General features: G+C 61.5%; 51 protein-coding genes, 1 other RNA gene and 1 pseudogene (2 of these 53 only partly in view). 35 read left to right on the top strand and 18 right to left on the bottom strand.

Annotation, left to right across the window (positions count from 1 at the left end; genetic code table 11):
- From N2600_RS14615 to ligA, 8 genes are all read left to right on the top strand, one after another.
- Positions 1-313, top strand: the 3' end of a protein-coding gene (locus tag N2600_RS14615; RefSeq protein ID WP_260296603.1) for a cell division protein FtsQ/DivIB. 620 nt of this gene lie to the left of the window's left edge; 313 of the gene's 933 nt are visible here — the last part of the coding sequence; its start codon lies beyond the left edge, outside the window; its stop codon occupies positions 311-313.
- Complete coding sequence (ftsA, locus tag N2600_RS14610; RefSeq protein WP_260296602.1) at positions 310-1,641, top strand: cell division protein FtsA; 1,332 nt, start codon at positions 310-312, stop codon at positions 1,639-1,641. Before N2600_RS14615 ends, ftsA begins: the two co-directional genes overlap by 4 nt.
- A gap of 55 nt (positions 1,642-1,696) precedes the next feature.
- Complete coding sequence (gene ftsZ, locus N2600_RS14605; RefSeq protein WP_222386292.1) at positions 1,697-3,412, top strand: cell division protein FtsZ; 1,716 nt, start codon at positions 1,697-1,699, stop codon at positions 3,410-3,412.
- Between the two features lie 261 nt (positions 3,413-3,673).
- Positions 3,674-4,630, top strand: coding sequence for a UDP-3-O-acyl-N-acetylglucosamine deacetylase (gene lpxC / locus N2600_RS14600; RefSeq protein WP_162115970.1), 957 nt, complete (start codon positions 3,674-3,676; stop codon positions 4,628-4,630).
- Between the two features lie 255 nt (positions 4,631-4,885).
- Positions 4,886-5,755, top strand: a complete 870-nt coding sequence (locus N2600_RS14595; protein ID WP_222386291.1) for an outer membrane protein assembly factor BamD — start codon at positions 4,886-4,888, stop codon at positions 5,753-5,755.
- Positions 5,756-5,760: 5 nt separating this feature from the next.
- Complete coding sequence (gene recN, locus N2600_RS14590; RefSeq protein ID WP_222386290.1) at positions 5,761-7,434, top strand: DNA repair protein RecN; 1,674 nt, start codon at positions 5,761-5,763, stop codon at positions 7,432-7,434.
- A gap of 94 nt (positions 7,435-7,528) precedes the next feature.
- Positions 7,529-8,056 (top strand): DUF6886 family protein, encoded by a 528-nt coding sequence (locus N2600_RS14585; protein WP_260296596.1) that lies wholly within the window; start codon positions 7,529-7,531, stop codon positions 8,054-8,056.
- 124 nt (positions 8,057-8,180) lie between these two features.
- Complete coding sequence (gene ligA / locus N2600_RS14580; protein ID WP_260296594.1) at positions 8,181-10,337, top strand: NAD-dependent DNA ligase LigA; 2,157 nt, start codon at positions 8,181-8,183, stop codon at positions 10,335-10,337.
- A gap of 31 nt (positions 10,338-10,368) precedes the next feature.
- On the opposite strand, the gene N2600_RS14575 is transcribed toward ligA, so the two are convergent.
- On the bottom strand, positions 10,369-10,905 hold the full coding sequence (locus N2600_RS14575) for a GNAT family N-acetyltransferase (protein ID WP_260296593.1): 537 nt from the start codon (positions 10,903-10,905) through the stop codon (positions 10,369-10,371).
- 279 nt (positions 10,906-11,184) lie between these two features.
- Between N2600_RS14575 and N2600_RS14570 the strand changes: the two genes are divergently transcribed.
- Positions 11,185-11,775 carry a 3'-5' exonuclease gene (locus N2600_RS14570; protein WP_222386286.1) on the top strand — a complete coding sequence of 197 codons (591 nt, stop codon included), beginning with the start codon at positions 11,185-11,187 and terminating at the stop codon, positions 11,773-11,775.
- 74 nt (positions 11,776-11,849) lie between these two features.
- Positions 11,850-12,344: a CreA family protein gene (locus N2600_RS14565; protein ID WP_162115974.1), complete on the top strand. Its 495-nt coding sequence runs from the start codon at positions 11,850-11,852 to the stop codon at positions 12,342-12,344.
- Here the strand turns inward: N2600_RS14565 and N2600_RS14560 are convergent, their stop codons facing one another.
- Positions 12,345-13,496, bottom strand: coding sequence for an epoxide hydrolase family protein (locus N2600_RS14560; protein WP_222386285.1), 1,152 nt, complete (start codon positions 13,494-13,496; stop codon positions 12,345-12,347).
- A gap of 176 nt (positions 13,497-13,672) precedes the next feature.
- Positions 13,673-14,140 (bottom strand): chemotaxis protein CheW, encoded by a 468-nt coding sequence (locus tag N2600_RS14555; RefSeq protein ID WP_017965084.1) that lies wholly within the window; start codon positions 14,138-14,140, stop codon positions 13,673-13,675.
- A gap of 324 nt (positions 14,141-14,464) precedes the next feature.
- Between N2600_RS14555 and N2600_RS14550 the strand changes: the two genes are divergently transcribed.
- Positions 14,465-15,067 carry an SCO family protein gene (locus N2600_RS14550; RefSeq protein WP_222386284.1) on the top strand — a complete coding sequence of 201 codons (603 nt, stop codon included), beginning with the start codon at positions 14,465-14,467 and terminating at the stop codon, positions 15,065-15,067.
- Positions 15,068-15,135: 68 nt separating this feature from the next.
- The gene (locus tag N2600_RS14545; RefSeq protein WP_170276409.1) at positions 15,136-16,014 is read left to right on the top strand and encodes a 50S ribosomal protein L11 methyltransferase; all 879 of its coding nucleotides are present in this window, start codon (positions 15,136-15,138) and stop codon (positions 16,012-16,014) included.
- A gap of 401 nt (positions 16,015-16,415) precedes the next feature.
- On the opposite strand, the gene N2600_RS14540 is transcribed toward N2600_RS14545, so the two are convergent.
- Positions 16,416-16,589, bottom strand: coding sequence for a hypothetical protein (locus N2600_RS14540; protein ID WP_222359857.1), 174 nt, complete (start codon positions 16,587-16,589; stop codon positions 16,416-16,418).
- A 278-nt stretch (positions 16,590-16,867) separates the two neighbouring features.
- Between N2600_RS14540 and N2600_RS14535 the strand changes: the two genes are divergently transcribed.
- A complete protein-coding gene (locus tag N2600_RS14535; protein ID WP_260296592.1) occupies positions 16,868-18,703 on the top strand; it encodes an aminopeptidase P family protein in 1,836 nt (611 codons plus the stop codon).
- A 69-nt stretch (positions 18,704-18,772) separates the two neighbouring features.
- On the opposite strand, the gene N2600_RS14530 is transcribed toward N2600_RS14535, so the two are convergent.
- Both N2600_RS14530 and N2600_RS14525 read right to left on the bottom strand, forming a co-directional pair.
- Complete coding sequence (locus tag N2600_RS14530; protein ID WP_017965080.1) at positions 18,773-19,081, bottom strand: AzlD family protein; 309 nt, start codon at positions 19,079-19,081, stop codon at positions 18,773-18,775.
- Between the two features lie 3 nt (positions 19,082-19,084).
- Positions 19,085-19,816 carry an AzlC family ABC transporter permease gene (locus tag N2600_RS14525; RefSeq protein WP_170254988.1) on the bottom strand — a complete coding sequence of 244 codons (732 nt, stop codon included), beginning with the start codon at positions 19,814-19,816 and terminating at the stop codon, positions 19,085-19,087.
- Between the two features lie 133 nt (positions 19,817-19,949).
- Between N2600_RS14525 and N2600_RS14520 the strand changes: the two genes are divergently transcribed.
- Both N2600_RS14520 and N2600_RS14515 read left to right on the top strand, forming a co-directional pair.
- Positions 19,950-20,195, top strand: a complete 246-nt coding sequence (locus N2600_RS14520) for a DUF2164 domain-containing protein (RefSeq protein ID WP_033181033.1) — start codon at positions 19,950-19,952, stop codon at positions 20,193-20,195.
- Positions 20,196-20,355: 160 nt separating this feature from the next.
- Entirely contained in the window at positions 20,356-21,942 is a 1,587-nt protein-coding gene (locus N2600_RS14515) for a hypothetical protein (protein WP_260298836.1), read from the top strand.
- Positions 21,943-22,133: 191 nt separating this feature from the next.
- Here N2600_RS14515 and N2600_RS14510 read toward each other — a convergent pair whose 3' ends face one another.
- From N2600_RS14510 to N2600_RS14495, 4 genes are all read right to left on the bottom strand, one after another.
- A complete protein-coding gene (locus N2600_RS14510; protein ID WP_260296590.1) occupies positions 22,134-22,799 on the bottom strand; it encodes a dihydrofolate reductase family protein in 666 nt (221 codons plus the stop codon).
- A gap of 99 nt (positions 22,800-22,898) precedes the next feature.
- Entirely contained in the window at positions 22,899-23,525 is a 627-nt protein-coding gene (gene pncA, locus N2600_RS14505; RefSeq protein WP_162115980.1) for a bifunctional nicotinamidase/pyrazinamidase, read from the bottom strand.
- A gap of 333 nt (positions 23,526-23,858) precedes the next feature.
- The gene (locus N2600_RS14500) at positions 23,859-24,356 is read right to left on the bottom strand and encodes a hypothetical protein (protein WP_260296589.1); all 498 of its coding nucleotides are present in this window, start codon (positions 24,354-24,356) and stop codon (positions 23,859-23,861) included.
- A gap of 83 nt (positions 24,357-24,439) precedes the next feature.
- Positions 24,440-24,754: a hypothetical protein gene (locus tag N2600_RS14495; RefSeq protein ID WP_222386278.1), complete on the bottom strand. Its 315-nt coding sequence runs from the start codon at positions 24,752-24,754 to the stop codon at positions 24,440-24,442.
- Here N2600_RS14495 and N2600_RS14490 point away from each other — a divergent pair.
- Complete coding sequence (locus tag N2600_RS14490; protein WP_260296588.1) at positions 24,753-25,100, top strand: hypothetical protein; 348 nt, start codon at positions 24,753-24,755, stop codon at positions 25,098-25,100. The genes N2600_RS14495 and N2600_RS14490 overlap by 2 nt on opposite strands.
- Before the next feature lie 27 nt (positions 25,101-25,127).
- Here the strand turns inward: N2600_RS14490 and N2600_RS14485 are convergent, their stop codons facing one another.
- A complete protein-coding gene (locus N2600_RS14485; RefSeq protein ID WP_260296587.1) occupies positions 25,128-27,608 on the bottom strand; it encodes an ATP-dependent helicase in 2,481 nt (826 codons plus the stop codon).
- A 243-nt stretch (positions 27,609-27,851) separates the two neighbouring features.
- Between N2600_RS14485 and N2600_RS14480 the strand changes: the two genes are divergently transcribed.
- The 10 genes and pseudogenes from N2600_RS14480 (at position 27,852) to N2600_RS14435 (ending at position 41,894) form a co-directional block, all read left to right on the top strand.
- The gene (locus N2600_RS14480) at positions 27,852-28,328 is read left to right on the top strand and encodes a VOC family protein (protein WP_222386276.1); all 477 of its coding nucleotides are present in this window, start codon (positions 27,852-27,854) and stop codon (positions 28,326-28,328) included.
- A 429-nt stretch (positions 28,329-28,757) separates the two neighbouring features.
- Positions 28,758-30,701, top strand: coding sequence for a PrkA family serine protein kinase (locus N2600_RS14475; protein WP_017965069.1), 1,944 nt, complete (start codon positions 28,758-28,760; stop codon positions 30,699-30,701).
- 12 nt (positions 30,702-30,713) lie between these two features.
- On the top strand, positions 30,714-31,988 hold the full coding sequence (locus tag N2600_RS14470; RefSeq protein WP_162115983.1) for a YeaH/YhbH family protein: 1,275 nt from the start codon (positions 30,714-30,716) through the stop codon (positions 31,986-31,988).
- Entirely contained in the window at positions 31,985-33,535 is a 1,551-nt protein-coding gene (locus N2600_RS14465; RefSeq protein ID WP_260109060.1) for a SpoVR family protein, read from the top strand. Before N2600_RS14470 ends, N2600_RS14465 begins: the two co-directional genes overlap by 4 nt.
- Positions 33,536-33,582: 47 nt before the next feature.
- A pseudogene (locus tag N2600_RS14460) lies at positions 33,583-33,861 on the top strand (PIN domain-containing protein); the annotation flags it as partial.
- 180 nt (positions 33,862-34,041) lie between these two features.
- Positions 34,042-34,974 (top strand): adenylate/guanylate cyclase domain-containing protein, encoded by a 933-nt coding sequence (locus N2600_RS14455; RefSeq protein ID WP_162115986.1) that lies wholly within the window; start codon positions 34,042-34,044, stop codon positions 34,972-34,974.
- 267 nt (positions 34,975-35,241) lie between these two features.
- The gene (locus N2600_RS14450; protein ID WP_222386274.1) at positions 35,242-36,453 is read left to right on the top strand and encodes an efflux RND transporter periplasmic adaptor subunit; all 1,212 of its coding nucleotides are present in this window, start codon (positions 35,242-35,244) and stop codon (positions 36,451-36,453) included.
- Positions 36,450-39,605, top strand: coding sequence for an efflux RND transporter permease subunit (locus N2600_RS14445; protein WP_260296586.1), 3,156 nt, complete (start codon positions 36,450-36,452; stop codon positions 39,603-39,605). Before N2600_RS14450 ends, N2600_RS14445 begins: the two co-directional genes overlap by 4 nt.
- Positions 39,606-39,978: 373 nt before the next feature.
- Positions 39,979-40,977 carry a flagellin N-terminal helical domain-containing protein gene (locus N2600_RS14440; protein ID WP_222386272.1) on the top strand — a complete coding sequence of 333 codons (999 nt, stop codon included), beginning with the start codon at positions 39,979-39,981 and terminating at the stop codon, positions 40,975-40,977.
- Positions 40,978-41,228: 251 nt separating this feature from the next.
- Entirely contained in the window at positions 41,229-41,894 is a 666-nt protein-coding gene (locus N2600_RS14435) for an OmpA family protein (protein WP_222386271.1), read from the top strand.
- A gap of 52 nt (positions 41,895-41,946) precedes the next feature.
- On the opposite strand, the gene N2600_RS14430 is transcribed toward N2600_RS14435, so the two are convergent.
- The gene (locus N2600_RS14430) at positions 41,947-42,354 is read right to left on the bottom strand and encodes a DUF2000 family protein (protein ID WP_222386270.1); all 408 of its coding nucleotides are present in this window, start codon (positions 42,352-42,354) and stop codon (positions 41,947-41,949) included.
- Between the two features lie 45 nt (positions 42,355-42,399).
- On the opposite strand from N2600_RS14430, the gene N2600_RS14425 reads away from it, so the two are divergent.
- Entirely contained in the window at positions 42,400-43,311 is a 912-nt protein-coding gene (locus N2600_RS14425) for an AraC family transcriptional regulator (protein WP_260296585.1), read from the top strand.
- On the opposite strand, the gene N2600_RS14420 is transcribed toward N2600_RS14425, so the two are convergent.
- Both N2600_RS14420 and N2600_RS14415 read right to left on the bottom strand, forming a co-directional pair.
- Positions 43,271-44,365, bottom strand: coding sequence for an AbrB family transcriptional regulator (locus tag N2600_RS14420; RefSeq protein ID WP_222386269.1), 1,095 nt, complete (start codon positions 44,363-44,365; stop codon positions 43,271-43,273). The two genes, N2600_RS14425 and N2600_RS14420, sit on opposite strands and share 41 nt — an antisense overlap.
- Positions 44,366-44,619: 254 nt before the next feature.
- A complete protein-coding gene (locus N2600_RS14415; RefSeq protein WP_170254998.1) occupies positions 44,620-45,522 on the bottom strand; it encodes a LysR family transcriptional regulator in 903 nt (300 codons plus the stop codon).
- A gap of 92 nt (positions 45,523-45,614) precedes the next feature.
- On the opposite strand from N2600_RS14415, the gene N2600_RS14410 reads away from it, so the two are divergent.
- From N2600_RS14410 to N2600_RS14395, 4 genes are all read left to right on the top strand, one after another.
- On the top strand, positions 45,615-46,649 hold the full coding sequence (locus N2600_RS14410) for an aldo/keto reductase (RefSeq protein ID WP_260296584.1): 1,035 nt from the start codon (positions 45,615-45,617) through the stop codon (positions 46,647-46,649).
- A gap of 163 nt (positions 46,650-46,812) precedes the next feature.
- On the top strand, positions 46,813-48,225 hold the full coding sequence (locus N2600_RS14405) for an FAD-binding oxidoreductase (RefSeq protein WP_170255000.1): 1,413 nt from the start codon (positions 46,813-46,815) through the stop codon (positions 48,223-48,225).
- Positions 48,226-48,427: 202 nt separating this feature from the next.
- Positions 48,428-52,135 (top strand): AsmA family protein, encoded by a 3,708-nt coding sequence (locus tag N2600_RS14400; RefSeq protein ID WP_260296583.1) that lies wholly within the window; start codon positions 48,428-48,430, stop codon positions 52,133-52,135.
- A gap of 188 nt (positions 52,136-52,323) precedes the next feature.
- Positions 52,324-53,025: a DUF1223 domain-containing protein gene (locus N2600_RS14395; RefSeq protein ID WP_260296582.1), complete on the top strand. Its 702-nt coding sequence runs from the start codon at positions 52,324-52,326 to the stop codon at positions 53,023-53,025.
- 43 nt (positions 53,026-53,068) lie between these two features.
- Here N2600_RS14395 and N2600_RS14390 read toward each other — a convergent pair whose 3' ends face one another.
- The 4 genes from N2600_RS14390 to ssrA all read right to left on the bottom strand — a co-directional run bounded on the left by N2600_RS14390 (position 53,069) and on the right by ssrA (position 54,646).
- Positions 53,069-53,290, bottom strand: coding sequence for a ribbon-helix-helix domain-containing protein (locus N2600_RS14390; RefSeq protein ID WP_260296581.1), 222 nt, complete (start codon positions 53,288-53,290; stop codon positions 53,069-53,071).
- Positions 53,291-53,398: 108 nt separating this feature from the next.
- The gene (locus tag N2600_RS14385) at positions 53,399-53,593 is read right to left on the bottom strand and encodes a DUF4169 family protein (RefSeq protein WP_260296580.1); all 195 of its coding nucleotides are present in this window, start codon (positions 53,591-53,593) and stop codon (positions 53,399-53,401) included.
- 47 nt (positions 53,594-53,640) lie between these two features.
- Positions 53,641-54,156 (bottom strand): SspB family protein, encoded by a 516-nt coding sequence (locus N2600_RS14380; RefSeq protein WP_170255005.1) that lies wholly within the window; start codon positions 54,154-54,156, stop codon positions 53,641-53,643.
- Positions 54,157-54,283: 127 nt separating this feature from the next.
- Positions 54,284-54,646: a transfer-messenger RNA gene (ssrA, locus tag N2600_RS14375) on the bottom strand.
- A gap of 111 nt (positions 54,647-54,757) precedes the next feature.
- Between ssrA and N2600_RS14370 the strand changes: the two genes are divergently transcribed.
- The 4 genes from N2600_RS14370 to hflC form a co-directional block, all read left to right on the top strand.
- Positions 54,758-55,552 (top strand): thymidylate synthase, encoded by a 795-nt coding sequence (locus tag N2600_RS14370; protein ID WP_260296579.1) that lies wholly within the window; start codon positions 54,758-54,760, stop codon positions 55,550-55,552.
- 13 nt (positions 55,553-55,565) lie between these two features.
- Positions 55,566-56,084, top strand: coding sequence for a dihydrofolate reductase (locus N2600_RS14365; RefSeq protein WP_260296577.1), 519 nt, complete (start codon positions 55,566-55,568; stop codon positions 56,082-56,084).
- A 148-nt stretch (positions 56,085-56,232) separates the two neighbouring features.
- Positions 56,233-57,312, top strand: a complete 1,080-nt coding sequence (gene hflK, locus N2600_RS14360; RefSeq protein ID WP_017965047.1) for an FtsH protease activity modulator HflK — start codon at positions 56,233-56,235, stop codon at positions 57,310-57,312.
- A 3-nt stretch (positions 57,313-57,315) separates the two neighbouring features.
- Positions 57,316-57,671, top strand: partial view of a protease modulator HflC gene (hflC, locus tag N2600_RS14355; RefSeq protein ID WP_260296576.1) — the 5' portion only. The gene runs 613 nt beyond the window's last position; only the first 356 of its 969 coding nucleotides appear in the window; its start codon is at positions 57,316-57,318; its stop codon lies off the right edge, out of view.

Below are 57,671 nucleotides of genomic sequence, written 5' to 3'. Positions count from 1 at the left end.
CGAAGCCTTCTCGAAGTGGCCCGACGTGAAGGCCCGCGTGAAGGCCTATGTCTGGATATCCGGCCGTCGCTGGGACCTGCACATGGACAACGGCGTCGTCGTCAAGCTGCCGGAAGACGGTATCGACCAAGCACTGGCGACGCTTTCGAAGTTCGACAAGGAGCATCAGCTCCTGGAGCGGGACATTGCTGCAGTCGATCTCAGGCTGGCCGACAGAACCGCGATCCAGCTGACGCCGGAGGCGGCGATTCGCAGGCAGACGGCAGTGACGGAGCGTACGAAAGAATTGAAGAAGGCGGGGCAGAATATATGAGCTTGTTCGGTTCATCCCATTTCGGATTGCCGCGCCTGAAGCCGCTTTCGTCGAAGCGGTCGCATGTCGTTTCGGTGCTCGATATCGGCTCGACCAAGGTCGTCTGCATGATCGGCCGGCTGACGCCGCGCGAGGAAAGCCAGATCCTGCCGGGCCGCACGCACAATATCGAGATCATCGGCATCGGCCACCAGCGTTCCCGTGGCATCAAGACCGGCGTTATCGCCGATCTCGACGCGCTGGAAGGCGTCATCCGTCTCGCCGTTGACGCGGCCGAGCGCATGGCGGGGCTGACCGTCGAAAGCCTGATCGTCAACCTGACGGCCGGCCGCCTCGGCAGCGACATCTATACGGCGACGATCGATCTCGGTGGCCAGGAAGTCGAGCTCAACGATCTGAAGAAGGTGCTGTCGGCGGCTTGCCAGCAGTCGCTGCGCCACGACCGTTCGGTGCTGCATTCGCTGGCGACCGGCTTCTCGCTCGACGGCGAGCGCGGCATCCGCGATCCGCTGGCGATGTATGGCGATGCGCTCGGCGTCGACATGCATGTCGTGACGGCGGAGCGCTCGGCGCTGAAGAACCTCGAGCTTAGCGTCAATCGCGCGCATCTGTCGGTCGAGGGCATCGTCGCGACGCCCTATGCATCGGGCCTTGCGGCTCTCGTCGACGACGAGGTCGAGCTCGGTTGCGCAGCGATCGACATGGGCGGCGGCACGACGACGATCTCGGTCTTTGCCGAGGGCAAGCTCGTTCATACGGATGCCGTCGGTCTCGGCGGCCATCACGTCACCACCGACCTGGCGCGCGGCCTTTCGACCCGCATCGAGGATGCGGAGCGGCTGAAGGTCGTGCATGCCTCGGCCCTTTCGAATTCCTCCGACGAGCGCGAGCTGATCTCGATCCCGCCGATCGGCGAGGATGATCGCGACCAACCGTCTCAGGTGCCGCGGGCACTGGTTTCGCGCATCGTGTCCGCCCGAATCGAAGAAACGATGGAACTGATCCGCGATCGCATCCAGCGCTCCGGCTTCAGCCCGATCGTCGGCAAGCGTGTCGTGCTGACCGGCGGGGCGAGCCAACTGACCGGCCTTGCCGATGTGGCGCGGCGCATCCTTGCCCGCAACGTCCGCATCGGTCGTCCGATGGGCGTTTCGGGGCTGCCGACGGCGGCCAAGGGGCCGGCTTTTTCGACGGCCGTCGGCCTGATGATCTATCCGCAGGTCGCGGACATGGAGACACATGCGTCACAGAGCGGTCTGCTCATGTCGCTTGGGGGAAATAACAGCCGCATAGCCCGCATGGGCCAGTGGCTGAAGGAAAGTTTCTGAAATTGCGTAATTGGCCGGCGTGGCGATGCGGCCAGAGAGAGAAGGAACAGGTACCATGACCATCAAGCTGCAAAAGCCTGACATCACAGAGCTGAAGCCGCGCATCACCGTGTTCGGCGTTGGCGGCGGTGGCGGCAATGCCGTCAACAACATGATCACCGCCGGCCTCCAGGGCGTCGACTTCGTCGTCGCCAACACGGATGCGCAGGCGCTGACGATGACGAAGGCCGAGCGCATCATCCAGCTCGGCGTCAACGTTACCGAAGGCCTCGGTGCCGGCTCGCAGCCGGAAGTCGGCCGCGCGGCCGCCGAGGAGTGCATCGACGAAATCGTCGATCACCTGAACGGCACGCATATGTGCTTCGTCACCGCCGGCATGGGCGGCGGCACCGGCACTGGCGCTGCTCCCGTTGTCGCGCAGGCGGCCCGCAACAAGGGCATCCTGACAGTCGGCGTCGTCACCAAGCCGTTCCATTTCGAGGGCGGGCGCCGCATGCGCCTGGCCGAGATGGGCATCCAGGAACTGCAGAAGTCTGTCGATACGCTGATCGTCATTCCGAACCAGAACCTCTTCCGCATTGCCAACGACAAGACGACCTTCGCCGATGCCTTCGCCATGGCTGACCAGGTTCTCTATTCGGGCGTTGCCTGCATCACCGACCTGATGGTCAAGGAAGGCCTCATCAACCTCGACTTCGCCGACGTCCGCTCGGTAATGCGCGAGATGGGCCGCGCGATGATGGGCACCGGCGAAGCTTCCGGCTCCGGCCGCGCGCTGCAGGCCGCAGAGGCTGCGATCGCCAACCCGCTGCTCGACGAAACCTCGATGAAGGGCGCCCAGGGCCTGCTGATCTCCATCACCGGCGGTCGCGACCTCACCCTCTTCGAAGTCGACGAAGCCGCGACCCGCATCCGCGAGGAAGTCGATCCTGATGCCAACATCATCCTCGGCGCCACCTTCGACGAATCGCTCGAAGGCATCATCCGCGTCTCGGTCGTCGCAACCGGCATCGACCGGGCGATGAACGAAGCCGCCGAGCGGAACCTCCAGCCGGCAGCAAGGCCCGCTATCCGTCCCTCCGCGGCTGTTGCTCCGGCAGCGGCCGCAGTTCAGCCTGCCCCCGTGATGCAGGCACCGAAGGCCATGGATCCGATCGCGCAGACCATCCGCGAAGCCGAGATGGAACGCGAGCTCGAAATTCCGGCCCCGCGTGCCGCCGCACCGCTACAGCAGCCGGTCGTACAGCAGGAAACCTTCCGTCCGCAGAGCAAGATCTTCGCGCCTGCACCGGAAGCTCCGGCAATGCGTCCGGCACCGGTGCAGCAGCAAGCTCCGGCGCCCGTCATGAGCCAGCCGGTGATAAGCCAGCCGGTCCAGCAGCCGGTTCGGCAGGAGCCGATCATCCGCCAGGCGCCCGAACCGATGCGCATGCCGAAGGTCGAGGATTTCCCGCCGGTCGTCCAGGCCGAACTCGACCACCGCACGCAGCCGGCCTCCGCGCATGCGGCGGAAGAGCGCGGTCCGATGGGCCTGCTCAAGCGAATCACCAATTCGCTTGGCCGCCGCGACGACGACGCCGTTGCCGCCGATATGACTGCCGCACCGCCGGCCGCTTCGCAGCAGCGCCGTCCGCTGTCGCCTGAGGCAAGCCTCTACGCACCGCGTCGCGGCAACCTCGACGACCAGGGCCGAGCAGTTCCGCAGGCCCGGATGATGCAGGAAGACGACCAGCTGGAAATCCCGGCATTCCTGCGTCGCCAGTCGAACTGAGTCCGTGCTTCGGCACCGTTCATGCCCGGGATCAAGGTCCCGGGCATTGCTGTTTTTTCGCCCGTGATTCGCAAATGATTTCAATTGCGTGACTTCGTAACAAAGCGAAAGAAACAGTGATTTGGATTGGAGCGCCGGCGCACGTAAGTATGGTGCAACGAAACTGCCCCAGGAGACCTTTCGACAGGCTCCTTCTGCAGAATGAACGATGACTGCGCCGATCGGACAGACCGCCGGTGCGGAAGAATAAAGGCAGAATTTATGGCGATTGGCTTGCTGGGTTTTCAAACGACGGTATCGCGTCCCGTGACGCTTTCGGGCATCGGGGTGCATTCGGGAGCAGAAGTCTCGATCACCCTGAACCCGGCCGAATCGGACACCGGCGTCGTTTTCCAGCGCCTGCATGACAATGGTGACATTACCGAACTCAAGGCTGTTTCCTCGCAGGTCGGCAATACCGACCTCTGCACCGTGCTCGGCTTCTCACCCGCCCATTCGGTTGCGACGATCGAGCATGTCATGGCCGCCGTCTATGCGCTTGGCCTCGACAATGTGGTGATCGAGGTGCAGGGCTCCGAAATGCCGATCATGGACGGCAGTTCGCTACCTTTCGTCGAGGCGATCGAGCAGGTCGGTCTCGTCTCGCTCGGCGTCAAGCGCCGTTATATCCGTATCACCAAGCCGGTGCGCATCGAGCATGGCGGCTCCTGGAGTGAGTTCCGTCCCTATGACGGTACGCGCTTCGAAGTCGAGATCGATTTCGACTGCCCGCTGATCGGCCGGCAGAAGTGGGCCGGTGACATGACCGCCGCTGTCTTCAAGACCGAGCTTTCCCGCGCCCGCACCTTCGGGTTCATGCGCGATGTCGAGCGTCTCTGGGCGTCGGGTCACGCGCTCGGCTCCTCGCTTGAAAATTCAGTCGTCATCTCCGACGACAACACCGTCATCAACGTCGAAGGTCTGCGTTACGCCAAGGACGAATTCGTCCGCCACAAGACGCTCGATGCCGTCGGCGATCTGTCGCTTGCCGGTGCCCAGTTCATCGGCTGCTACCGCTCGTATCGCGGTGGTCACAAGATGAATGCCAATGCGCTGAAGGCGCTGCTCGCCGATCCCTCCGCCTATGAGGTTGTGGAGACGTCGACGCCGCGCCAGCGTGTCGCTGCCCGCGAACTGATCGCAGTCAGCGCTTCGGAATTCGCTCCCTGGTCGGCATGACCTCCAGCATATTCTCAAGACCAGGCCGCCTCTTTCCCGGAGGCGGTTTTTTTTGTCCGGCCGTGTCTGCGTCGATAACTGATGCTTGGCCGCCACAGGTCGGGAAGAAGTTGAAAAGCCGGTCATTCTGCGGCTGCTGCCACAAAAATGCGTTAATGCCTTATCATTGCGTTGCTCTTGATGCACATTTGTGGCTAGAAACGCCAGCGAGGCGTGGCTGCCGTGGAGAGAGCGGCGGCAGTGGGGTTCTTTCGAATGGGTTATGCAGGATCTGAAGGTATGATGAAGACAGCGCGCGCCTTGTTCGCATCGCTTCTGGTGCTCAGCGCAGGCGCCTCGATCTCCGGTTGCCAGTCGGATCCCGACATCGACATCACCAAGCTCGGTCTCGAAACCGATCCGCCTGACGTGCTCTACACCCAGGGCCTTGCCAATATGAAGGCCGGCAACATGGCTGAAGCGGCGCGCAAGTTCGACGCGATCGACCGCGAAAACCCGTTCTCCGAATGGGCGCGCAAGGCGCTTGTGATGAGCACCTTCGTCAAATACCGCCAGGGCCGCCTGGACGATGCGCTTGCTTCCGGCAACCGCTACATGTCGCAATATCCGAAGTCCCAGGATGCCGCCTATGTGCAGTATCTTATCGGTCTTACCTATTCCAAGCAGATCGTCGACGTGACGCAGGACCAGCGCGCCTCCGCCAAGACGATCGAGGCGATGCAGGCCGTCATCGACAATTATCCGAACTCCGAATATGTCGACGACGCACAGGCCAAGATCCGCTTCGCGCGCGACCAGCTCGCCGGCAAGGAAATGCAGATCGGCCGCTACTACATGGAGCGGAAGGAATATCTCGCCGCGATCTCGCGCTTCCGTATCGTCGTCGAGAAATATCCGAATACGAACCAGATCGAAGAGGCCTTAGCACGTCTCGTCGAAGCTTATTACGCCATGGGCATTGTCAACGAGGCGCAGACAGCCGCTGCCGTTCTCGGTCACAATTATCCCGACAGCCAGTGGTATGCTGATTCCTACAAGCTGCTGCAGAGCGGCGGTGCCGAGCCGCGTGAAAACAAGGGCTCGTGGATCGCGGCAGCGGGCAAGAAACTTCTTCTCGGTTCCTGAGGCCAATGCTGATCCAGCTTTCGATCCGCGATATCGTCCTGATCGAGCGGCTGGATCTTGCCTTCGAGACCGGCCTCTCCGTGCTGACGGGCGAGACCGGGGCGGGCAAATCCATCCTGCTCGACAGCCTGTCGCTAGCGCTCGGTGGGCGCGGCGACGGCGACATGGTGCGCCATGGCGAGGACAAAGGCCAGGTGACGGCGGTGTTCGACGTCGGCATGGAACACGGCGTGCGCACGCTCCTGCGTGAAAACGGCATCGACGATGAGGGCGATTTGATTTTCCGCCGCCAGCAATCGGCGGATGGGCGCACCAAGGCCTATGTCAACGATCAGCCGGTCAGCGTGCAGCTGATGCGCCAGGCCGGCCAGATGCTGGTCGAAATCCACGGGCAGCACGACGATCGCGCCTTGGTCGACACCAACGCTCACCGCACGCTGCTCGATGCCTTCGCCGGCCTCACCGACGAGGTTTCGGAGGTCTCCAAGCTCTATCGCCTGTGGCGCGACAGCGAGCGGACGCTGAAGAAGCACCGCGAGAAAGTGGAAAGTGCGGCGCGCGAAGCCGACTACCTGCGCTCTTCGGTCGAGGAACTCGAAAAGCTCTTGCCGCAGGATGGCGAGGAGGAAGAGCTCGCCGATCGCCGGCAGAAGATGATGAAAGCCGAGCGAATCGCCGGCGATATCGCCGAGGCGTCCGAATTCCTGAACGGCAATGCCTCGCCGGTGCCCCATATCGCCTCGCTGGTGCGCCGGCTGGAGCGCAAGAGCCATGAGGCGCCGGGACTGCTCGAAGATACCGTGACGCTGCTCGATGCCGCGCTCGACCAGCTTTCCAACGCGCAGATGGAAGTCGAGGCGGCGCTGCGCAAGACCGAATACGATCCGAGAGAGCTGGAGCGGGTGGAGGAGCGGCTTTTCGCGCTCAGGGCCGCCTCGCGCAAATATTCCGTGCCCGTCACCGAGCTGCCGGCGCTTGCGGTGCGCATGATCGCCGATCTTGCCGATCTCGATGCGGGTGAGGAGAGGCTTGCCCGGCTCGAAGCCGAGGTCGGCCTGGCGCGGGAAAATTACGATGCGGCGGCGCGCTCGCTGTCCGACAAGCGCCATCATGCCGGCACCGCACTGGCTGGGGCCGTCATGGCCGAGCTGCCGGCGCTCAAGCTCGAACGCGCCCGTTTCATGGTCGAGATCACCACGGATGCGGAGGAGGCGCTCGCCGAAGGCATCGACGTCGTCGAGTTCCACGTCCAGACCAATCCGGGCACGCGGCCGGGATCGATCATGAAGGTCGCTTCGGGCGGCGAGCTCTCGCGTTTCCTGCTGGCGCTGAAGGTGGCGCTCGCAGATCGCGGATCGGCCCCGACGCTCGTCTTCGACGAAATCGACACCGGCGTCGGCGGCGCGGTGGCCGATGCGATCGGCCAGCGGCTGAAGCGGCTGTCGGAGCGTGTGCAGGTGCTGTCGGTCACGCATGCGCCTCAAGTCGCGGCGCGGGCGGCGACGCATCTGTTGATTTCCAAGGGACCGACGGCCGACGGTTCTGAAAAGATTGCCACGCGCGTCGCGACGATGGCGCAGAAGGACCGCACCGAGGAGATCGCCCGTATGCTGGCCGGGGCTTCGGTCACAGAAGAGGCGAGGGCCGCAGCGAAGCGGCTGCTGGCCGGCAACGGCTAATTTCCGATGCTGTTTCCGCTTAGGCAGGTGGGATGACATTGATCCTGCGGCGCGATATGCGCTGAAGCTTCCCGATCGGCGGCGAGCTCATGCCATGCGGCTTTTCCATTTCAGCGACGATGCCGGTATCGCGGCGTTCGAGCCACGCCCGGTTCGCGTTCCGTCAGACCGCGCGCCCGGCCGAGAATGGCTGAACGGTCCGCTCGTCTGGGCAATCGATGCCGATCATGATTTCCTGTATCTCTTTCCGCGCGATTGTCCCCGCATCCTGCTCTGGGCGACAGCTGATACGCCGGAGACCGAACGGCGGCACTGGCTCGGCGACTGGCGCGCCGTCGCCTATGTCGAGCGCCGTTGGCTGGGAAGGCTCGAAGCGGAGACGATCCATCGTTACGAGATGCCGGCCGAAGGCTTCGAGGCTCTGGATGATGCGGGCATGTGGGTGGCGCGCAGACGTGTCATTCCGATGGAGAGGACCGCCATCTCGCGGCTCGACCAGGAGTTTGGGCCGCGTAGGGTGGAGCTTCGGATGGTCGATAGCCTGCGGCCGTTGAAGAACCTCTGGAACACCAGCCTGCATGTCAGTGGCATCCGGCTGCGCAATGCCAGGGATTGGGAATAGGCCGGGAAAGCGATCTTGCCTATGCAGTATATCCAGCCGCTCTTTTCATCCGGCAATTTTGCTCTAAAAACAATCCAGATTTTCTGGCCAGATTCTCTGGCCAGATTCTCTGGAGTGATGTTCTATGCCCACCGAAGGTTCCACCGTCGACACGTTGACGATCGAAGAGGCTGCCGCCGAGCTGGAACGGCTGGCAAAGGAGATCGCGCATCACGATGCTCTCTACCACGGCAAGGACCGGCCGGAGATTTCGGATGCCGATTACGACGCACTGAAGCGCCGCAACGATGCGCTGGAAATGCGGTTTCCCGAGCTGATTCGCGAGGACAGCCCGTCGCGGCATGTTGGCGCAGCGCCCTCCGTCACCTTCGCGCCTGTTGTTCATGCGCGGCCGATGCTGTCGCTCGACAACACCTTCTCGCAGGAGGACGTGCAGGATTTCGTCGCCGGCGTCTATCGCTTCCTCGGCCGGCTGCCGGATCAGTCGATCGCCTTTACCGCCGAGCCGAAGATTGACGGCCTCTCGATGTCGATCCGTTACGAGAACGGCAGGCTGGTGACGGCCGCGACGCGCGGCGACGGCACGACGGGCGAGAACGTCACTGCCAACATCCGGACCATCGCCGAAATCCCCAACGAGCTGCCGAAGGGCGTTCCCGCCGTCGTCGAGATCCGCGGTGAGGTCTATATGGCTAAGAGCGACTTCCTGGCGCTGAACCGGCAGATGGAGGCGGAGGGCAAGCAGACCTATGTCAATCCGCGCAACACCGCGGCCGGGTCGCTGCGCCAGCTCGACGCCAAGGTGACGGCAAGTCGCAAGCTGAAATTCTTCGCTTATGCCTGGGGCGAGATGTCGGAGATGCCCGCCGATACACAGTTCGGTATGGTGCAGACCTTCAAGAACTGGGGTTTTCCGGTCAATCCGCTGATGAAAAGGTTGAACTCGGTCGCCGACATCCTGGCGCATTATGACGAGATCGGGCTCAAGCGCCCGGATCTCGACTATGATATCGATGGCGTCGTCTATAAAGTCGACAGTCTCGAACTGCAGGCCCGTCTCGGCTTCCGCTCGCGTTCGCCGCGCTGGGCGACGGCGCACAAGTTTCCTGCCGAGCAGGCTTTCACGATCGTCGAGAATATTGACATCCAGGTTGGCCGCACTGGCGCCTTGACCCCGGTGGCGCGTTTGACGCCGATCACGGTCGGCGGCGTTGTCGTCACCAATGCGACGCTGCACAACGCGGATTACATCAGGGGCATTGGCAATAGCGGCGAACGCATCCGCGACGACGAGCACGATATCCGCATCGGCGATACCGTCATCGTGCAGCGCGCCGGCGACGTCATTCCGCAGGTACTCGACGTCGTCATGGAAAAGCGCCCGGCCGAGGCCAAGCCCTATGAATTTCCGAAGACCTGCCCGGTCTGCGGTTCGCATGCGGTGCGTGAAAGACATGAGAAGACCGGCAAGCTCGATTCGGTCACCCGCTGCACCGGTGGTTTCATCTGCAGGGCGCAGGCGATGGAGCATCTGAAGCATTTCGTTTCGCGCAACGCCTTCGATATCGAAGGGCTCGGTTCGAAGCAGATCGACTTCTTCTTCGAAAACGAGGATCGGTCGCTGCAGATCCGCACCGCGCCCGATATCTTTACGCTGGAGGAACGGCAGCGGGATTCATTGACCAAGCTCGAGAATATCGACGGCTTCGGCAAGGTCAGCGTCGGCAAGCTCTATGGCGCGATCAACGAGCGGCGCAGCATAGCGCTCCATCGCTTTATCTACGCGCTCGGCATCCGTCATGTCGGCGAGACCACGGCGAAGCTGCTGGCGCGCTCCTACGGCACCTATGCGGCATTCGAGACGGCGATGCGGGAGGCCGAGACACTTTCCGGCGACGCCTGGAACGATCTCAACGCCATCGAGGGTATCGGCGAGGTGGTCGCGCGCGCCATCGTCGAATTCTACAAGGAGCCGCGCAACGTCGAGGTGATCACCCGACTGCTTGAGGAAGTGACGCCCGAGGAGGCCGAGCAACCGAAGACGGCAGGCAGTCCGGTTGCCGGCAAGACGGTGGTTTTCACCGGCTCGCTGGAAAAGTTTACCCGCGACGAGGCAAAGGCGAGGGCCGAAAGTCTCGGCGCCAAGGTGGCGGGATCGGTCTCGAAGAAGACCGACATCGTCGTCGCCGGCCCCGGCGCCGGCTCCAAGCTCGACAAGGCGCGCGAACTCGGCGTGCAGACGATGGACGAGGATGAATGGCTGGCGCTGATCAGCGGCTGAGGGGCTGACGGCAAGCCGCCAACCCGTTTGCTCATTGCCTGAGCCGCGCCATCGTATAGGCGTCGACATACTCGCCGGATCGAAAGCCGAAGGCCTTCAACAGGCCTTCCTGCTCGAAGCCGAATTTCCGGTAGAGGCCGCTGGCGACGTCGTTGTCGGTGTAGACGGTCAGTTCCAGCCGTTTGATATCGAGCCAGTCGTCGGCAGCGTCGATCATCGCGCCGAGCAGGATCCGCCCGAAGCCGCGGCCGGTGAAATCGTCATGCACGCCCATGCCGATGCTGGCGACGTGCTGCCTACGGCCGGAGAGGCGGTTAAGGCCGCCATTGCCGACGATCCTGCCATTTTGGGTGACGACGAGGTTGAGCGCGCCTGGCGACGGGTTTTCCATGTGCTTGCGAACCTCCTCGACCCGCTGGTAGGGCGGCCTCAAGGTGCCGGCCCGGTAGCCCGGCAGATTTATGAGATCGGTGATCTCCTCTGCATCGGACAGGCGGACGGCACGCACGAGGATGCCATCTGGCAGGCGCGCTCGGCCGCGAGGTTCATTCTCTTCGTTTTCGGACATTCATGCTCTCCATCGGTTTTACGAGGAGAGCCGGTTTCCGAAACCCTGCTCGCCTCGCAGGGTCTTCGGGATGATCGGATCGCTGCTAACGCGCCATCGCTCCCGCGTACCCTTCGAGGGTCGTGGTGTGATGAATAAGCGCTGCCATGGTAAGGGAAACGATCATGGCAGCAAGTTTCGGTATGTGGGCTAAAAAGTCAACCTTGCGTCGTGTCGAATTTGCACGGCCGGAAGCGGGGCGGTATTCCTGTTCCCGAAGAAACGATTCGGGTTACTGCATTGAAGACCATCGCAATTGACTTCGAGACGGCGAACGAACAGCGCGGCAGCGCCTGTTCCGTCGGCCTTGCCTGGATCGAGGACGACAGAGTGACGCGCGTCGAGGAGCGGCTGATCCGACCGCGGGACATGCGCTTCTCCGGGATGAACATCGCAATCCATGGCATCCGGCCGGAGCATGTCGAGGATGCGCCCGAGTTTCCCGAGGTGATGGACGAGTTCGAGGAAGATTTTCGCGACGCGACGATGATCGCGCACAATGCCGCCTTCGATTTCAGCGTCTGGCGGGCGAGCCTCGATCTCTACCGGCAATCCTATCCGGAGCTTACCTATCTCTGCAGCCTGAAGATGGCGCAGCGAATCTGGCCGCATTTCGTCTCGCACCGGCTGAACCTGATCGCCGAGCATCTCGGCCTGCGTTTCGTGCACCACAACGCCGCCGAGGATGCCGCGGTCTGCGCGGCGGCGGCGATCGAGATGGCGAAAGCGCTAAAGGCCAATGCCGTTCACGCGATACCGGCGCTGATCGGCATGCGGCCCGGCCGGCTGACGGCGCGGGCCTACGAGCCCTGCACCTGCCGGAAAGGCTGATCCCTTCCGCGAGCTCCATTTCTTGCAAAGCATGGGTGCATGCTTATCTAGATGCGGTTATTCAGGGAGCCGCCATGTCCAGACTGCGCAATCTTCTCCTCGCCGCCTTCTCTTTCGCCGCCGTTTCCGCAGGTACTGCCTCGGCCGAAGTCGTCGGCAAGGTCGGGGTCGACTGGATCGGCAACGACATCATCGTCGAGGCGGTCTCCGACCCCGAGGTCAAGGGCATCACCTGCCACGTCACCTATTTCGACCGCAGCCTGATCGACCGGTTCAAGAACGGCAACTGGTTCGAGGACCCGTCCAACAATTCCATTGCCTGCCGGCAGACCGGGCCGATCGAGATCGGCAATATCGACCTGTCCAAGGATGGCAGCGAGGTGTTCCGCCAAGGCATGTCGCTGATCTGGAAGACCCTGGTCGTCAACCGCATCTACGACAAGACGAACGACACGCTGATCTATCTCGCCCATTCGCGCGAACTGACCGACGGTTCGGCGAAGATGTCGATCTCGACCATTCCGCTCTATGGGCAGAACGTTGTCTGGAAGAATGGGAGGCCGCAGTGATCAGCGCGTCCTGAATGGGCGGAAATAAGCGCGGATATCTTCGGCCAGAAGCTCGGGCCGCTCCATGGCGGCAAAATGGCCTCCCTTCGGTATTTCGGTCCATCGCCTGACGTCATAGACGCGTTCGACCCAAGAGCGTGGCGGCTGGGGCAATTCCCTTGCGAAATGCGCCACGCCGAGTGGCGGCAGGACGCGTTCGTTCGCCTTGAAATGCATCGGCCGCTTTCGGCTTTCCTTGTAGAGCCTAAGCGACGAATCCAGGGTGCCGCTGAACCAATAGATCGAAATCTCGATCAAGAGGGCGTCGAGAGAGAACGTCGTCCTGATATCGCCGTCGCTCCACGCCTGAAATTTTTCACTGATCCAGGCAGCGAGGCCAATGGGCGAATCCGTCAGTGCATAGGCAAGCGTCTGCGGCTTCGTTCCTTGCATGTGGGCGTAAGCGCCTTCGCTATCGGCCCATTGCGCGGCGCGTTCGAGAAAGGCCTGTTCCTCCGTCGAAATCGGTGCCTGTCCCGCGCCCAGCGGCGGCCGGTAGCTCCCCGGAATATAGTTCAGGTGCAGCGCTGTCGTATTCTGTGGAAAACGGTAGGCGAGCCAGCTCGAAACGGCCGCGCCGATATCGCCGCCTTGCAGGCAGAAGGTCTCGTATCCCAAACCCTGCATCAGTTTCAGCCACAGTCCCGATATTTCATAGGGGCCGATCCCGGCTGAGCCTGGCGCCTGCGAGAAGCCGTAGCCCGGAAGGGACGGCACGACGACATCGAATGCATCAGCAGGGTCGGCGCCATGTGCTGCAGGATCCGCCAGCATTGGGATAATCCCCTCCATTTCGAAGAAGGAGCCCGGCCAGCCGTGCGTGAGGATGAGTGGCAGTGGCGAGGGCCCGTTTCCTCTCTGGTGGACGAAATGAATCGACAGGTCATCGATCTCGGCAATGAACTGCGGAAGCGTGTTGAGGCGCGTCTCCTGCGCGCGCCAGTCGAAATGGTCTTTCCAATAGGCGAGGAGCTCCTTGAGAAAAGCGAGACTTGTTCCGTCTTCCCAGCTGTCGGCGTCGAGTGCTGGCGGCCATCGCGTCGAGCGCAGGCGCCGTTGCAGGTCGTCGACCCGATCGTCGTCGATGTTTATCTTGTAGGTGCTGACACGCATGGAAGGCTCCTGACCGGGCACTTTATCGGAGGGGGAGGTAGTCTCCGTCCGAGCAATTGGAAGGTGACGGCGTGTCCGTCTGCTTGCGGCACCTTGCGCTGCCGGTCCGTTAAATACAAAAAAACCGCCCGCAGCGATCGGCTGCAGGCGGCCTTCCGATCGAGGAGCGGTTGTTCTTATGCGGCCTGTGTCAGCTCGTCGGCAATAACCGTGTCGAGGTTCAAGAAGCAAACCATGGTCTTTTCGAGAGCGACGATGCCGCGGCAGAAGGCGCGCTGGGCTTCCGGGATGATTTCCGGCGGCGGTTGCAGGTCTTCACTCTTGATGGTCATCATGTCGGAAACCTGCTCGACCAGCAGGCCGACCAGCTTGCCGGCGATGTCGGTGACGATGATCGCCGAGCGCTCGGAGGGCTCGGTCATCTTCATGCCGAGGCGGCAGGCCATGTCGATGACGGGGATCACCGCACCGCGCAGATTGATGAGGCCCAGCACGTAGGGCGGGGTGTGCGGCATCGGCGTCACCGGCGCCCAGCCGCGAATTTCGCGGATAGCCATGATGTCGATGCAGAATTCCTGATCGCCCAGGTGGAACGAAACGATTTCGAGATAAGCGCCCGACTGCTTGATGGCGTTGTTGTTCATGGTCAGAATTCTTCCCAGTTGTCTCCGGCGGGAGAGGCGATGCAGAACCGCTGTTAAATATAGATGTGACGGCTTAAGTCTTTCCTAACGATATGTATTTTCCGATTATCCGCCGCTCTAAAGACAAGCTATTCACAAACACGCCATTTTTGATCCGCGCAGATTCCCGACGTCGGATTTCGCTGCCGTTGCAGTTTCTATCGGTGAGACAATTAACCACCGGTCAGAAAACATATTCTTGAATTGCGCGCGTCCGGTCGAGGCTATAATCACGCGGGGCAAGGGCGGGCCGCGCGTTCTCCGCCCGGATCGAGGATCATGCCAATGAAGACATTCCGCATCGCCGTCTGGGTCGGTGTCCTGATACTTGCCGGGTTTCTTGGTGCCTACACGCTCAACCTGACGAAGTCGAGGGACATGGTGGCCGAACCGCCCTTCGGCGTGCCCTTCACTCTGGTCTCCCAAAGCGGGCAGCCGATCACCGAGCAGGCGTTGCGCGGTAAGCCGACGGCGCTGTTCTTCGGCTTTACCCATTGCCCGGAAGTCTGCCCGACGACACTTTTCGAGTTGAACGGATGGATGGAGAAGGTGGATCCGAAGGGCGACAAGCTACAGGCCTATTTCGTGACCGTCGATCCGGAGCGCGACACGCCTGAGATCATGAACGAATACGTCTCCAATGTTTCCAAGCGCATCATCGGCATTTCAGGCGCGCCTGACAAGATCGCCGACGTCATCAGGGGTTTCCGCGTCTACGCCAAGAAAGTGCCGGTCGACGAGAAGGATCCGAACGGCGACTACACGATGGATCACACCGCCTCGGTCTTCCTGCTCGATTCGGCCGGGCGGTTTTCCGGAACGATCGCCTATGGCGAAAACCCGGACACGGCGGTAAAGAAGCTGGAGAATCTCGCCAGCAAGGGGTGACAGCTTCAGCGTGATGGGGCGTTGGCTCGACCGGCGGCGGGCAACGGAAACGGGAAAGACCGCCTATCGTGAGTGAAATCCGCCTTTACGTGACGACGACCGAAAGCAAGGCCGAAGAGATCCTCGACCTTCTGAGCGCGGTCTTCGGTGAAGAAGACTTTGCCATCGGCACCACGGAGATCGATGAGAAGAAGGATATCTGGGAAGCCTCGATCTACATGATGGCCGAGGACGAGGCGGAGGTGCAATCCCGCGTCGAGGACGCATTGAAGGCCTCTTTTCCCGATGCCCGGCTGGAGCGGGAAGTCATCCCCGAGATCGACTGGGTGGTGAAATCGCTGGAGGGGCTGAAGCCCGTCCGGGCAGGGCGCTTCCTGGTGCATGGCTCGCATGACCGCGACAAGATCCGCCCCGGCGACATCGCCATCGAGATCGATGCCGGCCAAGCCTTCGGCACCGGCCATCATGGCACGACGGCGGGCTGCCTCGAGGTGATCGATGCCGTGTTGCGCTCGCGCCCGGTCCGCAACGCGCTCGATCTCGGCACCGGCAGCGGTGTGCTGGCGATTGCGGTGCGCAAGCTCAGGAACATACCGGTGCTGGCGACCGACATCGATCCGATCGCGACGAAGGTGGCGGCCGAGAACGTGCGCCGCAACGGCATCGCCTCGGGCATCGTCACCAGGACAGCGCCGGGCTTCCACTCGACGGCCTTTTCCGAGCACGGTCCCTTCGATCTCATCATCGCCAATATTCTCGCGCGGCCGCTGATCCGCATGGCACCGAAGCTTGCGACGCATCTTGCGCCTGGCGGATCGGTTATTCTCTCCGGCATCCTTGCCGGGCAACGCTGGAAGGTGATTGCCGCCTATAGTGGCGCGCGGCTTCGCCACGTCAGAACCATCTGGCGCAACGGCTGGGTGACCATCCACCTCGATCGGCCTTGATGAAGGCGAGAGTGGGGAGGCGAATGCGGTGTCCCTCTTCTCCCCAGCGGGGAGAAGTGCCGCAACGATAGCGAGGCGATGAGGGGGTGAGCGGCGAAGCCGCGAATGCGCAGAGCGCAGCGAAGGGTAATGAATTGCCTGCCGTGTGGCCTCCTCGTCCGACCCTTCGGGCCATCTTCTCTCCGAGGGGAGAAGATGGAGCAAGCTGCGACCGATCATTCCACAGGATAGCGTACCCCCCAAGCCTTGTTGAAGATAAGAAAAAGGCGGTGCCAATGGCACCGCCTTCGACCGGTCTATCCGGTCAATGCCCGCGAGCTCAAGGGGAGGAGCGCTCAAGCGGGCTCTACTGCATTCCAATAGGCCGGTCCGGGAGGGAGGAGACGGACTGGCTTTCAGGCTTAGAACGCGTAGCTGGGGGCGCCCTTGTGGCGCGTGGCCCGCTGGCCGGCGCCGAGCAGCTTGAGGCTGTCCTCGTTTTGCGGGCGGCGGGCGCCGATCACGTGACGCACGGTCTGGCGTTCGCCAGCCTGCATCGGGCTGCTATATGCGAAGCGCGAGAGAGAGGCGGTCATTTCAAGAATTCCTTTGTTATAGGTTCATCGCGAACCGTTCGATGACGCCTATATAGCTATTCTGAAATGCGGAGGCAGAGGGTTTCGCTCATGGGAGCCATGCGGCCAATGCATAAAGCGTGCCAAATTAACTTTTGGCGTCACAGTTCCGTCAAAATGTTGAGCGGTCCCAGGGCTTTCGACTCGCTTGGTCGCTTTTTCTCCCCATCAGTTGAAATTTCGCTAACATGGCCGGCATCCCATTAACCGGATTCGTCTCAATCATTCGGGTTTCCAGCATGTTCCAGTCTTTCGAAGTCACTTCCACGCCGCAATTCGGCAGGGATCGCGTATCGGCGCTGCGCGCCGGTTTCGATTCGCTCGGCATCGACGCCTTTCTCGTGCCGCGCGCCGACGAGTTCAACGGCGAATATGTTCCCGCATGTTCGGAGCGCTTGGCATGGCTGACGGGCTTTACCGGTTCGGCCGGTATTGCGCTCATCCTGCGCACGCAGGCGATCGTCTTCGTCGACGGGCGCTATGTGACTCAGCTTGCCGAACAGGTCGACGGTTCGGTCTTTTCGGGCGGCGACCTCGTGAACGAACCGCCGCACCTCTGGCTTGCCGCAAACGGCGGCAAGGGCCTGCGGCTAGGCATCGACCCATGGCTGCATGCGGGTGCAGAGGTGCGCCGTCTGGAAAAGGCGCTTTCGCAGATTGGCGGCACGCTGGTCTTCCTGCCGCACAATCCGCTCGACAGGCTTTGGAGCGACCGGCCAACCGAGCCGCTCGGCGCGGTCAGCATCCAGAACCTCGCGCAGGCCGGCATGCTGGCCAGGGACAAAATCGCGACGATCGCCACCGATCTTTCGAAGAAGAACCTTGCGGCGGTGCTGATCGCCGATCCTTCTTCGGTTGCCTGGGTCTTCAATATCCGCGGCGCCGACGTGCCGCACACGCCGCATCCGCTGGCGCGCGCCATCATTCATGCCGACGGCCGGGCAGAGCTCTTCCTCGACAAGCGCAAGACCGGCATCGAGCCGGAGGCCTATCTCGCGCAGATCTGCACACAATTGCCGCCCTCGGCGTTGGAGGAGAGGCTTGCCGCCGTTTCGCGAGATGGCGGCCGCGTGCTGATCGACCCTGATATCGCCGCCTATGCGCTGGCGGAGATCATCCGTAAGGCGGGCGGCGAAGTGGTGGAGGGCGCCGATCCCGCCAAGCTGCCGCGCGCGGTGAAGAACGACGTCGAGATCAACGGCTCGGCCGCCGCACATCTGCAGGACGGGGCGGCGATGGTGGAATTCCTCTGTTGGCTGTCGCAGACGAAGCCTGGCACGGTGAGCGAGATCGCTGCTGCCGAGCATCTCGAAGCGGCGCGTGCCCGCGTCGGCCAGAGCATGCAGAACCCTCTGAAGGACATTTCCTTCGACACGATTTCGGGCGCCGGCGAACATGCGGCGATCATGCATTACCGCGTGACGACCGAGACCAACCGGTTGATCGAGGCCGGCGAACTCTTCCTGATCGATTCGGGTGCGCAATATATCAACGGCACGACAGACATCACCCGCACCGTCGGCATAGGTACGGTATCGGAAGAGCATCGGCGCTTCTTCACGCTGGTGCTGAAGGGGATGATAGAGATCAGCACGGCACGTTTCCCGAAGGGCACGCGCGGCTGCGACCTCGATCCGCTGGCGCGCATCGCGCTGTGGCGGGCCGGCGCCGATTTCGCTCACGGCACAGGCCACGGCGTCGGCTCCTATCTCTCGGTGCACGAGGGGCCGCAGCGCATCTCCAGGCTTTCGACGCAGGAACTGCTGCCCGGCATGATCCTTTCGAACGAACCGGGTTATTATCGGCCCGGCAGTTTCGGCATCCGCATCGAGAACCTGATCTATGTGCGCGGGGCCGAGGAGATCGAGGGCGGCGACGCGCCGATGCTCGGATTCGAAACGCTGACTTTCTGCCCGATCGACCGCAGCCTTGTCATTCCCGAGCTTCTGACCCATGACGAACTGCACTGGTTCAACGACTATCATCGCCGCACATGCGAGGCGCTGATGCCGCTCATCCACGATCACGATGTCAGGGCGTGGCTCGAACACGCGACGCTGCCGCTGGAATATTGAGAGAACGGCATTACGGCGTCGGCGACGCTATAATGCCTTGAGTTTCTGCGCCGGCTTTCGGGCCGGTGCTCAGGCGCCGATCGTGTGGCGCCAGGTCATCACGACGATCCAGGCGGCAACCAGCATCCATGTATGGGTGAAGCGCAATCCGATGAAGAGGGCGGCGATCAGCGCCAGCTTCGATTCCCAGCCGCCGATGAAGAAGGCGGGTGCGACGAGCGTCGTCAGCACGGCCGCCGGAACGGCATTCAGCGCCGCCTCCATGCGCGGGGGAATACTTTTCATTCGGGTGATGAGGATATAGCCGCCGATGCGGGTGGCGAAGGTGGCGGCGGCTGCGGCGAGGATAACGAGCGCCATGTGAAGATCGAATTCCATGGCTCAGACCTCGTGCACTTCGGATTGAAGGGCGTCGGCTTCGAGATCTTGCGGTTGCGGCGGCAGCGGCAACAGGGCGGCAAGCACGATGCCAACGGCGGCACCGAGGCTGACATGCCAGGGCGAGCCGACGTAGCGGTAGGCGAACACGGATGCCACCGCGCTGACGAGCGCCACGGGCAGGAAATTGTCTCGCTTGCGGAAGCCGAGGACGATGCCGAGGAAATAAGCCGGCAACAGGATGTCGAGGCCGATGGCCTTGGGATCGCCGATGAAACCGCCGAGCAGGCCGCCGGCGATGCTGATCAGCACCCACGGAATGTAGATGATGATGGCGAAGCCGAAATACCAGGCGAAGGTGAGTTGCCGGCCGGCCTCGGCGCGCTTGACTGCTTCGGCGAATTGCGGATCGACGAGGAGAAAAAAGGTAAAGAATTTCTGCACCGGCGTGAAATGGCCGATGTAGCGCGCCAGCGCCGCCGAGTAGAGCACGTGGCGGAAATTGACGGCGAGGATCGACAGTACGATCAGCCAGGCGTGGACATTGTGACCGAAGAGTTCAATGCCGACCATCTGGCTGGCGCCGGCATAGACGGTGGCGCTCATGAAGGCGGCTTCGGAAAGCGACATGCCATTTTCGACCGCCAGCGCTCCGAAGAGAGCGCCAAAGGGCGCCGATGCCAACGCAACGGCGGAGCCGCCCCGCAAACCTTCAACAAAGTCGGCGCGATTCATGCGATCTTGTCCAGTTGGAATTCAAGTTTTCCCTTATGGTCTACGGCTTGCGACGGCAATTGAATTTCCTTGATTGACCAATCGATTTTGCTGAACCATCAAAGTCCCGATCGCATTCGGCAAAGAGGCAGCTATGAAAAAGATCGAATTTTCCAAGGAAGAAAAGGCTGAAATCGTTTCGCGCATCCGCGCTTATTTCGACCGGGAACTCGATCCCATCGGTGCATTGCCGGCTGAATTCCTGCTTGACTTCTTCGCCGAGGAGATCGGGCCGTACTTTTACAATCGAGGGCTACGAGATGCCCAGGCCGCATTATTGCAGAGAATGGACGACGTAGCCGAGGATATCCATCTGCTTGAGAGGGAGGAAAAATTCTAAAGCGCGTCGCGATCTTCAAATTCGCTTGTCGCGCTTAAACCGCTGCACAGTTTCGCGCGACATGCTTCAGCGCCCTGAAACCAAAAGAGGCCTTCACTTAACGCCAATTTATTTCTGCGCCGATATGGTCGTGACGCTTTCGTTCACCGGGTTGCGTGTTATGGCCGTGATTGTCTCTGTTATCGATGAACCTCGATCTGCCAAGCTCGGCAAGGCGTTGATCCTTATGGTCTGGCTTGCGCTGGCGTCTGCGCTCTGCTGGTCCGAAACGGTCTGGCGTGACGAGGTTCGTGCGTTGTCACTCGCGCTTCAAGGGGATAACTTCATCGATATGCTTCGCCGGATGCATGGTGAGGGTCATCCTGCTGTCTGGTATATTCTGCTGCGCGCCGCCTATGCCGTGGTCGGCTCACCTGTCGTCCTGAAGATCGTCGCACTGACGATTGCAGCGACCGCGGCCTATCTTCTTGTTTTCAGGCTGAAACTGCCGCTTTCCATCATGCTTCTGTCGCTGTTCGGCAGCTTTTCGATTTTCGATTATGCCGCGATGTCGCGAAATTACGGCATCAGCATGCTGGTGATTTTCCTTATCGTCCTCAGTTGGGAGAAAGGAGCACGCAACGGGATATTGCTCGGCCTGTTGTTTGCCCTGCTGGCAAATACGAACGTCCATTCGGTCGTCCTCGTCGGCGGCTTCCTCGCCTATTGGTTTTTCGATTTAATTCTGGCCCGGCCAAGGCCGCCTCTGACGGCATATCGGGCCTTTGCGACCGCCGCTGCCATTGCCGCGGTTGGAATTGTTTTATGTTTCGTAACAGTCTATCCGACCTTCAACGATACGGGGCAGAACGATCTCAGCGGCGAGAATTTCGCTTTGCTTGTCCTTCGCGCTTTTGCCCTGACCAGTTCCCATTTTATGGCGTTCTATCCCAACAGCGTCCTTGAACTGGTCGTTGCGTATCCGTTGGCCGCCCAGATTTTCGCAGCGTTGATGTCCGCGCTCATCTACGGCAGCCTGTTGGCGCTGGCGAACCGATGGCCGGCTATGATCGCAGCGGGACTGGTTCTCTTGGGGCTTTCGCTGCTTTTTACGCTTGTCTATCCCGGCGGATACAGACATCAGGCGCTCTGGCTGGTTTTCATGATCGCGATCACTGCCATAGAGTCTCAGCGCGACGGGGCGGGCGTTGCAGGCATCGAGGCTGTTGGCGGCATCGTAAAGTTCGGGCGCCTGTGCTTCCTGATATTGCTGGCGCTACAGGTCGTGTCCGGCGTCGAGAAGGTCCACCAGGCCTTCATAGCCGAAATACCCCTGAGCCGAAGCAAGGATCTCGGTGCGTTCATTCAATCGCGCCCCGATCTCAAGGATGCGGTCATCATGGCGGATCCCGACTATCTGGTGGAAGCCTTGCCCTATTACGTCCGCAACCGCACCTATCTTCTGCGGGAGGAGCGGTTCGGCGCCATCGTACGATATACCTGGAATGCGCGGCTTTCGCTCAGCCTTGCCGATATTCTGCAAACGGCACACCGATTGCAGCAGAGTGAGCATGTCCCTGTTGTCATCCTTCTTTCACAACGACTTGATCAGATTACTGCGCCCGTTTCCCTGCGTGAAAGCTATGTTTGGCGGTTGATTCTGACGCCGGAAGATATTTCTGCTTTCCAGAGCGCGACAAGCCTCGTCAAGCGTTTCGGCGCGGTTGTCGGAAGCGATGAGACGTTCGACGTCTACGTCCTGAAATAAGCTACCGGCCGGCAGCTTATTTACACACGTCCACGCATTTGATCATTGTGACTTGCGTCCGCATTTCGTCGATTGCGGCGGCAACACCTTCGGGAGTGGCGCCGCGATTGGAGCGCGAATAGACGAACAAGGGCACGAGCCTCTAGACGGGACGCGACAGTGCCCGCGGCCCCGCAATCGCAAAGGCGCGTTCAGCCTTCACGCTTCATCCGCTCCCGGCGTTCGATCTCGGCCTCCGAGGGCTGCGCCAGCTCGAATGTGCCTGTCTTGATTGCGCCGGCGCGCTCGTAGACGCTCATGATGACGCCCGTCGTCGATATCGTGTTGGCAGTGAGCTTCAGCGCCTGCGGCTTGGCGCCTCGACCGAACAGGCGTTTGCCCTGGCCGAGGACGAGCGGAAAAGTCAGGAGCCGGAATTCGTCGATCAGGTCATGCGCCAATAGGGTCTGCAACAGGCCGCTGCTGCCCTGTGTCAGGAGGACGGGACCGTCCTCTCGTTTCAACCGGGCGATTTCGGCGGCGGCTTCGCCACGCAGGGCGACGGAATTTGCCCAGGTGAGCGGCTCGGTGGAAGTGGTCGCGACATATTTGGTCACGGCGTTGAAGACCTTGCCGATTGGATCGTCTTTCCCGACGAAGGGCCAGTGCGCGGCGAAGATTTCGTAGGTCTTGCGGCCAAGCAGCAGTTCGAAGGGATCGGTAAAGATCCCGCCCATGAACTGGCCCATCGGCTCGTCCCAATAATTGACGGTCCAGCCGCCCTGCGTGAAGCCGCCGGTCGGATCCTCCCGCGGCCCGCCCGGCGCCTGCATGACACCGTCCAAACTGACGAAGGCTGCAGCAACTAGTTTTCTCATCTCTCAACTCCCATTGTTGGTGTGTTCAGAGCCGAGGACGGATTAACTTGCACCGATCCGACATTCGACGCGGTTTTTTCTGGCGGTATCCGAGCTGAACTAGCCGGCCAAGGCCTTGACGCTGTCGATGATCGCGATGCCATGCGCCCGCATCTCTTCGATGGCGGCGGCGACGCCTTCGGGCGTGATGCCGCGGCTTGCGTCCTCGATGAAGCGCACGTGGATACCAGGCATCATCTCCAGCGCGTCGAGCGCGGAGAACTTGACGCAATAGTCGGTCGCCAGTCCGCAGACGTCGAGGTCGGTGACGCCCTGATCCTCGAGGAAATCGGAAAGGCCGGTCGAGGCATCGCGGTCATTGTCGCGGAAGGCCGAATAGCTGTCGATATCAGGATTCTCGCCCTTCTGCTGGATCAGGTCGATCTCTTCGGATTTGAGTTCGGGATGCAGTTCGGCATCAAGCGTACCCTGAATGCAGTGGTCAGGCCACATCATCTGCGGCTTGCCCGACAGTTCGCCCATCTCGAAGGCGGCGGCACCCGGATGGGCGGAGGCAAAGCTGCCGTGGCCCGGCGGATGCCAGTCCTGCGAGGCGACGATCAGGTCGTATTTGCCGCTGTCGATCAGTCTGTTTGCGACGGGAACCACCTTGTCGCCGTCAGGCACCGGCAGATTGCCGCCTGGACAGAAGCCGTTTTGAATGTCGACGAGCAGCAGCGCTTTCATCAAGGCTCAATCCCTTCGCTTATTGCAGTGTAGGACGCTAAGCACACCGAATGGATCAACTAGTGGATTTCCAGGCGCGAACGCGCAAGTGTTAATTCTGGCGCTAGCGGCAGTAAGTCGTCAAAGCAGAATGCTCTAATGCAATCATTGCGATAGCTGGTGGCGGTTCTCGTGGTGAAATGGAGCGGAGCGGCAAGGCACGTGCATGATTTCCGGATCGCAGACACGGCCGACGACGGTGGCAAGTGCCGCCAAATCGATCTGCCTGCGTGGACACTTTTGTGCGGCATCGATGGATCGAGGCTCCCCCGGCAGAGCCCGGATTTCAGCCAGCTAGACCGCCGCCACGTCTTCGGTTGCGGAATCGCCTGCTGCGGCGGAAGCGCCGTAGGTATTGCGGTAGGCCTGAAGGGCCGTCTGCATGTCGCTCAGCACTTTGGTGAGGAGCGGATCGCTGTCGCCCGAAGTCTTGATGCTGTTCGGTTCGGCGGCAATAAATTCGGATTCGGTCAACTTGCCGTCGCCATTCGTATCCATCGCGGCGAAGACGCCCTTGGAATTGTCGTCGCTCTGATCGCTGCCGTCGGCCTGATCGTCGCTGCTGTCGGTCTTCTGCATGGACAGCATCAGCGACAGAATGTCGGCGGTGATCTTCTTGACGATATCGGTGCCGCTGTCGTCGCCGTCGGTCGACGCCATGGCCGGTGTCGAGGACTGCGAGGCGGCGGCCAACTCGTCCGCCGATGTGACGCCGTCGCCATTCTTGTCCAGACTGGAAAGCGGAGACTGGTACTGGGTCATTGTGCTGCCGAGAGATGAAACACTGGTCACTTGAACCTCCTTCGAAAAGTTCGTCGTGAAGCCCGCCTTTCATGGGTGGGCAGCCTTTGGGCTAAGCTGATTTGCACAAGGCGTCAAAGCGACGTTTTGACAGGGTAGAAGTGCGATTGACGGCGCGGGGCGACGCACGTTAACCTTTCGGTTACCAAAGTTGTTTCATTGGAATTATTGGCTTTTTTCAGCGATTGCTTCGTCTGGAGGCGATTAAATCCATGTCCGTGTTTGCCTGAAATTGTCGTAATGAAGCGTGCGGAGGAGCCATGGGCGGAGTGCCGGGGTTTGCGCGGCTGCGACATTTCGTCTGCTTCCTGTGAGGGCGATGTCAGGTCGAGCTTGCTCTGGATCATGATTTCTGCCTTTCTTACCTCAGCAGCGGGAAGCGAAGCCATGTCCGAGCCGGATCCCGACGAAAAGATCGATGCGACATTTCGCAACGGGTCGCTGACAGCGGCCGGGATCATCCTCGGTTTCTCGCTCAATTTCATCAGTGTCTGGGTTTCCAACCCCAACGACTGGAGTCGCATCGATATTCCGCCGATGCTGTTCTTGACGATCGGCATCGCCATCCAGGTGAAGGTCTTTGCCGATCTGCTGGCGCGCGACTCTCTCTTTGCCGTCAAATATGATCGGTCTCGCCGGCTCTTCCTGATCGGATTGGGAATCGTCGCCACCGGAATCGGCATTGCGCTGATCAACGATATTGTTGGGATCGGAAGGATGCGGATGCTCGGGTAAACGTTCTCGCGTCGTGCCGAGGTGAGATCACACGCGCTCGACGAACCCGTCCAAGACCCGCTTCTGTCCGGCCCGGTCGAACTCGATCGTCAGCTTGTTGCCTTCGATGCCGGTGATGTTGCCGTTGCCGAATTTCAGGTGGAACACGCGGTCGCCGAGGGTGAATCTCGACGGTTCCGACGAGGTCGATTTGGCAACCAGCTCGCCTTCGATCGTGCGCCCCTTCGGGCCGCTCTCGCCGTAGCCGATGCGTTCGACGGCGTGGCCGGAGCGGGTGCCCCAATTGTCGCGTGTGGCGTCGGTCTTGTTGGCCTGGGCGCGTTTCCAGCCGGGCGTGGAATAGGAATTGGCGAAGGGTTCGGCCTTGTCGAAGCGGGACTGGCCGTAGCCACCGCGGCCGTACCCGCCGTAGCTCTGTTCCATTTGAGCGACCTCGACATGGGTTTCCGGCAGTTCGTCGAGGAAGCGTGAGGGCAGGGTCGATTGCCAGAGGCCATGGATGCGGCGGTTGGAGACGAACCAGATGTGGCAGCGATGCTTGGCGCGGGTGATGCCGACATAGGCGAGGCGGCGTTCCTCCTCCAAGCCGGCGCGGCCGCTCTCGTCCAGCGAGCGCTGGTGCGGGAAGAGGCCTTCCTCCCAGCCGGGCAGGAAGACGGTGTCGAATTCCAAACCCTTGGCTGAGTGCAGCGTCATGATCGAGACGGCATCAAGGTTCTCGTTGGTCTCGGCATCCATCACCAGCGAGACGTGTTCGAGGAAGCCGCGCATCGATTCGAAGCTTTCCATCGAGCGGATCAGTTCCTTGAGGTTCTCAAGGCGGCCCGGCGCTTCGGCGCTCTTGTCGTTCTTCCACATGTCGGTATAGCCGGACTCTTCGAGGATCTGCTCGGCCAGCTCGGTATGCGGTGTCTTTTCAAGCAGTTCCTGCCATCGGCGGAAAGATTGAATCACGTCGAAGAGCGCCTTTCGCGCCTTCGGCTTCAGCTCGTCGGTCTCGATGATGTCGGCGGCCGCCGCAAGCATCGGGATATCGCGGGCACGCGCATAGTCGTGCAGCGCGCGCACCGTCGTATCGCCGAGGCCCCGCTTCGGGGTGTTGACGATGCGTTCGAAGGCGAGGTCGTCGGAGGCTTGCGCAACGAGGCGGAAATAGGCCAAGGCGTCGCGGATCTCGAGGCGCTCGTAGAAGCGCGGGCCACCGATGACGCGGTAGTTGAGGCCGAGGGTGACGAAGCGGTCTTCGAATTCGCGCATCTGGAACGAGGCGCGCACGAGGATCGCCATGTCGTTCAAGAGATGCTTGCCGCGCTGGAGCTGCTCGATCTCCTCGCCGATGGCGCGGGCTTCCTCCTCCGAATCCCAGGAAGCGTGGACCTGCACCTTGACGTCGTCCGGATCGGAGCGGTCGGTGAACAGCGTCTTGCCGAGACGACCCTCATTATGGGCGATCAGATGGGCGGCGGCGCCAAGGATATGTTCGGTCGAGCGATAGTTGCGCTCGAGCTTGATGACCTTGGCGCCGGGGAAATCCTTTTCAAAGCGCAGGATATTGTCGACCTCCGCGCCGCGCCAGCCGTAGATCGACTGGTCGTCGTCGCCGACGCAGCAGACGTTCTGCGGCTCGCCTTTGGATCGCTGGGCGAGAAGCCTGAGCCACATGTATTGGGCGGTGTTGGTGTCCTGGTACTCGTCGACGAGGATATAGCGGAAGCGGCCGTGATATTCCTTCAAGAGGTCCGGGTTCTTGCGGAAGATCGCGATCGGATGCATCAGCAGGTCGCCGAAATCGCAGGCGTTCAGCGTCGTCAGGCGCGCCTGATAGGCGAAATAGAGATCGCGGCCGCGGCCATTGGCAAAGGCGCGAGCGTCGCCCTCGGGGATATCGGCCGGGCCGAGCCCCTTGTTCTTCCACGTGTCGATCATGCCGGCGAACTGCTTGGCCGGCCAGCGCTTATCGTCGAGACCCTCGGCCTGGATCAACTGCTTGATCAGGCGAACGACGTCGTCGGTATCGAGAATGGTAAAATCGGAGCGCAGGCCGACGAGCTCGCCGTGGCGTCGCAGAAGTTTGACGCCGATCGAATGGAAGGTGCCGAGCCAGGGCATGCCTTCGACGGCGCCGCCGACGAGCAGCGCGATGCGCTCCTTCATCTCGCGGGCGGCCTTGTTGGTGAAGGTGACGGCGAGGATCTGCGAGGGAAAGGCGCGGCCGGTATTGAGGATATGGGCAATGCGGGTGGTGAGCACCCGCGTCTTGCCAGTGCCGGCGCCGGCGAGCACGAGGACGGGGCCTTCCAGCGTTTCGACGGCTTCGGTCTGCTCGGGGTTCAGCCCGGTGAGGTAATCCGGCCGCTTGCCGCCGTCGCGGGCCGCCATGGCGCGTGCGGCGATGCCGCCACCGGTGGCGGGCGCCCTTTCGGCGGGTGCGGCAGGCGGCTGCGGCTTGCGCGCCATCTCGCCCGGCTCTTCGTCGAAGAAGGGCATATCGTCGAAACTATTGCTCATGGCGCGTAATGTAGTGATTCGGGAAGGAAAGACCAGAAAAGATGTTCTGCTTTCATTCCCGAGCCGGCGCTATCCAGGCGGCATGTTACAGGCGGCAAGGCCGCCGCCGAGCCCGGCTGCGGTCAAGATGCGGGCGGGCAGGGCTAAAATTCCGATCGCGGCGTGTCGGAACCGGCGCCAGTAAGGCGTCCTTGAGGCATCGGACAGCAGTCCGGATCAACACCCGTCAACAAGGAGGCCGTCATGCCGAAGGTCGTTTCAAATCTCTGGTTCGCCGAGGAAGCGCGCGAAGCCGTCGAATTCTACGTGTCTGTTATCCCGGACTCCAGGATCGGCCGCACCACCATACTTCAGGCGGAAACGCCGAGCGGGCCTCCCGGCAGCGTCGAGCTGATCGAGTTCACGCTCGCCGACCAGTTCTTCCTGGCCATGAAGGCCGGCCCGCTCGATAGCTTCAACCATTCCTTCTCGATTGCGATCCTCGTCGAAGGTCAGGCCGAGATCGATCGAATATGGGAGGCATTCCTCGCCAATGGCGGTACGCCGGAGGCCTGCGGTTGGCTGAAGGACCGCTGGGGCCTTTCCTGGCAAATCGTGCCGCGCGTGCTATCGGAGATGATCGCCGACAGCGACCCTGAGCGGGCGAGGCGCGTGACCGAAGTGATGCTCGGCATGGTCAAGATCGACGTCGCTGTGCTCGAGAATGCGTTCAACGGCTGAGAGGCCTGTGGAGACATGATCGCAAATCAGGCGCATGATAGTCATGCGCCTGATTCCCTAAGAATATCCCCAAATTTCGATGACATACGATCCGTCGCGCATCGATATTCACCGATCGAAGCAGGTTCGCCGCCTGCCAATCGCTGACTTTCGTGATCTCGAATCACGGGCGACATTGCACACCTTTTTCATCTTTCTGTCACGTCGTGAAATGTGCTGATACCGCCATGGGGGCTTTCTCAACTATACTGATCGACAGTTTCGTACAGTAATTAAAGAACCGGTGGATGCACAATTTTGTGCATTGCTAGAAATGGCCGGTGAGCGTGGAATAGCCGAAGAAACTATTGATTCTCAGGAACGTCATGGCCATCTCGATGGTTATAGGGACACCTGAAGCCTGTGGCATTAACCTTGAATGGAGGGCCCATGCTGAGCGAATCCGTATTTGATGCGTTCACCCGCAGTTATGATGCGCGTCGCGAAACCGATATGTCGATCGCGGAATATCTCGACCTTTGCAAAAAGGAACCGCTTGCCTATGCCAATGCGACCGAGCGCCTGCTCGCCGCGATAGGCGAGCCGCAGATGGTCGATACCGCCAAGGACGCGCGCCTCGGCCGGATCTTCATGAACCGGACCATGCGGATCTATCCGGCCTTTGCTGGTTTCCACGGCATGGAAGAGACAATCGAACGCATCGTTTCCTTTTTCCGGCACGCGGCGCAGGGGCTCGAGGAGCGCAAGCAGATCCTTTATCTGCTCGGCCCGGTCGGCGGCGGCAAGTCATCGCTGGCGGAGCGGCTGAAGCTGCTGATGGAGGTTCATCCGATCTACGTTCTGAAGGCGGGTGACGAGATCAGCCCCGTTTTCGAAAGTCCTCTCAACCTGTTCGACCCGGACACGATGGGATCGCTCCTCCAGGAGCAATACGGCATTCCCCTGCGGCGCCTGAGCGGACTGATGAGTCCGTGGTGCCTGAAACGGCTCGACGATTTCGGAGGCGATATTTCCCGCTTCCGCGTCGTCAGAGTACAGCCTTCGCGGTTGCGCCAGATCGCCATCGCCAAGACCGAGCCTGGAGACGAGAACAATCAAGATATCTCGTCGCTGGTCGGCAAGGTCGATATCCGCAAGCTGGAGACCTATTCCCAGAACGATCCCGATGCCTACAGCTATTCGGGCGGGCTCAACCGCGCCAATCAGGGCGTGCTCGAATTCGTCGAGATGTTCAAGGCGCCGATCAAGATGCTGCATCCGCTGCTGACGGCGACGCAGGAGGGAAACTATATCGGCTCCGAGAATATCGGCGCCATACCCTTCTCCGGCATCGTCCTTGCGCATTCGAACGAAGCGGAATGGCAAACCTTCAAGGCCAACAAGAACAACGAGGCCTTCATCGACCGTATTTGCGTGATCAAGGTGCCCTATTGCCTGCGCGTCACGGAAGAGCAGAAGATTTACGAGAAGCTGATCGAGGGATCGGAACTCGCCGATGCGCCGTGCGCCCCCGCGACGCTCGAAATGCTGGCCCGCTTCTCCGTGCTTTCGCGTCTGCGCAAGCATGAGAATTCGACATACTTCTCGAAGATGCGCACCTATGACGGCGAGAGCCTGAAGGAGACGGATCCGCGCGCCCGCAGTGTCCAGGAATATCGGGATGCCGCTGGCATCGACGAAGGCATGGACGGGATATCGACCCGCTTCGCCTTCAAGGTGCTCGCCTCCACCTTCAATCACGACACCACGGATATCGGCGCCGATCCGGTTCATCTGATGTATGTGCTGGAGCAGTCGATCCGACGCGAGCAGTTTTCCGACGATGTCGAGAAGCGCTATCTGGAATTCATCAAGGCCGATCTTGCGCCGCGTTACGCAGAGTTTATTGGCAATGAGATTCAGAAGGCCTATCTTGAGTCCTATGCGGATTACGGACAGAACCTGTTCGACCGCTACGTTGATTATGCCGATGCCTGGATCGAAGATGTGGATTTCAAGGATCCCGATACCGGCCAGCTTCTCGACCGCGAGCTCCTCAACCAGGAACTGACGAAAATCGAAAAGCCGGCGGGAATTGCCAATCCGAAGGATTTCCGCAACGAAATCGTCAAGTTCTGCTTGAGATCACGGGCAGCCAACGGCGGAAAGAATCCGTCATGGACGAGCTACGAGAAGATCCGGGAAGTCATCGAGAAACGAATGTTCTCGCAGGTCGAGGATCTTTTGCCCGTCATATCCTTCGGTTCGAAGAAGGATTCGGAAACAGAAAAGAAACACAGCGAGTTTGTCTCGCGCATGGCTGCGCGGGGCTACACGGAGAGGCAGGTTCGGCGCCTCGTCGAATGGTACATGCGCGTCAAACAGGCAAGTTAATGTGGAGCCAATATGCACATTGTCGACCGTCGGCTAAATCCGCGCGGTAAAAGTCTGGAAAATCGGCAACGGTTTCTTCGGCGCATGAAGGGCGCCGTGCAGCAGGCGGTAAAGCGTTCTCTGCAAAACCGGAACATTCGCGATGTGCTCGACGGCGGGGAAATCAGCCTGCCGATCGATGGAATGGCCGAGCCGAACTTGAGAAGGGGCGATGGCGGCATTCGCGACCACATCCTGCCTGGAAACAGGGCCTTTGTCGAAGGCGACATTCTTCCGCGCCCGCCGGGGAGCAGGGGCGGAAAACCCAAGGATGCGGGCGAAGGTGACGGCGAGGACGGCTTCCGCTTTGTGCTGACGCGCGAGGAATTCCTCGATGTGTTCCTGGACGATCTGGAACTGCCCGATCTTGCCAAGCGGCGTCTGGCCGAAACCGAGGAGGAAACTCCCTTCCGTGCCGGCTATTCCGTGTCGGGATCGCCGTCCAACATTGCCGTCGGTCGCACGACCAGGCTCGCGATGATGCGCCGTGTCGCGCTTCACCGTCCGCGCCGCGAAGAAATCGAAGCCCTGCAGCGGCAGATCGAGGAATGCGAGGACGACGAGAGCCGGCTGGCGCTTGAGGCAAAACTCAAATCTCTGACGGAAAAAAGCCGGCGCATTCCCTATATCGATCCGCTCGACGTGCGGTATCGCCGCTTCGAAAACGAGCCGAAGCCTGTGGCAAAGGCCGTGATGTTCTGCTTGATGGACGTCTCCGGCTCCATGTCGGAACACATGAAGGACCTGGCGAAGCGGTTCTACCTGCTGCTCTACCTTTTCCTGTCGAAACGCTACAAGAAAGTCGAGATCGTCTTCATCCGCCATACCGACAAGGCCGAGGAAGTCGACGAGGAAACCTTCTTCTATGGTCCGGCAACCGGCGGCACGCTGGTCTCCAGTGCGCTAGCGGCAATGCGGGCGATCATCGCGGCGCGTTTCGATCCGGCGGAATGGAATATCTATGGCGCCCAGGCATCGGACGGCGACAACGCCCATTCCGACGGGAACCTGAGCGGACAGCTGCTGCGCGAGATTTTGCCGCTGTGCCAGTATTTCGCCTATATCGAGGTCGGCGAAGAAGGCGGTGACTCCTCGATATCACGCTCACCGCTTTGGATGCTCTATGACGGGATCCGTTCCGAGCTGCAGCCGCTTTCGATGCGCAAGGTCTGCCGGCGAAACGAAATTTTCCCTGTTTTCCATGATCTCTTCCAGAAACGTGACGCACAGTCGAAGGTGACGCCATGACCATGACGATGAGGCCACGAGAACGGCTGTTGTTCGAGGGGGCCGACTGGGACTTTTCAACACTTCAACGCATTCACGACGCCTGCGAGGAGATCGCGCTCGGCGAACTTGGCCTCGACGTCTATCCGAACCAGATTGAAGTCATTACCTCGGAGCAGATGCTCGATGCCTATTCGTCGACCGGCATGCCGCTCTTCTACCGCCATTGGTCCTTCGGCAAACACTTCGCGCATCACGAAACCTTCTACCGCCGCGGGATGCGCGACCTCGCCTATGAGATCGTCATCAACAGCTCTCCCTGCATCTCCTACCTGATGGAGGAAAACACGGCGACGATGCAGACGCTCGTCACCGCGCATGCGGCCTTCGGCCACAACCATTTCTTCAAGAACAATTATCTCTTCAAGCTATGGACCGATGCCGAGGGTATCCTCGATTACCTCGATTTCGCCAAGGGTTATATCACCCGCTGCGAGGAGCGTTACGGCGAGATGGCCGTCGAGCGCACGCTGGATGCAGCCCATGCGCTGATGTCGCACGGGGTGCATCGATACGCGGGCAAGACCACGATCGATCTTCGCCAGGAGGAGAAGCGACAGCAGGAGCGCCGCGCCCACGAGGAGCAGATGTTCAACGATCTGTGGCGCACTGTCCCTGTCGGCAAGGCTCGGAAGGCGGGCGACAGCGGCCTGGAAAAGCGCCGCGCCGCCCTCGGTCTTCCGCAGGACAACATCCTTTATTTTCTCGAAAAATCAGCGCCGCGGTTGCAGCCGTGGCAGCGTGAAATCCTTCGCATCGTCCGCCACGTCGCACAATATTTTCACCCCCAGCGGCAGACCAAGGTAATGAACGAGGGAACCGCCACCTTCGTCCACTACCAGATCATGAACCGGCTTCACGGGCGGGGGCAGATTAGCGACGGAAACTTCCTCGAATTCCTGAAGTCGCATGCCAACGTCGTGTTCCAGCCGAGCTATGACGACCGTCGGTTCTCGGGCTTCAATCCCTATGCGCTTGGCTTTGCGATGATGCAGGATATCGAGCGGATCGTCACGACGCCGACGGAAGAGGACCGCGCATGGTTCCCCGATATCGCCGGAAGAGGCGATGCGATGGCGGTCCTGCGCGACATCTGGGCCAATTACCGGGACGAAAGCTTTATCAGCCAGTTCCTCAGCCCGAACCTGATCCGGCAGCTGCGGCTGTTCCATCTCTACGACGATCCCGAACAGACCGAGGGGGTGCTGGTTTCGGCGATCCATAATGAGCGCGGATACCTGCGCATCCGCCGCCAGCTCTCCCGCGAATACGATATCGGCTGGACCGATCCGGCCATCGATATCGTCGATGTCGACCTCGCCGGCGACCGCCGCCTGTTGCTGCAGCACATCGTCATGAATGGCTGCTATCTTCAGGAAGCCGACATGAAACTGGTCTTGCAGCATCTTGCCGATCTCTGGGGCTACGAGGTCCTGCTTCAGGAAATCGATGATTCCAACAGCGTCGCGAGAGAACACACGGCGAGCCCGCGCAAGATCATTCAGTAACCTGGCGTTTTTCTTGAATTGCCGGACTTAGATAGATCTGGAGCCGTTACGGTCTTGCAAAGCGAGGCTATCTGAAGGCGCTGTCAGAACGGATCAAGCATTTCCTGCACCGGGTCGACGTTGTTCCTTGGGATCACGACATCACGCGAGCTTATGGCGACCTGCGCACTGCCTGCGAAGCCAAAAGCATGACCCTGTCGCCCCTCGATATGATGATTGCCGCTCATTCAGTTGCAACTGCCGCAACCCTCGTCACGCGCGACAAGGCTTTTCCGTGTGTTTCGGAGCGTTTGAAGGTCAATGACTGGGCGAATGAAGAAAGCTGAATCGTCCACGCCGCCTCTCATGTCCGGGAAAACGCGGGTCGACGATCAACAATTATCGGTGGCAACGAAGACAAAGGCTTAGTAACTTACCGCCGCTGCAATAGCCCATGATCTCCAATCGACCATTTTAGCCTTTGCAGCAATCTTTCCCGAGGGCGGATAGCGCGGAGACGAGAGACCATGAGTGACACGCGGCGCAAGCTGACGACGATCTTCTGTGCTGACGTGCAGGACTATACGCGGCTGATGGGGGCTGATGAGGAGGGGACGCTTGCGAGCCTGAAGCGCTGCCGGGAGGCGATGGGGCGCCTGATCGAAAGCCATGGCGGCCGCGTCATCAATACCTGGGGCGATGGACTGATCGCCGATTTCCCGAGCGTGGTCGAAGCGGTGCGCGCGGCCGTCGACACTCAGAACGAACTCGCTGGCTTCAACGCCCGCCGCCCGGCCGACGGGCGCATGCTCTTCCGCATCGGCATCAATCTCGGCGACGTGATCGTCGAAGGCGACGACATCTATGGCGACGGGGTCAATATAGCGGCGCGGCTGCAGGCGTCGGCTGCGGCCGGCGGCATCGTCATATCAAGTTCCGTTTACGACCAGGTCCGCAACAAGGTGACTGTTGGTTTCGAGTTTCTCGGACCGTTGATGGTGAAGAACGTCGATGAAGGCGTGCCGAGCTACGCGGTGAAGATCGGCGACGCCAAGGACGAGACGCCGCCCGCTCAACGATCCGGCTCCGCGCGTCCGCAGCCGCAGCCGCAGCCGGCGGCGGTTATGGCGGCTGATACGGCCGAGGCAAGGCCGATACCGCGCGGACGCAGGCTGTACGGCGTGCTCGCCGTCATCGCCGCTGTCCTGATCGGCATCAATCTGCTGTCATGGCAGGGCGTCTTCTGGGGGCGTTTTCCGGTGCTTGCGCTCGCCGTCGTCGCGGCGCTTGCCTGGAACCGCGATCAGATCCTGTTCAACCGCAGGATCACCTCGCTGGCAATCCTGGCGCTCGGCATTGCCGGTATCAACCTCTTCACTTGGACGGGGCAGTTCTGGGCGGTGTGGCCGATACTGGGCATTGCGGCCGTGATGGGCCTGCGGTGGTCGATGCGCCGATAGACGTCCAACCCGCATCGCCAGGGATTTGTACGGTATCTCGGCCGATAATCGGCGGTGTCAAGGACATGGGCGAGTGTCCGTTCAAGCAAAAGTGAGCGGCCGGGTTATTTCCATTCTTTGCTGATATTACAAATCGGTAATGCCGCCTGCTTATGCTTGCCGGTAAGCTGCAAACGCGCGATATTGTCGCATCAGCGGGGGAATCTTGATCCCCAACGCCTCTTTCGACCGACCCTGGTCCAACCTTGAGTCCCTCCGGAGACGTGAATGGCCTTTTGGAAGCAGTTCATACTGTCGATCATCGCCATTGTTGCCGGCTTTGCCGCGTGGGTTTTCTTTGTGCCCGGCGCCGGCGATATGATGCGCGATGCAGGTATTCCAGACAGCATCGTTTCCAAGATCGCGCCGAAGGCTGAAGAGACAGCGGATGCCGACGCTCCTGCCCGGGCGCAAGGGCAGCAGCGTGGCGACGGGCAAGGGCAGGGACAGAACCGCCGAGGTGGCGGCGGGCGCAACAGCGCCATTCTCGTCGCCACGCAGGCTGTCGTCCAGGGCGTCGTCAACGACCGGCTGAACGCCATCGGCACGGGTGACGCGATCCGCTCGGTCGCGGTCACGCCGCAGGCATCGGGCACGATCCGCGAAATCCTCATCAAGTCGGGCGATAGGGTCAAGGCCGGGCAGGTGCTCGCCAAGCTCGACAGCGAGGAGCAGGTGATCGCCCGCGGCCAGGCCGATGTGGCGGTCAAGGCCGCCGTCGAGAAATCCAATCTCTATCACAACATCAAGTCCAGCGTGTCGCGCATGGACGTCTTCGATTCCGAGATCGCCGAGCAGGGTGCTCGGTTGCAACTGCAGGCCGCCGAGCTCAATCTCGCACGGCGTAATATCACCGCGCCGATCGACGGCATCGTCGGCATCGTACCGGTCAATATCGGCGACAACGTCACGACGAGTATCCCGATCGTCACGCTCGACGACCGTTCGGAAATCCTCGTCGATTACTGGGTGCCGGAGCGCTTCGCCAATACAGTATCGGTCGGCCAGCCGGTCGAGGCGATGTCGGTCGCACGGCCGGGACAGGTGTTTTCGGGCGTGGTCGAAGCCGTCGATAACCGCATCGACGCGGCAAGCCGCACGCTTCGCCTGCGCGCCAAGATCGACAATAGTTCGGATGAACTGCGCGCCGGCATGTCCTTCAACGTCAGCATGAAATTTGCCGGCGACAAATATCCGGCGGTCGATCCGGTCTCCGTGCAGTGGGACTCGCAGGGCTCCTTCGTCTGGCAGGTCAACGACGACAAGTCACGCAAGGTGCGGGTCAGCATCGTGCAGCGCAACCCGGATTTCGTACTCGTCAAAGCCGACCTCAAGGACGGCGACGTGATCGTCACACAGGGCCTGCAGCGCGTGCGTGAGGGTGGGGCGGTGCGTGTCAACGCCGACGTCGCCGCGAATGCGGGGGTCGTCGCCCGATGAGCGTGACCGAGATTCATCAGGACAGAGGCTCGGGCAAACAGGGCTTCACCGCGCTTTTCGTTCGCCGGCCGATCCTGGCGCTGGTGTTCAACACGCTGATGGTCGTTGCCGGCCTTGCCGCCTATGTCGGCGTCGAAGTGCGCGAACTGCCCGATGTCGACCGTCCCGTCGTCACCGTGCGCACCACCTTCGACGGCGCATCGCCGCAGACGATCGACCAGGAGCTGACCAAGGTGATCGAGGGGGCGGTCGCGCGCGTCAGCGGCCTGAAATCGATTTCGTCGACCTCGTCCTTCGGTCAGAGCCGGGTGACGTTGGAATTCTCGGATGCGATCGATCTCTCGGTCGCCGCCAACGACGTGCGCGACGCGATCGGCCGCATTACCCAGAACCTGCCCGACGAAGCGGATGCGCCGCAGATCGTCAAGGCGGATTCGGATTCCTCGGCGATCATGCGCCTCGCCGTCACCTCCACCAAGCTCAACATGGACGACCTGACCCAACTGGTCGAAAACGAGGTGATCGATCGCCTCGCCTCCGTCGACGGGGTTGCCGACGTCGAGGAATATGGCGACCAGGAGAAGGTGTTCCGCGTCGACGTCGACCAGGGGGCTCTCGCCAGTCGCGGGCTGACCATCGGCGACCTGACGAAGGCGCTCGATAATGCGGCACTCGACGTACCGGCCGGCTCGCTGAAGAGCAATACGCAGGATATCGTGGTGCGCGCGACCGCCAACCTGCAGACGCCGGCGGATTTTTCCAACGTCATCCTGCAGGACCGCGTCAGGCTCGGCGACGTCGCGACGGTGATGCTTGGGCCGCGCGACGGCGAAACGGCGCTGCGCTCCAACGGCAAGCTGGGCATCGGCCTCGGCATCATCCGCCAGGCGCAGTCGAATACACTGAACATCTCGACCGGCATCAAGGCGGCCGTCGACCAACTGTCGAAGACGCTGCCCGAGGGCACGACGATCGCCATCACCAGCGATGACGCCGTCTTCATCCAAGGTGCGATCCACGAGGTGGTGCTGGCGCTGGTGCTCGCCGCCGTCATCGTCACCGCCGTCATCTATCTCTTCCTGCGCGATTGGCGGGCGACGCTGATCCCGGCGGTCAGCATGCCGGTGGCGCTGATCGGCACGCTGGCGGCGATCTACATGGTCGGCTTCTCGATCAACATCCTGACGCTGCTCGCGATCGTGCTGGCGACCGGCCTCGTCGTCGATGACGCGATCGTCGTGCTCGAAAATATCGTGCGCCGGCGCGCCGAAGGCATGGGGCCGCGCGCGGCCGCGGTGCTCGGCACGCGCGAGGTGTTCTTCGCGGTGATCGCCACGACGGCGACGTTGGCGGCCGTCTTCATTCCGCTCTCCTTCCTACCGGGACAGGTCGGCGGCCTGTTCCGCGAATTCGGCTTCGTGCTCGCCTTCTCGGTCGGGCTGTCGTCGATCGTGGCGCTGACGCTGTGTCCCATGCTTGCCTCGCGCATGCTGACGAAGCCGATGCTCGAAGATCACGGCGCGCTCGGTCGCTTCGGCGGCGCGCTTGCCAGTCTCTACAAATGGGCCCTGCACGCCTGTCTCAACGCGCCCTTCGTCGTCATCCTCTTCTCGGTGATCTTTGCCGGCGCGGCACTCGTCGCCTTCTCGACGGTCAAGAGCGAGTTGACGCCCGAAGAGGACCGCTCGATGGTGATGATGCGGCTGACGACGCCGCAGGGATCGAGCCTCGAATATACCCGCGACAAGATGCAGCTCGTCGAGGAATATCTGCAGCCGCTGGTCGACAGCCGTGACATCCGCAACGTCTTCTCGATCTCGGGGCAGGGCGGGTCGCTGAACAGCGGCTTCATGGTGCTGACCCTCGCCCCCTGGGGAGAACGTGACAGGACACAGACGGAGATCGTCGGCGATATCAACCAGGCAGCCTCCAGGGTGCCGGCGCTGCGCGGCAATGCCATCTCCTCCAACAGCTTGCGCATCCGCGGGGCCGGCAGTGGTCTGCAGATGGCGCTGATCGGCAATGATCACGAGGCGTTGACGGCGGCGGCCGCCAAGCTGGTGCAGGCCCTGGAGGCCACTGGGCAGTATGATACGCCGCGCTTGACCAACGAGCCCAGCCAAGCGCAGGTATCGGTGGCGATCGATCGCGAGCGCGCGTCCGATCTCGGCATCGACATAACCGGGCTCTCGACGGCGATCCAGTCACTGCTCGAAGGGCGCTCGGTGGTCGACGTCTTCGTCGACGGCGAATCCTATCCCGTGCTTCTGACCTCGACGACGCGGCCGATCGACGATCCGACCGACCTTGAGAACGTGTTCCTGAAGACCGGCGACGGCAAGATCGTGCCGATGTCGGTCATCGCCACGATGAAGGAAGGCTCGGTCGCGCCGCAGCTCAACCGCGAGCAGCAGCTGGCCTCGGTGGCAATCACCGCCGGCCTCAAGAACGGCATGTCGCTCGGCGATGCGGTCAAGCAGGTCACTGAACTTGCCGCGCCGCTACTGCCGGCGGGCTCGCGTTTGTTGCCGCTCGCCGAAGCCGCGACGCTGGAAGAGAATTCGAGCGGCATGGCGCTCACCTTCGGTTTTGCCATCGTCATCATCTTTCTGGTACTGGCGGCGCAGTTCGAAAGCGTGCTGTCCTCGCTGATCATCATGTCGACGGTGCCGCTTGGTCTTGCCTGCGCCGTCTTTGCGCTTGTTATCACCGGCTCCAGCCTCAACATCTACAGCCAGATCGGCCTGGTGCTCCTGGTCGGCGTCATGGCGAAGAACGGCATCCTGATCGTCGAATTTGCCAATCAGCTGCGCGACCGGGGCGAAGATGTGCGGTCCTCGATCGAGAAGGCCTGCGCGCTACGCCTTCGCCCTGTGATGATGACGATGATCGCCACCATCCTCGGCGGCGTGCCACTGGTCTTTGCCCATGGCGCCGGTGCCGAAGCGCGTATTGCGCTCGGCTGGGTGATCGTCGGCGGTCTTGGTTTCGCGACGCTGGTGACGTTGTTCATCACGCCGGTCGCCTATCTGCTGCTTGCCCGCTTCGCCAAGCCGCACGCCCATGAGGAGGCGCGCCTGCACGAAGAGATGTCGGTCGCCACGCGGCCGCGCGCTGCGCCCGACGACGAGCATCTACAGGCCGCCGAATAAGGCTTTCATCCGATTTCGAATGCTGCCGGACCTGCTGCATAGTTCCTTGAATCCTAATCGATTTAAGGACAAAGTTACGCGGCAATTCGAAGTGCTACAGCGTCCTTTGCGGGTCTCAGAAGACGCGCGACGCCGCAATCCGGCGGCGTTTCTCTTGGTGTATGAAACCTTGTGAAATAAGCTAAATTACTTCTGAAGTTTAGTCGTTTATTAAGCATAAACGGCAATGATTGTTACCAGCAACCAATGGTCTTCTTCGTTTCTTGGAGGCCGCAACGCGCTGGAATTCCAGCGACCCCGGACATGAGAGTCCGTGCGGACGGTTCATTTCTTGTGCAGTTTGCGTCTTGTTGTGTTTTTGGAGTTTCGTTTCGTGAGTATTTATCAGCGCGTCTCGGTGGATGCGGCGCTTCATGTGCTGCGCGATATCAACCGTAACATGGCGGTCACGCAAAACCACATCACCACCGGCATGCGTGTCGCAGAGGCCAGAGACAATTCCGTCTACTGGTCGATCGCTACCACTGCTCGAACCGACAACAAGGCGGTTTCGGCGATCCAGGATGCACTCGGTATGGCGGCGGCGACGATGGGAACGGCCTATACCGGCGTTCAGAATGTCATCGACGTCGTCTCCGAAATCAAGGCCAAGCTGGTTGCCGCGACCGAGGACGGCATCGACAAGAACAAGATCAACGACGAGATCAAACAGCTGCAGGAGCAGTTGCGCAGCGTTTCGGAATCGGCGACCTTCAATAGCGACAACTGGGTGGTCCTTACCAACGATGCGACGCCGACGCAGCCGCGCCAGATCCCGGCCTCCTTCATCCGCAACGCCGATGGCACGATCTCGGTCGGCATGTTGAGCTACCATATCGACACGACGCCGAGTGGGACCACGACCTCCAAGGACGCCCGCTACTTGATCGACGATCGCGCCACCGGTTCGGGCGAATACGGCGTGTTGACATCGGCCTACTTCGCCACCGAGCTCGGCGCCTCGCAGGACTATGTGCTGATGCAGAGCAAGAACGGCACCACCACCGGGCAGGTGGTGATTTCGCTCTCGGCCGGCACGACGAAAGGACAGGTCAGCGAAATGATCAGCGTCGTCGATGCAGCGCTGACGCAGCTGACGACGGTCGGTTCGGCTTTTGGCGCGCTGGAAAAACGCATCAATCTGCAGAACGACTTCGCGACGAAACTGCATGACAACATCACCGGCGGCATTGGCCGGCTCGTCGATGCCGACATGGAGGAGGAGTCGAGCAGGCTGCGGGCGCTGCAGACGCAGCAGCAACTCGGCCTGCAATCACTGAACATCGCCAACGCAACTTACGATACCGTGCGGCAGTTGTTCCAGAATTTCTGAGGCCAGACTCTCTTGATCATAAACGCGTGACATCGAACTCCGCAGGTAGGAAGTGCTTTCCGCCGCGGAGTTTTCACAAATTCGCGTGCAGGCGCAGGGACGGCATCCACCAAAATTGGTGATAATCAGCGCATTCCGGCAACATGGCGGTGTTTCGACGTCCGAATTTGCCGTATCAGGAGAACATCTTCATTTTCTTGCCGCAATCCTTGCCATTTGCTCGCATCAGTCGAACGGAGACCGTCCTGTCCATGATCAAAAAATTCATACTTCTAGCTATTGCCACAAGCTATCTCAGCGCCTGCACGACGACCGATCCCTATACCGGTGAACAGAAGGTTTCCAATACGGCCGGCGGCGCCGCGCTTGGCGCCCTCGGGGGCGCGCTCGTCGGCGTGGCCGTCGGCGGCGGCGGCCACGGCAAGCGCAATGCGGCGCTGATCGGCGCAGGCGTCGGCGCTCTCGCCGGCGGTGCGATCGGCAATTACATGGACCAGCAGGAATCAGAGCTTCGCGCCCAACTCGAAGGCACTGGCATTTCGGTGACTCGTAACGGCGACAACATCATCCTCAACATGCCCTCGAACATCACCTTCGACGTCGATCAGGATGCGGTAAAGCCGGGCTTCTATCCGACGCTGAATTCGGTGGCGATCGTGCTGCGCAAGTTCAACCGCACGCTGATCGACGTCAACGGCCATACGGATTCGACCGGCAGCCTGCAGCATAATCAAGACCTGTCGCAGCGCCGCGCGTTGTCGGTTGCCGATTATCTCGGCGGCCAGGGCATCGACCAGCGCCGCGTCTCCGCTGTCGGTTACGGCCCGTCCCAGCCGGTCGCCTCCAATGCGAACGAGGCCGGCCGCGCACAGAACCGCCGCGTCGAGATCCAGATCGCGCCGATCACGCAGGGCTGATTTCGGCTCATGTGCATTTGCGGAAAGGCCGGGTCACTCCCGGCCTTTCTCGTCAGTGCTGCATCGTCGCACCCTTGGTGATTTTGTCGACGATCTTCTTTTCGGCGCGCAAGGCGATGCCGACCACCTTGGCGTCTTCGGGCGCAAATTCTGCGAAGACGGCGCGGTTGGCTGCGTCGTGGCCGGTTGCAAACATTTCCTCGATAAAGAGCGAGCTGGTGATATCGCGCTCCAGCGCGCGGCGATGAATGGCTGATACGGTCGCCTCGTCGGCGGAGAGCACGATGATCGGCTGGATCGATAGCGGATTGTAGAGGTTGCCGGCGCGGTCCCTATAGGCTGCGCCGATAATCTCGGGATGCCGGCCGGCGATGCCTGTCATCAGGAAGGCGGTGACGTTCAGCTTCTGCCAGCCGGCAAGATTGTTTCGCAGGACGACGGCAATTTTGGTATCAAACATCGGACGGTCTTTCACCTATCTACGGCTTACGGAGTATCGAGCGCGTTGAACCAGGATTTACATCCACAGGTCTTCGAAGGTCTTGAACGTTTGTGCGCGGGCCCCTCCGGCAACGCCATCCTGGCTGCGCCGGCCTTTCCCGGCATCGAACGCATCGAGGCGCAGTTCTCAGGCAATGCCTTCGAGCCGCATCGGCACGACACCTATGCACTCGGCGTGACGCTGAAGGGGGTTCAGACCTTCCGCTATCGCGGCGAGCGGCGCTTCAGTCTGCCGGGGCAGGTGATCGTGCTGCATCCCGACGAAGAGCACGATGGCGGGGCGGGGACGGAAGATGGGCTGCAATACCGCATGCTCTATCTGGAGCCGTCGCTGCTGCTTGAATGCCTGGAGGCGGATGGGGTCGGCCTGCCATTCGTCGGCGAACCCGTGATCGGCGATCCGGCGCTGGCGGGTGTACTGCTGGCGGCTCTCGGCGAACTCGACCGCGAACTGGACGCGCTTTTCGTCGACGATTTCGTATCGCAGGTGGCAGGCGGCCTGTCCCGGCATGCGCGCCTGCCGTCGCGGCCGCTGGGCCCCGTCGCCTGGCGGCAGGCGCGGGCGGCACGGGATTATCTCGAGGCGCACGCGACCCGGGCAGTGAATTCCGGCGAGCTTGAGGCGGTAACGGGTCTCGACCGTTTTGCGCTGTCGCGGCATTTCCGGGCGGCCTTTGCCACCAGTCCGCATCGCTACCTGCTGATGCGGCGGCTGCAGCGAGCCCGGGCGATGATCGGCGCGGGCGAGGGGATTTCCGATGTGGCGGCGGCGACAGGGTTTGCCGACCAAAGCCATCTCAACCGCCATTTCAAAAAGGCCTACGGCATGACGCCTGGCCAGTGGGCAGCACTCGCATTCCACCCCAAGCAGGGCACTAGGCGGGGCTTTCCGCAAGGCCGGAACGGCGTGCGATAAAACGGGCGAGCATCGGGCCGATCATCAGGATCACCAGGAAACGGCCGGTCTGCATCGCCATCACGAAGGGCACGTCGACGTCGCTGGAGGCGGCGATGATGGCGACGGAATCGGCGCCGCCGGGGCTGGTGGCGAGATAGGCGGTCAGCGGATCTATGCCGGCGAAGACGTGAAGCCCCACAGCCATGCAGCCGCAGAGCGCCATCAGCAGCACGATGCAGGCCGATACCCTCGGCAGGGCGCGCGCCACGTGCTTGAGGATCGAGCGGGTGAAGCGCAGGCCGATGCTCCAGCCGACCAGTGCGTAGGCGATGGCGAGCAGCCACATCGGCAGCTCGATCTTCAGCAGGCCCATCCCCTGCAGCAGGGCGCCGAGAAAGAGCGGCACGATGATCGTGCCGCCCTGGAGGCGCAGGCGCCAAACGCCATAGGCACAAAAGGCCGCAAAAGCCATGGTCGCTGCAAAGGCCGGCCGGTCAATCTCGGGAAAGAGGACAAGCGGCGGCGGCTCGGCGCCGTCGGCTGCCACCCACAGACGCGAGATCACCGAGGCGCCGACGGCGACGAAGACAACGCGCAGATACTGCATGAAGGCGACGAGACGGGCATCGGCGCCATAAGCTTCCGACATGATGACCATGGCGGAGGCGCCGCCCGGCGAGGAGCCCCAGACCGCGGTCGTTCCCGGCAGCACCTGCCAGCGCGTCAGCAGCCAGCCGAGGCCGGTGGCAATGGCGATGACCGAGAAGATGAACAACAGAAAGAGCGGCGCGTCTTTCGCCATGGTGCCGAGAATATCGGGCGTGATGGTGCGCGCCATCATCAGGCCGACGAGGACCTGGCCGAATTGCAACGGCCAGAAGGGCACGCGAAGCTTTCCCTTGCCGACGGTTAGCGCCAGCGCGATTGCAGCGACCATCGGCCCTATCAGCAGCGAGGCCGGCAGGGCGAAGAGCTCGAGGAAGACGACGAGAGCCGTGGAAAGCGCGAGCAGCAGCGCCCATTTCGGCAGGCCGGCATCCCGCAGCAGGCGGCTCGCGTCGCTGAATGACATGATCCCCGTATCTTTCCTGGCCGTGCCAAGCCCTGAAGCTGAAGGTAGGGGAAGCTCCGGCATGACGAAGAGAGGCCGGCTGCAGGAGCCGCCCGGCGCGGGTCCGGTATAGGTGGGTGGCACGGCCGCGGTCAATTGCGAAATCTGGCTTCTTGGCGTCTTGGCATGCGAAACTGATTCATGCGGCCGCTTCAAGTCGTTGTTTTCATGCAGATCGTCCTCCAAAGCCACTGAACGGTTTTGAACGAGATGCACTAGAAATGCACATGGCTGACGAGAAAATCGAGCAGCGCGCGTACACGCGCCGGCAGCGGGCCACCCTGGCCCATATAGAGGGCGTAGAACTCTTCGAGATCGCCGGGATTGGCCTCCTCAAGCACCGGCACCAGGCGCCCGGCATCGATATCGGCGCGCACGGTGAAGGCGGCAAGGCGGGCAAGGCCGGCACCTGACAAAGCGAGGTGGCGCATGGCTTCGCCGTCTCCCACCTGCACGCCCGGTGTGATCGGGATCATCACCGTTTCGCCGTCCTCGCGCAGCGGCCAGCCCTCGATGGCGCGGGCATAGGAAAAGCCGATACGGCAATGACGGCGGAGATCGGCGGTCGTGTGTGGTTTGCCGTGACGCGAGAGATAATCCGGCGACGCGACGATGATCTTGCCGGTGACGCCAAGCTTGCGGGCGATCAGGCTGGAATTCTTCAAGGGGCCGGCGCGGATCGCGACATCGGCGCGCTCTTCCATCAGGTCAACTATCCTGTCGGTATGGGAAATATCCAGCGTCACGGCCGGATGATGCGCCATGAAGGCAGGTACGAGCGGCGCCAGCAGATGGTTGCCGAAGGAGCCGCTAGTGTTGATGCGGATGCGGCCTGAGGCCTGTTCGCCGGTCGAGGCCTGATGCTCGGCCTCGGTGATATCGGCAAGGATGGCGATGCTGCGCTCGTAGAAGGCGCAGCCTTCCGGCGTCAGTTGCAGCCTTCGCGTGGAGCGGTTGACGAGGCGGGCGCCGAGGCGTGTCTCTAGCCGGGCGACGAGTTTGCTGACGGCCGACGGCGTCATGCGCCGGGCCGTGGCGGCGGCCGAAAATCCACCGCGCTCGACGACACTGACGAAAACTTCCATTTCGCCGGAGCGATTGATGTCCTGACGGCTCATGATGAATTCAAGTCACAAATGTTTTGCTGGCGGGCAATCTATATCATCGAACCGCCAAGGTCTATCTCATAGGAAAGACAGGAGACAGGTCCATGGACTACAGAAATCTCGGCGCATCCGGCCTCAGAGTATCGGTCTTAAGCTTCGGCGCGGGCACATTCGGCGGCAGCGGCCCACTATTCGGCGCCTGGGGCAATACCGGTGCCGAGGAAGCGCGGCGGCTCGTCGACATCTGCCTCGAAGCCGGCGTCAATCTTTTCGACACAGCCGACGTCTATTCGGCCGGCGCTTCCGAAGAGGTGCTCGGCCAGGCGATCCGCGGCCGGCGCGACGCCGTGCTGATCTCGACGAAGACGGCGCTGCCGATGGGCGAGGGGCCGCAGGACTGGGGAACATCGCGGGCGCGGCTGATCCGCGCCACCGAGGATGCACTGCGCCGGCTCGGGACCGACTATATCGACCTTCTGCAGCTACATGCTTTCGATGCCTCGACGCCGGTCGAGGAGGTGCTGTCGACGCTCGATGGGCTCGTCGCCGCAGGCAAGATCCGCTATGTCGGCGCTTCGAATTTTGCCGGCTGGGAACTGATGAAGTCGCTTGCCGCCGCCGAGCGCCACGGCTATCCGCGTTATGTCGCCCACCAGGTCTATTATTCGCTGGCCGGGCGCGATTACGAATGGGAGCTGATGCCGCTTGGCGCCAACCAGGGTGTTGGAGCGCTGGTCTGGAGCCCGCTTGCCTGGGGACGGCTGACCGGCAAGATCCGCCGCGGCCGGCCGCTGCCTGCGGCAAGCCGTCTGCACGAGACGGCGCAATACGGCCCGCCGGTCGACGACGAAAAGCTGTTCGACATCGTCGACGTGCTCGACGCCATCGCGGGCGAGACCGGCCGGACGGTGCCGCAAATCGCTATCAACTGGCTGCTCAGCCGGCCGACGGTGTCGAGCGTCATCATCGGCGCCAGAAACGAGGAGCAGCTCAGGCAGAATCTCGACGCGGTCGGCTGGAGTCTGTCGAAGGCTCAGATCAAAAGGCTCGACGCCGTCAGCGCGGTGACGGCGCCTTATCCCTATTTCCCCTATCGGCGGCAGGAGGGCTTTGCGCGGCTCAATCCGCCGATCGTTTGAGGCGCCGGGGGCGGCGGATTTGGCTATAACAAGCCGCCTACAACAAAAGGGGAATGAATTCTTCTCCCAATCTTAACTGGACAGCCGCTTTGACTTGCCGCATACCCAGCCTAACCTGCGGAACACGATATGGTTTCCGCGGAATAGCAGGGAGATCAAAGGGATGGCGCTGAAGGACGCAAAGGCCGGCATACGCAACGAGGCGGGTATCGCCGCCGTGCTTGGCATTCTCAAGCAGAGCTTCGGCGAGCGCTTCCAGACCGGCCAGTCCTTCCGCGAACAGCACACTCATACGACCACCTATATCCCACCGCAGCTCCCGGACGGCGTGCTCTTCGCCGAGAGCGCCGAGGATGTGAAGGCGGCGGTCAGGGCATGTGCGACCCACAAGGTGCCGGTCATCGGATTCGGCACCGGCACCTCGCTGGAGGGGCAGATCAATGCCGCCCATGGCGGTATTTCGATCGATTTCAGCCGCATGAACCGGGTGCTCGAGGTCAATCCCGAAGATCTCGACTGTACCGTCGAGCCGGGTGTGACACGCGAAGCGCTGAACATCCACCTGCGCGATACCGGCCTGTTCTTCCCGATCGATCCCGGCGCCAACGCCTCGATCGGCGGCATGGCCTCGACGCGGGCGTCCGGCACCAATGCCGTCCGCTACGGAACGATGAAGGACAATGTGCTTGCCGTCACCGCCGTCACCGCCAATGGTGAAGAGATCCGCACGGCCCGGCGCGCCCGCAAATCCTCGGCGGGCTACGACCTGACGCGGCTCTTCGTCGGCGCCGAGGGCACGCTCGGCATCCTGACCTCGGTGACGTTGCGCCTGCAGGCGATCCCGCAGAAGATCGCCGGAGGGGCCTGTGCCTTTCCGAGCATCAAGGCCGCTTGCGATGCCGTCATCATGACGATCCAGATGGGCATTCCGGTGGCGCGTATCGAGCTCCTCGACACGGTGCAGATGCGGGCCTGCAATGTTTACTCCGGGCTTTCCTATGCCGAAAGCCCGACACTCTTCCTCGAATTCCACGGCACCGAGGAGACGGTGCCGCTGCAATCGGCAGCCTTTGCCGAGATCGCGGCCGAATGCGGCGGCAGCGAATTCCTGTGGACCGCCAATGCCGAGGAACGGACAAAACTCTGGAAGGCGCGCCACGACGCCTATTGGGCCGCAAGGGCGCTGGCGCCCGGGCTCGCCGCACTTTCGACCGATGTTTGTGTTCCGATATCGAGGCTCGCCGATTGTGTTTCCGAAACGCAGGCGGATATCGAGGAGCACGGGCTGCTGGGGCCGATCGTCGGTCATGCCGGCGACGGGAACTTCCATGTGCTGCTGTTGTTCGACGACAGAAGCGTCGAAGACATCGCCATGGCTGAGAGCTTCGTGCAGCGACTCAACCAGCGGGCGCTCGACCTCGACGGAACATGCACCGGCGAACACGGGATCGGGCAAGGCAAGATGGCGTTTCTGGAACAGGAGCTCGGAGGCGCGGTGGATCTGATGCGACAGGTGAAACAGGCGCTCGATCCGGACGATATCTTCAATCCCGGCAAGATTTTCCACCATGGCTGAAAACGGAATAGTCTCATGAAGTTGGGCCTTGCCCCCGGCATGAATAGCGCTAGAACAGGATGATGTTGGGCCGGCTCAACCTGAAATCTGAATCCTGTTCTCAAATAAAGAGTTAGAGCATGATGTCGTCCGAAAACCGCTCACACTTTTCGGCATCATGCTCTAGTGTCGTCAACAGAATCCCGAATGGAGACGCTTTGCATTGGTAGGCCGGTTCCTCGTCTTTCTGGGGGGAGTGATCGTCGTAGCGCTGTTTGTGGCGCTGCTTGCGCCGCTGTTCATCGACTGGACGGATTTCCGCAAGAATTTCGAGGATCAGGCAAGCCGCATCATCGGCAAGAAAGTCACCGTCTACGGCACGGTGGATGCGCGCCTGCTGCCGTTTCCATCAGTGACGCTGCACGACGTGCGCGTTGGCCAGGAAGCTGACGGCACGCCGATCGTCAAGGTCGAGCAGTTCTCCATGGATGCGGAGCTCGCGCCTTTCCTGTCGGGCGAAGCGCTGATCTTCGACATGCGCATTGTCAATCCGAAGGTGCGCTTGAGATTGCTCAAGGACGGCACGCTCGACTGGATGCGCGGCAGCCGCGCGGAAATACCGGCAAGGACAGTCGTACTCGAAAACGTGCATGTCAGCGGCGGCGAGGTCGAATTCATCGACGACCAGTCGGGCCGCTCGCGTCGCATCACCGGCTTCAATGCGGAAATGTCGGCAAAGTCGCTGGCCGGTCCCTGGCGCATCGAGGGCGACGCTGCGCTCGACGGCGAACACGGCGGCTTCTCGATCTCAAGCAGTCAGCCGGACGAGAAGGGCGTGCTGCGCATGCGCACCAGGCTTTCGCCGGACAAGCACCCAGTCAGCGTCGATCTGGACGGGGAGTTGAAGCTCGTCGACAGCAAGCCGAACTATCAGGGCCAGCTTTCGGCCGCGATCGAAATCCGCAACAGCGCCAAGCCCGCCAACAAAAAAGAGCAGCCGCCGCGCGTCAAGGGCCGCTTCGAGCTCACCAATGAACGCATCCGCATTCCCGAATACCGGATGGAGATCGGCCCGACGGACGATCCCTATGTCATAACCGGCGAGGCGACGCTTGATACCGGCAATGCGCCGGAATTCCTGTTGACCGCTGATGGGCAGCAGATCGACGTCAACCGCATCGGCAATCAGGGCGCGGCGGGCAAGACGACACGGGATCCCGCTGTCTCGGCGCGCCAACGGCTGAATTCGCTGATCGATATCGTCCGGCAGGTGCCGATCCCGCAGGTGCCGGGCAAGGCGAGTGTCAAACTGCCGGCGATCGTCGCCGGCGATACGACGCTGCGCGACGTGCAGCTGGAGCTCGAACCGGCCGGCACCGGCTGGATGATCGACAGCGCCACCGGCATGCTGCCGGGGCGCACGCAGGTGGAAGGCAAGGGCAAGCTCCTGCTTGAGGGCGAACCTTCGTTCAATGGCCAGATCGTGGTGGCCTCCAGCCAGCCGACGGGGCTTGCCTCCTGGCTTGCCGGCTCGGTCGATCCGGCCATCCGGCAATTGCGGCAGGCTGGCTTTTCCGCCAATGTCAGCCTGACGCATGAATTGCAGCGTTTTGAAAATCTCGAGATCGCCGTCGGACCGGCGACGCTCAAGGGTCGGCTGGAGCGCCAGGCGATCTCCGGCCAGACGCCGACGTTGTCGGTGGCGCTGAATGGCGATACGCTCGATCTCGACGCGCTGCAGGCGCTGAGCGGGCTGATGACCGGCCCGGATGCCGGCGATAACGTGCTCGACCACAAGATCGCCGCCCAGCTCAAGGCCGATAAGTTTACGGCCTTCGGCGTCGACGCCGAGAATGTCGAGACCACCTTTACGATCGCCGATGGGGCGCTTGCCGTCGACCGGCTGTCGATCAAGAATATCGCAGGTGCCGAGCTGACGGCGACCGGCAGGGCAGAAGGCTCGCTGCTCGACTACAAGGGGGCCGGTGAGATCACTTTCAAATCGGCCGATCCCGGCGGGTTCTTCACCATGCTGCGCGAGCACCTGCCGCATCACCCGGTGCTCGATCGGCTGGTGCGCAATGCCGGCTGGTACGGCAATACGGCCCTGCGCGGCGCGCTGACGCTCGGCGGCGACGAGGGCAACGCGCTGGCAGTGACGCTTGCCGGCGTGGCGAACGGCAGCCGCGTCAATCTCGACTACCGCATGTCCGACCTCCTGGCATTGACCGGCAACGGCACGACGAGCCTCGAGGCGACGCTCGAAAACGCCGTGCCGTCCATCCTGTTCGGTCAGGCCGGGCTCGACCCGCTGCCGGTCGATGTCGGGGCCAATGGCCGCCTGACGCTCAAGGTGAAGGCATCGGGCAACGATCCTGCCGATGCGGCGCTGAGCTTTGCGACCGACCGGACCTCGTTCATGGCCAATGGCAAGGTCGATGTCCGGCCGGAGAGCTTCATGAACGGCCAGATCGCGCTGTCGCTCGACAGCGCCGATATCGACCCCTATCTCATCATGAACGGCATCGCCCTGCCGCAGACCGGATCCGGGCTGCCGCTCGGCCTGCAAGTCAATGCAGCCGTCGATAGCGACAAGATCGTCCTTTCGGATCTTAAGGGGCATGCGGCCGACAACGAATTTTCAGGTGCGCTGACCCTCGACCGGAAGGCTGCGAAGACGACAGCGAGCGGCGGCCTGACGCTCTCTAAGGCCGATGCCGGCTGGCTCGGCGAGGCGGTATTCGGCCAGATCGTCGATCCCGCCAACGGACAGCTGACGACGGCGCCGCTGGGGCTGCCCGTCTTCAAGGATCTCGACGTCAACGTAAAGCTGACGGCCAAGCAGTTCTGGCCGGGCCTGCCGGAAACGGCGGTGTCGGACTTCACCAGCAACGTCGCCTACAAGGGCGACGAGCTGCAGCTCAACGACATGGCCGGCAACTGGGACGGCGGAAAGCTTTCCGGCAATCTGTTCTTCACCAATGCCAACGGCACCGGCTTCCTGCAGACGAAGCTTGCGCTTGCCGATTCCGATCTTTCCGGCGTCGTCTGGCTGCGCGACGGCGCGCCGATCGCCAACGGCAAGTTCGGATTGTCGCTGTCGATGGAGGCCTCGGGCAAGACGATCGGCGAGATCGCCAGCTCGCTCAATGGTTCCGGCGAACTGAGGCTCGGCGATACCAGCATACGCGGGCTGAACCTTGCCATCCTTCCGCCGCTGCTTGCCGCGACCGATACGATGCAGGAGCAGATCAATGCCGGCAAGGTGCATCCGATCATCGAAACACTGCTCAGCAACGGCGAGGCGAAGCTGCCGCCGCTCGGCGTTCCCTTCAACATCACCGACGGGACGCTGAGGGTGCAGAATGTCACCGTCGCCAACGATCTCGCCCGCATCACCGCCGATGCGCAGATCGCGCTGCCGGAAAAGCGGGTCAGCGCGACGCTAGGTGTCGGGTTCAATCCGGGAACCGAAGCGCTTTCCGGCGCCGAGCCGGCGCTCAAGCTGAATTTTTCCGGCATGCTGCCGTCGCCCGGCAAGACGATGGATGTGACCGATATCACCAGCTACCTGTCGCTGCGCGCCTTCGAGCGCGAGCGCCGGCGGGTCGAGCGGCTGCAGGCGATCGTGCTCGAAAAACAGCGGCTGCGTCGCGAGGTGGCGCTCTATCGGTTCAACGACGCCGAGCGCATCAAGGCGGCCGAGATCGAGCAACAACGGCAGGCGGAGGAAGAGCGGCTGCGTGCACTGGCGCAGGAGGCGGCCGAACGCAGGGCCGCCGCCGAGGCGGAGGCCGCACGTGTTGCGGCTGAAGCGAAGGAGAAGGCGGATGCGCAGGCAAGGGCCGCAGCCGAGGCAGCGCGTCGGGGCGAGCAGTCGCAGCCCGGCCAGCTCAATTTCGATCAGGTGCCCGGCGTTCAGGCGCAATAAAGCGTGTCATAGCCACGGCTGCTCTTTTCTCGGCGAGTTGCCTTGTTCTCTCCGGCGCGGCCGGTTGATCGGCCGTTACGACGATCACGTTGACGTGACGGCGTAACAAACCGCCCCCTCACAGCGAAATCAAACATATCGGGTTGGGTGGTTCCAACATCGAAGCCGTTTGAAAAGGGAGCGCCAACATGAACCAGCGGGGAAAGATCGCTGCAACGATCGCATCAACTATTGCTGCCGTCACGACCACGATGCCGGTATTTGCCGCCGATCGATCACCGACGGTTGTCGAGCTGTTCACCAGTCAGGGCTGCTCGTCTTGCCCACCGGCCAACGCCAATCTGATCAAGATCAGCAGCCGCCCGGACGTGCTGGCGCTGAGCTTTTCAGTGACCTATTGGGATTATCTCGGGTGGAAGGACACCTACGGGAAACCGGAATATACGCAACGGCAGGTCGATTACGAGCCGGCGCTGCGGCAAGCTGGTCCCTTCACGCCGCAAATGGTGGTGAACGGCACGACAACCACAGTCGGCAACCGTCTTTCCGACGTCGAGGCGCTACTATCCCAGGCGCGACCGCCCAAAGGGCCGAGCCTCGCACTTGATCATGATCGCATCGAGATTGGCGGAACCTCCAATGTCGCGAACGCGGCCGACGTCTGGCTCGTTCGTTATGATCCGCGCATCGAATCCGTTCCGGTGGCGCGTGGCGAGAATGAGGGCAACACCCTGCCGCATACCCATGTCGTGCATCGTCTCGATCGCTTGGGAATATGGAATGGATCGAAGGCTTCCTTTCCCCTTCCTCTGCCTGAATCAGGGCTGAAAACCGCCATCCTGGTGCAGGCGCCGGACGGAGGTCCCATCCTGTCGGCGATCACGGACTGAGCTTTGCAACGACACTCTCAATGACGCGCGGCCACGTTGCGCGTCACCTTGCCTGAATTGCGGCCTTCAGCCACGAGAGCACATGCAGCCGCAGCGCCGAGGAGAGATTGCTGTCCGTAGGGCGGTGGTCGTCGATTTCGGAAATCAGGGTAGCGAGCGGGATCGAACGGCTTGCGGCGATCGTCTTCAGTTCGACCCAGAATTCATCTTCGAGCGAGAAGCTGGTGCGATGGCCGTACAGTGTCGCCGAATGCTTACGGATCACGACGGGCTGTTTCAGATCTTGGTTGGGGTTTAGAGATCGATTCAAGGCGGTCGCGCAAGTGGCTGATCGCAGAATCCATTCCGGCTCTTAAAGCTTTGCGTGAAGCCGTCATGCGCCGTCATCATCGGTTTCGATCCGGCCGTCGCGATGGGCCTTGTCGGCCTTGTCGTTCAAGCTGCGGGTCAGTAGTTTCTCGGCCTTGGTTCGGCCGAAGGAGATGCGGTTCTGCTCGGCCTGCCTCTCCTTTTCGGAGCGGGCCTGCTTCTTGCGGAACTGGCGCAGGTTGACGATTTCGGCACTCATGGCCCTCGATTCCTATGAAAAAGGGGAGGCAGAGCCTCCCTTTCAAATCACTGCTTCTTGCGGAAGGAGTCGAGTGAGACGACCGAGCCCGGTTTTTTCTCTTCGCCGTCGGCGGGTTTTGCGCCCGCGACGTCGTCGGGCTTTCCGGCCGCATCCACCGGATAGGCGGTGATTTCGCCGGACGGCAATTCCTCGCCATCGGCGAGAGGCACATCGAATTCGAGCTCGAAATTGACCGAGGGATCGTAGAAACCCCGGATCGCATTGAATGGGATGACCAGTTTTTCCGGAACGTCCGAGAAGGAAAGGCCGATCTCGAAATGCGTCTCAGTAATCTTCATATCCCAGAACTGGTGCTGGATGACGATGGTCATCTGCTCGGGGTATTTCGACTTCAGATGCTGGGAGATGCGCACGCCGGTCGCGCCAGTGAGGAAGGTGATGAAAAAGTGGTGATCACCGGGCAGGCGGCCCGTGGCTGCAACTTCCGCCAAAACCTTGCGGATGACGCCGCGAAGTGCATCCTGTGCCAGAATGTCGTAGCGGATATGATCCTGCCCCATGCTTTTCCTGTCTTTCGTCGGTTCGGAGTCTTTTCACAAGGTTGTATGCCACGTCCGGGCGCCTTGGGAAAGACCGGAGCCGAGTCACGTTTTTAAGCAGCATACATGATTTCGGCGGCAGGGAGAAGGTGAAGGCTTCTGTTGCCAGGTGCCTTCGGACCCCGCCTAGAGGTGCGAACCACTAGGACTTTGATTGAAGTGTCACACCGCGATTAAGCAGCGAGACGAGCTTCCGCATAGTTGTCGTTTGCAACTACAATTTTAGCCCGATAACGGCGGTACAATGCCGAGCAAAAAGACGATCTTTACACCCTTGTCGATCCTGTTTCGCCCCCATCAAAAGCCGGCCTTTGAGACCGCCGGTTTTTGGTGGAGGCGCCGGGTACCGCCCCCGGGTCCAATAGGTTTATTACACCGCTCATTTATCGCCATAGCCGGCCCGAAAGCCGGCAGGGGTGATATAGTGGTTTCCTCAGCCCATGGAAAGGGCAAACGTCATAAAAGCATTATGCGACCCATCAGAAACTTTGGGAAAATGCCCGCCGGTGATTGGTTTCCCGGTTCCGAAGGCTTAAATTAGCCGAAACGGAATCAGCGCGACATGAAGCAATATCTCGATCTCTTGAATCATGTGATGGAAAAGGGCTCCGACCGGGGCGACCGTACCGGCACCGGCACACGCTCGGTCTTCGGCTATCAGATGCGCTTCGACCTCGAAGAGGGCTTCCCCGTCCTCACCACGAAGAAGCTGCATCTGCGCTCGATCATCCACGAGCTTCTCTGGTTCCTGAAGGGCGAGACGAACATCCGCTATCTCAAGGAGAACGGCGTTTCGATCTGGGACGAATGGGCCGACGAAAACGGCGATCTCGGGCCGGTTTACGGCGCCCAGTGGCGGTCCTGGCCAGCCCCCGGCGGCGGCCATATCGACCAGATCGCCAATCTGGTCAAAGGCATTGTCAACAATCCGAATTCGCGCCGCCACATCGTCTCTGCCTGGAATCCGGCCGAGGTGGACGAAATGGCGCTGCCGCCCTGCCATTGCCTGTTCCAGTTCTATGTGGCTGACGGCAAGCTTTCCTGCCAGCTCTACCAGCGCTCGGCCGATATCTTTCTCGGCGTGCCGTTCAACATCGCCTCCTATGCGCTGCTGACGATGATGGTGGCTCAGGTGACCGGGCTGAAGCCCGGCGATTTCGTCCACACGCTCGGCGACGCCCATCTCTATCACAACCATTTCGACCAGGCGAAGCTGCAGCTGGCGCGTCGGCCGAAACCGCTGCCATTCATGCGCATCAATGCTGATGTGAAGGATATTTTCGGTTTCATCTTCGACGATTTCGAGCTGATCGGCTACGAGGCCGATGCCAGCATCAAGGCGCCGATCGCCGTCTGATCCGGGATATTTCATGGCTGACATCCGCAGGACCATTATCGCTGCCGTCGCCCGCAACGGCATTATCGGCCGCGATGGCGACATGCCGTGGCGGCTTTCGAGCGATCTCAAACGCTTCAAGGCGCTGACATTGGGAAAGCCTGTGGTGATGGGCCGCAAGACCTACGATTCGATGGGCAAGCCGCTGCCGGGACGGCCGAACGTCGTCATCTCGCGGCAGGCGGCGATAGACCATGCTGATGTGAGCATGACACATTCGCTGCCCGAGGCGATAAAGGCGGCCGAAAGGCTGGCGCTCGAAACCGGCGTCGACGAGATCTGCATTCTCGGCGGTGGGCAGGTTTATGCCCAGGCGATCGGTCTTGCCGACCGGATGTGCATCACGCATGTCGAGGCCGATCTTGACGGAGACGCGTCATTTCCCGCGATCGATCCCGATATCTGGCAGGCGGGGGAGGCGATCGCGGTTCCAGCCGGCGAGAAGGACAGTTATCCCACGCGTTTCGTCGTCTACGAACGCCGGCAGGCCTGAAAATGAACTATTTTCCAATTAAATTGACCAAGTTTCTCACGCTGCGTTGAAAGCCGATGCGGCGATACCTATAACGGTCACCAACGCGTCCGCCGGTCAGCCCCCACGGTTTCGGATGCGTGGAGACTTAACGAACAACGAGGTTTTGATGCCCTGGAGCAATCAGAATGGCGGCGGCGGCCCTTGGGGCGGCGGCGGCGGTAATAATCAGGGACCATGGGGACAGGGGCCGAACCGGCCGCGCGGTGGCGGCAAGGGCGGACCGCCCGATCTGGAAGATATCATCCGGCGCGGCCAGGACCAGCTGCGCAACATCATTCCCGGCGGCTTCAACGGCGGCGTGGCGGTGATCGTCGCGGCGATCGTCGCCGTCTTCTGGCTGATCCAGTGCATCTACGTCGTGCAGCCGGACGAACGCGGCGTCGAGCTGCGGTTCGGCAAGCCGAAGGAAGAGATTTCGATGCCAGGCCTGCATTTCCACTTGTGGCCGATGGAAACCGTGGAGACGGTCAAGGTGACCGTGCAGCAGCTGAACATCGGGGCGACTTCGGCATCGTCTTCGAATGGCCTGATGCTGTCCAGCGACAAGAGCGTCATTAACGTGCAGTTCGCCGTCTTCTACACGGTGAGTGACCCGAAGGCCTATCTCTTCAATGTCGAAAATCCGGCAGAGACCCTGCAGCAGGTTTCCGACAGTGCCATGCGTGAAATCGTTGGCCGGCGTCCTGCGCAGGACGCCTTCCGCAGCAATCGCCAGCCGATCGAAGTGGATGTGCTCAATATCCTGCAGGACACGATGAACCGCTATGGCGCAGGCGTGACCGTAACCGGAGTGACGATCCAGAACGTGGCGCCGCCGCGCGAAGTCGCCGATGCCTTCGAAGAAGTGCAGCGTGCCGGCCGTGACCGTGACAGCACGATCGAAGAGGCCAACCGCTACACGAACCAGAAGCTCGGCCAGGCGCGAGGCGATGCGGCGCGAATCCGTGAAGATGCCGCCGCCTACAAGGACCGTGTCGTGAAGGAGGCGGAAGGTGAAGCGCAGCGTTTCACTGCGATCAACGACGAATATTCCAAGGCGCCCGACGTGACCCGCAAGCGGTTGTACCTCGAAACGATGGAGCAGGTGCTGAAGAATTCCAGGAAGGTCATCATCGACGAGAAGCAGGGTGTCCTGCCCTATCTGCCGCTCAATGAGCTCGGCAAGCCGGCGCAGCAGGGAGGTTGAGTCATGACATCGAACAGACTTCCCTTCGTTTTCCTCATCCTTGCCATCGTGCTGGTCGGGCTCTATTCGTCCATCTTCGTGGTGAATGCGCGCGAGCAGGCCATCGTCGTCCGTTTCGGCCAGATCCAGACGGTCAAGACCGAGCCTGGCATTTACTTCAAGCTGCCCTTCGGCTTCATGGACGCCGACCGGGTTCAGCTGGTCGAAAAGCAGGCGCTGCGGCTCGATCTCGACAATATCCGCGTTCAGGTCCAGGACGGCCAGACCTTCGATGTCGATGCCTTCGTGATCTATAACATCTCGGATGTTCGCCGCTTCCGCGAAACGGTATCGGGCGATCGCGAAGCCGCGGAAGCGCG

It is taken from the genome of Rhizobium sp. WSM1274, assembly GCF_025200775.1.
In the GTDB taxonomy this organism is placed as follows: domain Bacteria; phylum Pseudomonadota; class Alphaproteobacteria; order Rhizobiales; family Rhizobiaceae; genus Rhizobium; species Rhizobium leguminosarum_I.
Note: the sequence above shows the minus strand (reverse complement) of the source record. Positions and strands in the feature narration are given on the sequence as shown.

Excerpts from the sequence above, each read along its gene's own strand:
- ftsA (WP_260296602.1), top strand. The coding sequence starts at position 310 with ATGAGCTTGTTCGGTTCATCCCATTTCGGATTGCCGCGCCTGAAGCCG.
- ftsZ (WP_222386292.1), top strand. The coding sequence starts at position 1,697 with ATGACCATCAAGCTGCAAAAGCCTGACATCACAGAGCTGAAGCCGCGC.
- lpxC (WP_162115970.1), top strand. The coding sequence starts at position 3,674 with ATGGCGATTGGCTTGCTGGGTTTTCAAACGACGGTATCGCGTCCCGTG.
- N2600_RS14595 (WP_222386291.1), top strand. The coding sequence starts at position 4,886 with ATGGGTTATGCAGGATCTGAAGGTATGATGAAGACAGCGCGCGCCTTG.
- recN (WP_222386290.1), top strand. The coding sequence starts at position 5,761 with ATGCTGATCCAGCTTTCGATCCGCGATATCGTCCTGATCGAGCGGCTG.
- N2600_RS14585 (WP_260296596.1), top strand. The coding sequence starts at position 7,529 with ATGCGGCTTTTCCATTTCAGCGACGATGCCGGTATCGCGGCGTTCGAG.
- ligA (WP_260296594.1), top strand. The coding sequence starts at position 8,181 with ATGCCCACCGAAGGTTCCACCGTCGACACGTTGACGATCGAAGAGGCT.
- N2600_RS14575 (WP_260296593.1), bottom strand. The coding sequence starts at position 10,905 with ATGTCCGAAAACGAAGAGAATGAACCTCGCGGCCGAGCGCGCCTGCCA.
- N2600_RS14565 (WP_162115974.1), top strand. The coding sequence starts at position 11,850 with ATGTCCAGACTGCGCAATCTTCTCCTCGCCGCCTTCTCTTTCGCCGCC.
- N2600_RS14560 (WP_222386285.1), bottom strand. The coding sequence starts at position 13,496 with ATGCGTGTCAGCACCTACAAGATAAACATCGACGACGATCGGGTCGAC.
- N2600_RS14555 (WP_017965084.1), bottom strand. The coding sequence starts at position 14,140 with ATGAACAACAACGCCATCAAGCAGTCGGGCGCTTATCTCGAAATCGTT.
- N2600_RS14550 (WP_222386284.1), top strand. The coding sequence starts at position 14,465 with ATGAAGACATTCCGCATCGCCGTCTGGGTCGGTGTCCTGATACTTGCC.
- N2600_RS14540 (WP_222359857.1), bottom strand. The coding sequence starts at position 16,589 with ATGACCGCCTCTCTCTCGCGCTTCGCATATAGCAGCCCGATGCAGGCT.
- N2600_RS14535 (WP_260296592.1), top strand. The coding sequence starts at position 16,868 with ATGTTCCAGTCTTTCGAAGTCACTTCCACGCCGCAATTCGGCAGGGAT.
- N2600_RS14530 (WP_017965080.1), bottom strand. The coding sequence starts at position 19,081 with ATGGAATTCGATCTTCACATGGCGCTCGTTATCCTCGCCGCAGCCGCC.
- N2600_RS14525 (WP_170254988.1), bottom strand. The coding sequence starts at position 19,816 with ATGAATCGCGCCGACTTTGTTGAAGGTTTGCGGGGCGGCTCCGCCGTT.
- N2600_RS14520 (WP_033181033.1), top strand. The coding sequence starts at position 19,950 with ATGAAAAAGATCGAATTTTCCAAGGAAGAAAAGGCTGAAATCGTTTCG.
- N2600_RS14515 (WP_260298836.1), top strand. The coding sequence starts at position 20,356 with ATGGCCGTGATTGTCTCTGTTATCGATGAACCTCGATCTGCCAAGCTC.
- N2600_RS14510 (WP_260296590.1), bottom strand. The coding sequence starts at position 22,799 with ATGAGAAAACTAGTTGCTGCAGCCTTCGTCAGTTTGGACGGTGTCATG.
- pncA (WP_162115980.1), bottom strand. The coding sequence starts at position 23,525 with ATGAAAGCGCTGCTGCTCGTCGACATTCAAAACGGCTTCTGTCCAGGC.
- N2600_RS14490 (WP_260296588.1), top strand. The coding sequence starts at position 24,753 with ATGTCCGAGCCGGATCCCGACGAAAAGATCGATGCGACATTTCGCAAC.
- N2600_RS14495 (WP_222386278.1), bottom strand. The coding sequence starts at position 24,754 with ATGGCTTCGCTTCCCGCTGCTGAGGTAAGAAAGGCAGAAATCATGATC.
- N2600_RS14485 (WP_260296587.1), bottom strand. The coding sequence starts at position 27,608 with ATGAGCAATAGTTTCGACGATATGCCCTTCTTCGACGAAGAGCCGGGC.
- N2600_RS14480 (WP_222386276.1), top strand. The coding sequence starts at position 27,852 with ATGCCGAAGGTCGTTTCAAATCTCTGGTTCGCCGAGGAAGCGCGCGAA.
- N2600_RS14475 (WP_017965069.1), top strand. The coding sequence starts at position 28,758 with ATGCTGAGCGAATCCGTATTTGATGCGTTCACCCGCAGTTATGATGCG.
- N2600_RS14470 (WP_162115983.1), top strand. The coding sequence starts at position 30,714 with ATGCACATTGTCGACCGTCGGCTAAATCCGCGCGGTAAAAGTCTGGAA.
- N2600_RS14465 (WP_260109060.1), top strand. The coding sequence starts at position 31,985 with ATGACCATGACGATGAGGCCACGAGAACGGCTGTTGTTCGAGGGGGCC.
- N2600_RS14455 (WP_162115986.1), top strand. The coding sequence starts at position 34,042 with ATGAGTGACACGCGGCGCAAGCTGACGACGATCTTCTGTGCTGACGTG.
- N2600_RS14450 (WP_222386274.1), top strand. The coding sequence starts at position 35,242 with ATGGCCTTTTGGAAGCAGTTCATACTGTCGATCATCGCCATTGTTGCC.
- N2600_RS14445 (WP_260296586.1), top strand. The coding sequence starts at position 36,450 with ATGAGCGTGACCGAGATTCATCAGGACAGAGGCTCGGGCAAACAGGGC.
- N2600_RS14435 (WP_222386271.1), top strand. The coding sequence starts at position 41,229 with ATGATCAAAAAATTCATACTTCTAGCTATTGCCACAAGCTATCTCAGC.
- N2600_RS14430 (WP_222386270.1), bottom strand. The coding sequence starts at position 42,354 with ATGTTTGATACCAAAATTGCCGTCGTCCTGCGAAACAATCTTGCCGGC.
- N2600_RS14420 (WP_222386269.1), bottom strand. The coding sequence starts at position 44,365 with ATGTCATTCAGCGACGCGAGCCGCCTGCTGCGGGATGCCGGCCTGCCG.
- N2600_RS14415 (WP_170254998.1), bottom strand. The coding sequence starts at position 45,522 with ATGAGCCGTCAGGACATCAATCGCTCCGGCGAAATGGAAGTTTTCGTC.
- N2600_RS14410 (WP_260296584.1), top strand. The coding sequence starts at position 45,615 with ATGGACTACAGAAATCTCGGCGCATCCGGCCTCAGAGTATCGGTCTTA.
- N2600_RS14405 (WP_170255000.1), top strand. The coding sequence starts at position 46,813 with ATGGCGCTGAAGGACGCAAAGGCCGGCATACGCAACGAGGCGGGTATC.
- N2600_RS14395 (WP_260296582.1), top strand. The coding sequence starts at position 52,324 with ATGAACCAGCGGGGAAAGATCGCTGCAACGATCGCATCAACTATTGCT.
- N2600_RS14385 (WP_260296580.1), bottom strand. The coding sequence starts at position 53,593 with ATGAGTGCCGAAATCGTCAACCTGCGCCAGTTCCGCAAGAAGCAGGCC.
- N2600_RS14380 (WP_170255005.1), bottom strand. The coding sequence starts at position 54,156 with ATGGGGCAGGATCATATCCGCTACGACATTCTGGCACAGGATGCACTT.
- N2600_RS14370 (WP_260296579.1), top strand. The coding sequence starts at position 54,758 with ATGAAGCAATATCTCGATCTCTTGAATCATGTGATGGAAAAGGGCTCC.
- N2600_RS14365 (WP_260296577.1), top strand. The coding sequence starts at position 55,566 with ATGGCTGACATCCGCAGGACCATTATCGCTGCCGTCGCCCGCAACGGC.
- hflK (WP_017965047.1), top strand. The coding sequence starts at position 56,233 with ATGCCCTGGAGCAATCAGAATGGCGGCGGCGGCCCTTGGGGCGGCGGC.